The organism is Acrocarpospora catenulata (genome assembly GCF_018476525.1).
Classification (GTDB): Bacteria; Actinomycetota; Actinomycetes; order Streptosporangiales; family Streptosporangiaceae; genus Acrocarpospora; species Acrocarpospora catenulata.
This window is the reverse complement of the sequence record NZ_JAHCST010000020.1, coordinates 1-57671: the sequence shown is the minus strand read 5'-3', so window position 1 is coordinate 57671 and position 57671 is coordinate 1. Positions and strand designations below refer to the sequence as shown.

Genomic DNA, 57671 nt, shown 5'->3' with positions numbered 1-57671 from the left:
TCCGTGCGAAAGCAGGCACTCCTCGACGCCGAATCCCTCGGCGTCTACTTCACTGGCGGCTCCGACGGCGAGGTAGGCGGCGCGGTAGCCGACATGCCGCTGGTCAACGCCCGCGTGAAGGACCTGGCCAGAGCCCAGTCGGCCGACGTGGCGGCCCGCCTGGCAGCCGAGAACATCGAGGTGATTCGCGCCTCGGCCCGCCTGGTCGACCCCCAGGTGGTCCGCGCCGGCGACCGAACCATCCGAGCCGACGTGGTCATCGTGGCCACCGGCGCCACCCCCCGCGTACTGGACGGCGCGGAACCCGACGGCGAACGCATTCTCACCTGGCGCCAGATGTACGACCTCCAGGAGCTCCCCGAACACCTGATCGTGGTCGGCTCCGGCGTCACCGGCGCCGAGTTCGCCGGCGCGTACCAGTCGCTGGGCTCCGAGGTCACCCTGGTCTCCAGCCGCGACCGCATGATGCCCAACGAGGACGCGGACGCCGCCGAGGTGCTGGAGGCCGTCTACCGGCGGCGCGGCATGAACGTGATGGGCCGCTCCCGGGCCGCCTCCGTCAAGCGCACGGCCGACGGCGTGGTCGTCACGCTGGAGGACGGCCGGACCGCCGAGGGTACCCACTGCCTGATGACCGTCGGGATGATCCCCAACACCTCCGGCATCGGCCTGGAGGACAACGGCGTACGACTGGACCGCAACGGCTTCATCGAGGTCGACAAGGTCTCAAGGACCTCCGCGCCCGGCGTCTACGCGGCCGGGGACTGCACCGGGGTCCTCATGCTCGCCTCGGTGGCCGCCATGCAGGGCCGGATCGCGGTCTGGCACGCGCTCGGCGAGGCGGTGCAGCCGATCCGCCTGGCTACCGTCGCCTCCACCATCTTCACCGACCCAGAGATCGCCGCCGTAGGCATCTCCCAGCAGCAGGTGGAGTCCGGCGAGATCGAGGCCAAGGTCGTCAAACTGCCGCTGGCCACCAACGCCCGGGCCAAGATGCAGGGCTTCAACGACGGCTTCGTGAAGCTCTTCTGCCGCCCCAACACCGGCATCGTGCTGGGCGGGGTGGTGGTGGCGCCGCGCGCCTCCGAACTGATCCTGGCCCTCTCGGTGGCCGTCCAGCACCGCCTGACCGTGGACCAACTGGCGCACACCTTCGCGGTCTACCCCTCGCTGTCCGGCTCGGTCACCGAGGCGGCCCGCCGCTTGATGTCCCCACTGACCGCCGGACTCTAGCCCCAGGCGCTATCTGAAGGCAGCCGCAGGCGCTTTCTGGACGGCGCTTCTGAAGGCAGCCGCAGGCGCTTCCTGGATGGCGCTCTTGGACGGCGACGGCGCTTTCTGGGTGGCGGTCTTTGATGGCGACAGCGCTTTCTGGATGGCGCCTTCTGCTGGCGCTACCCGCAGGCGCTAGCTGTAGGCCCGGCCCATACCGGACCGCACCCGATGCAGCGCCTGCCGCCCGTGATGCACCGCCGAGGCGGCCGCGTGCAGCTCGTTCGGGGTACGGGCCAGGGCCAGCGCCCGCTTGGCCGCCTCGTAGGCGTCCAGCGCGGCACGCCAGTCGTGGCTGGGGCCGCTCAGCGCGTTCACCTTCATCTCGAAGTCGAGGGTGTCGATCTCCTCGCCGAACCGGGTGACGTCCTCCTCGGCCGAGTGCCGGGCCATCGCGAACACGGCGTTCGAGCGCTCCCGGCGGCGATGAGTGACCCCCCAGACCAGCAGCGTCATGCTCAGCCCGAAGGCACTGGCGATCACCACCAGCAGCGCGGGGGAGAGCCCGCCCGAGGATGACCGATCGGCCGGGCCGGTCTCCCGGGTGCCCTGAGTGGTGTCCTCGGTGGTGCCCCCTTGCGGGTCCTGGGCCGGCTCGGTCGCCACGATCGCGTCGTCCGGCAGGTCGGTGGCCGCCCCCTTGGCCCCGGCCAGGTTCACATCGCCGGCCTGGATGAAGGAGGCCTGGTCGACCACCGCGCCGGTGAAGTCGGCGCCCTTCAGCTCGGCCTGGATGAACTGGGCCTCGGTCAGGTCGGCATCCTTGAAGACCGCGTGCTGCAGCTGGGCCTGGCCGAACTTGACCTCGCGGAGCTTGGCCCCGCTGAAGTCGGCGGTGCGGCCCTTGACCTGGCCGAGTTCGGCCTGGTTGAGGTCGGCGCCGGTCAGCTTGGCGTTGGTCAGCGTGGCCTGGGTGAGCACCGCACGGGTCATGACCGCCTCGGTCAGATCAGCGTGCGGAAACTCCGCCTGCCCGGCCTCGGCGTCGATCAGCACCGCCCCACGCAGGTCCGCCTGCTTGGCCCGGAGCTGCCCCAGGTCAGCCGAGGTCAGGTCGGCCCCCCGCAGATCGGCGTACTCCAGGTGAGCCTGCGTCAGATCGGCCTCCCTGAGCGAGGCCCCCCGCAGCACCGCCCCCGTGAGGTCCTTCTGCGTGAGATCAACCTCATCCAGCTTGGCATTGGTCAGATTGGCGCAGCGCAGGCTGAGAGGTAACTGAGCCCCCCGGGTGAAGTCCTTCCCCCGGAGATTCGGCCCACTACCCGGCTTACAGGGCGCCGTGGCGGAATGCGCGGCGGACGCGGGCAACACGATGGCCAGCGCAATGCCCACCACGATGGTGACGAACACGGCGAACAAGGCCATGAACATGGGAGTAACGCGCACAACAGCCTCCAGGGGAACGGCTAAATCTTCCCATGGAGGCTTACAAACCACTTGCAAACACCTTGCGCACCGATCACGTTTGTGCCTCGTTTACACCCCCTCACCCAACGATCCACACCGAACCCCCCAGCCCCCCCACAACCCCCCAAATCCCCCAGAAATACGCGTGACGGCGCTCAGACCAAACTCAGGCGAGGAGCGCCGGAACCAGACCTGAGCCACAACGGCGGTCGGCCGGGGGAGGCGAGAGCCGTAAAGGAACAAAAGGAAACGGCCTCGCACTTACGTGCGAGGCCGTATGAGCCTTACAGACCCTTATGCGCGGGCTACCAGTCGCCCCCGCCGAAGTCACCGCCACCGAAGTCGCCGCCGCCCCAGTCGCTGCCGCCGCCACCCCAGTCTCCGCCGCCGCCGCCCCAGTCGCCACCGCCGACGCTGTCTGCGGCCGCGCCGTCGGCGTAACCGGCGGCGTAGCCGCCCATGCCCCAGCCGCCGAAGGCGCTGCCGAGCATGGTGCCGACCAGCATGCCGGTGAGCAGGCCGCCGCCGTCGAAGCCGCCGTAGTAGCCGTGGGCGTAGGGCTGGTAGGCCGGGCCGGCGTTCCAGTAGGGGGCGCGCTGGCCGTTGGCCATCACGACCTCACGCATCTGCGGGTCGAAGCCGCGCTCGATGGCCTGGGCGTCCATCGCGCAGGCGGGCACGTCGCGGAGGGCGCCGCCGGGCGGGGCCCAGCGCACGTTCCGCACGGACGGGCCGTGCTGCGGGTTGAAGAAGCAGGGCGGGAGCCGCTCCGGCAGGGGCAGGTTGTTGATCTTCGCCTTCACCACGGCGAGCGCGTAGCGCCCGTCCTCCAGGGTGGAGGTCACGGTGCCCAGGTCCTCGGCGCGCTTGACCGCGGCCAGCTCGGTCTTGGCCTTCTCGTAGGAGTCCAGCGCGTGCTGCCAGTCGGTGTCGGTTCCGGCTGCGGGGAGCATGCGGGCGTCCAGGTCGAGCGAGGTGATCTCCTCGCCGAACTTGGTGACGTCCTCTTCCACGGTCTGCCGCACGGCGGCGAGCTCGGCGGCCTCCTTGGCCTCGCGCTGCCGCTTCATACGCCGGGAGATCAGCCAGATGCCGCCACCGCCGACCACCGCGACGCCGAGCAGGCCGATCCAGACGCCGCCTCCGCCACCACCGCTGGCCGAGCTGTTGCTCATCGCCCCGGAGCGGTCGCCGGAGGCCATCATGTTGACCCGGTTCACGAAATCCTGCATGCCGGTGCTCACGTCGGAGTTGGCGCTGGTGGCCTTCTTGGCCAGCTGGCCCGCCGCGCCCTTGGGCAGATCGGTCGAGCCGGCGAACAGGCTCATACCGTCCAGCACGGCCACGGTGGCGGCGGAGCGCCCGTTCTGGTCGAGTGCGGTGCCGAGCTGGGTGATCAGCTGACCGGCCTGGGCCTCGGTCACCGTGGCGTCCGGCAGGGAGACCACGTAGATCTTGGCCTTGGACTCCTTGAGAGCGGTGCGGATGTCGCTCTGCTGGGCCGAGGTCAGCGGTGAGCCTGGCTGGACGAAGAGCGGGTCACCGCTCTTCCATGAGTTGATCACCGTTGTCACGTCGGGTGGGGCGGCGATGAACGACGCCGCACGTGCGGTGGGGGTGAGCAGCAGCAGCGTGGCCAGGCCAACGAACAGCGCCGCAACGGCGGCCCCCACGCGGCCCAGCGGATGGGTCTTGGTCACGGCTTTTAGGCCTCCTTCGCCCTTGTGGACGAACGGCATCGCAATATGGTTCCTCAACGGCTCCACCGTATCCGCCCGAGCCCCACCCCACGCGCCCCAGACCACCGCTCCCAAACAAATATCCGCTCTACGCGAAATCTCCCCGTCATCTTCTGACCTTCAACCGGGGTCCCGGCTGCGCAGGGTGGTTGCCGTCTTGGCGCATGTCGCGGCGGAGCCGGATCCGACCGACAGTCAATGACGGAACACGTGGGACGGGTTCCTCGGCAACCAATCTTTCGCGCGCCGAACGGCAGTTGTCCCTCCCGGCGGAGCCGGGTCAGGAGGGTGGGTGGGAGTTCCACAGCAACCAACCCTCCCGGCGGGCATGTCGGGAGGGTTGAGGGCGAACGTGGAGCGGGCTAGGCGTCCTTGATTTCGCAGATGGTGGAGCCTGCGGTGACTGTTTGGCCGACGGCTGCGGATAGGCCGGTGATGGTGCCGGGCTTGTGGGCGGTCAGGGGTTGTTCCATTTTCATTGCTTCGAGGACGACGATGATGTCGCCGGTGGCGACTGTGTCGCCGTCTGCGGCGACCACCTTGACGATGGTGCCCTGCATGGGGCTGACTAGGGCGTCGCCGCTGGTGGCTGTCTTGCGGGCCGCGCCGGTCGTCCGGCGGGGGGCGGCCTTCTTCGTTTCGGAGCGGGTGTTGGCGAAACCGGCGGGGAGGACCACTTCCAGGCGCTTTCCGCCGACTTCGACGGTGATGCGCTCCCGTTCCCCGGCCTCGGCGATCTCGGTTGGGCCCTCGTACGGGGGAATGGTGTTCACGAACTCGGTCTCGATCCACCGGGTGTGCACCGAGAAGGGCTCCGAGACGAACGCGGGGTCGGTGACGATCGCGCGGTGGAAGGGCAGCACGGTCGGCATGCCCTCGATGGTGAACTCGGCCAGGGCCCGGCGAGCCCGTTCCAGGGCCTCCCGCCGGGTGGCGCCCGTCACTATGAGTTTGGCCACAAGGGAGTCGAAGGACTGCGGGACCGTCATTCCGGACTCGTACCCGGCGTCCAGCCGTACGCCGGGGCCGGACGGGACGTGCATTGCGGTGATGGTGCCGGGGGCGGGCAGGAAGCCGCGTCCGGCGTCCTCGGCGTTGATGCGGAACTCGATGGAGTGACCGCGCAGGGCGGGGTCCCCGTACCCGAGAGGCTCCCCGGCGGCGATCCGGAACATCTCCCGGACCAGGTCCACCCCGGCCACCTCCTCGGTCACCGGGTGCTCCACCTGGAGCCGGGTGTTGACCTCGAGGAAGGAGATCGTGCCGTCCTGCCCGACCAGGAACTCGCAGGTCCCGGCCCCGACGTACCCGGCCTCCCGGAGGATGGCCTTGGAGCTGTCGTACAACAGCGTGAGCTGAGCGTCGTTGAGGAACGGCGCGGGCGCCTCCTCGACCAGCTTCTGGTGGCGGCGCTGCAGCGAGCAGTCCCGGGTGCTGACCACCACCACGTTGCCGTGGCTGTCGGCCAGGCACTGGGTCTCCACGTGCCGGGGCCGGTCCAGGTACCGCTCCACGAAGCATTCGCCCCGCCCGAAGGCGGTGACGGCCTCCCGCACCGCCGACTCGTATAGGTCGGGGATCTCCTCCAGTGTGCGCGCCACCTTGAGCCCGCGCCCGCCACCGCCGTACGCGGCCTTGATCGCGATGGGCAGCCCGTGCTCCGCGGCGAAGGCGACCACCTCGTCCACCCCGGAGACGGGGTCGGGGGTCCCGGCCACCAGCGGCGCACCCACCCGCTGGGCGATGTGCCTGGCCTGCACCTTGTCGCCGAGCGCGGTGATCGCCGCGGGCGGCGGCCCGATCCAGGTCAGCCCGGCGTCCAGGACGGCCTGCGCGAAGTCGGCGTTCTCCGCGAGGAAGCCGTAGCCGGGGTGAACCGCGTCCGCCCCGGTCTCCCGGGCCACCGCGAGCAGCTTCTCGATGTTCAGGTAGGTCTCCGCCGGACTCTGGCCGCCCAGGGCCCTGGCCTCGTCGGCGACCTTGACGTGCAACGCGTCCAGGTCCTGGTCGGCGTAGACGGCAACGCTGCCCAGGCCCGCATCGGCGCAGGCGCGGGCCACGCGAACCGCGATCTCGCCGCGATTGGCGATCAGGACCTTTTCCACCGGGACCTCCCTCACTACAGCCTGACAAAGGGGAGTGTAAGCAGACCCCGACAGCTCTCTGATGTCGCCCCTTGCTGAGTTGGTCCTGGGACGCCCCTGACGCTTTCATAACGAGTAGGTATAACCGGGACGATCGGCCACCCGGTTGCTTACGGTGAGGGCGCCCATACCTCGTCGAAGGGAAACGAGATGAGTCACAGCTTGCTCGGGGGCGACCCCGCGGAAATGCAGAGCATGGCCGCGCAGTTCACCCAGCAGGCCGACCAGGTCCGCGCCACAATGGCGGCCCTGGACCGCGAAGCGGCCAAGGTCGGCACGGTCTGGACCGGCCCCGGGGCCCAGCGGTTCCGGGATTCCTGGCAGAACTACCGCGCCGCCTTCCAGCGGATGTCGGAAGAGCTCAACGAGGCGTCCCGGGTGATCAACACCTACCGGGGCAACATCGAGTCCGCGACGCGCTAGTCCGGAACGGCGGCCTGGATGGGGGTGGTGCTCCCCGACACCACCAGCAGGCCGCGCCCTGGAGGCCCCCCGGTCGCGCCCCGGGGGAGCCGCACATTGAACAGATCGCCGTCCGCCGGGCTCTGCACCGACAGCAGCAGGCCCGTGCGCGCCTTGCGGGCCTCGGCCACGAAGCCCCGGTACGCGGTGGCCAGGTCGCCGGTGGTGCCCGCGACGAGCAGTCCGTGCTCTCCGTCCCGCCCGGTCCGCAGGATCTCGTCCAAAGCCGAGCCGAGCGCCGAGTCCGGCGAGATCAGCTCGGCGTCGTCCACGATCACGACGTACCGCTGCTGGCCCTCGACCAGTTTGAGCGGGTCCAGCGCCCCCGGCAGGCCCCCGAATCCGGCCTCTCCGCCGGCCTCCGCGCGCAGGCTCCTGGCATTGCCGTCCAGTACGGCGAGCACTCCACGCAACTCCCGCAACGGTGACCTTCTGGGCGCGATGACCAGCACCGGAACCCCCCGGTCCAGGAAGGACTGGGCGGCCGCGAGCAGCGTCGAGGAGCGCCCCGACCTGGACGGACCGGCCACCACGGCGGCGGGGCCGTGCGCCAGCAGATCCAGCCCGGCCGGGGCCAGCGCGTCCCCGCCCGCGCCCATCAGCGCCCAGAGCGGGGAGGGCGGTTCGAAGCCGGGGACGAGGGCGAGCGCCTGGTCCACGGTGATCCGGTTGGGCAGCGCGTCCACCCGCAGGGGCGGGCGTTTGGGGGAGTCGGCCGTACGGGCCAGGGCCTGGAGGGCGGCCACCTGGGCGGGTCCTGACGGGTCGTCGGCGAGCAGCGCGATCTGGCTCTCCACCAGGCCCTGCTCGGTCATCGACAGCGCGCGTCCCGGCGGCATCGAGGCGGGCAGGTTCTTGGCCGGCAGCCCGGCCAGGCCGTAGTCGGCGGGGTCGGCCAGGCGGAGCACCAGCCGGTCGTCGAAGACCGTGGAGACCTGGCCGAGCAGGCCGGAGCGGTCGGCGGTGACCACCGCGCGCAGGCCGACCGCGGGGCCTTCCCTGAGCAGTTGGAGCAGCGCGTCCAGCAGGCGTCCGTAGTCGTAGTTCTCGAACGCGGCCGTGTATCCCTCCCAGCGGTCCAGCATGAGGATCAGCCAGGGTTCGCGTACCCCGGCCTGGCGGGCCTCGGCCAGCGAGGCGAAGCCCTTCTCGGCCAGCAGGTGCTGGCGGCGGGCCACCTCGGCACGCAGCCGGGCGAGCAGGCGCTCCACCCGTTCCAGCTGGTCACGGGTGACCACGGCGCCGCAGTGCGGGAGCGCGACCAGTGGCAGCAGCGCCCCGGAGCCGCAGTCGATCACGTGCAGGTGTACGTCGTCGGGGGAGGTGGTGGCGGCGATCGAGCCGGCGATGGTGCGCAGCGCGGTGGACCGGCCGCTCCGGGCGGTTCCGGCGATCAGCAGGTGGCCGGGGCCCAGCATCAGCGGCCGGGTGCGCTGCGCCCAGGGCAGGTCGGAGAGGCCGAACGGGATCTCCTCGGGTCCGCCCTCCGGCACCAGGACCTGTTCGGGCAGCGGGGGCAGCCAGGGGCTGGGCTGGCGGGGGATGGAGCGGGTGGCCGTGCGTACCTGGTCCACCAGCCGGGCCAGGTCCGTGGTGCCGGAGGAGTCCACGCCCGCGCGGCCGGGGGTGTGCGCCCGCCCGAGCGCCGTCCACGGCAGGTCGGTGACCCGCACCTCGCCGCTCGGGGCGTCCCCGCCCGGCGCCCGCCCGCCGATTCTGGCCGTCTGTACGGCCACCGCAGGCCCCGCGCCGGATCGGACATAACACCGTCCGGGCAGAGATTTCGGGATCTGCGCCGCCTCCGGCCCGTCGATCACGTCGGACGACTCCTGCGCGTCGGTCACCCGCAGGGCGATCCGCAGCGAGGTGTTGGCCTGGATGTCGGCGGTGACCACGCCGGCGGGCCGCTGGGTGGCCAGGATCAGGTGGATGCCGAGCGAGCGTCCGCGCCGGGCGATGTCCACCAGCCCGTCCACGAAGTCCGGCAGCTCGGCCACCAGCGCGGCGAACTCGTCGATGACCAGCACCAGCCGGGGCAGCGGGGGAGGCGGCTCCTGGCCGGCTCGGGCGGTGGTCCTGACGGGGCTGCCGAACAGGCCGGTGACGTTGCTCTGCCGTACCCCCGCCGCGCCGAGCACCCAGCTGGTGCCGCGCTCGGCCGCGTCCCGCGCCTCCAGGTAGTCGTCGATGTCCTTGGCGCCCGCCTCCAGCAGCAGCCGTTCCCGGCGCCGGAGCTCGGCCGCCAGCGAGGTGAGCGCCCGCTGGGTGAGGTGGCCGTCCAGGTCGCTGACCATGCCCACGGTGTGCGGGAGGCGTACGCACTCCTTGAAGGCGGCGCCGCCCTTGTAGTCGATCAGCACGAAGGTCATCTCGTCCGGCCGGTTGACCGCCGCCAGCGAGCTGATCAGGGTCTGCAGCAGCTCCGACTTGCCCGCGCCGGTGGTTCCGGCGATCAGCGCGTGCGGGCCGTCCCGGCGCAGGTCCACCGTGTACGGGCCGTCGGGGCCGACCCCGATGATCGCCCGGGTGTCCCGGCCGGGGGTGCGGCCAAGGTCGATCAGGTCGAGCAGGCGGGCCTGGCCGGGCAGCGCGGTGGCCGGGTCGTCGCGGCTCACGTCGCGGAGCGGGGCGAGCGCCCGGGCCACCCGGTCCGCCCATCCGGGGGAGACCTGGTCGGCGCGGATCCGGCCGAGCGCGTCCAGGCCGCCGCCCCGGAGCCTGAGCGTGCCGTCGGCGGCGCAGGAGACCACGGTGGCGCACTCCTCGGGCAGCAGCGCCTGGTCGTCGTCGATGGCCAGGGTGTAGACCCCGGCCGGGGGCCCCTGGCGGAGCACCTGCGGCATGCCGGGCAGGCCGCGGAGCACCTGGGCGCCGTCCAGCACGACCAGGATGTCGTACGGGCGCTCGTCGTAGGTGGCGAAGGTGGGTTCCGCGGCTTTCGGGGCGCCCCTGCCCAGTTCGGTCCAGCCGGACGGGCCCCCGGTGAGGCGGCCGGGGCGGAGCAGGGGGGCGTTCTCCTCGTCCTGGCGTTCGGCGACCAGGGCGGCCAGTTCGGCCACCCGGCGGGCGGCGGCCTCGGGGTCGGTGCCGACCAGGGCGACGCTGTCGACGGTGTGCGTGGTGCAGTGCGGCAGCCAGCGGGTCCAGTTCCACTGGTCGGCGGCGTCCGGGTGGGTGGAGAGCACGACGATGGCCAGGTCGCGAGGGCTGTGCAGGGTGGCGGCCTGGCCGATCAGCCAGCGCGCGGTGCCCAGGGCGGCGCGCCGGGGGCCGGTCACTCCGGCGACGCCCAGGCGCTGCATCGCCAGGGCGACCGGGACATTCGTCGAGATCGTGGGCTCTTTCCGCTCCTGGTCGAATTCGATCTCGGCGGGGAGGTCGGCGAGGCCGACCCGCAGGCGCAGCGTGTCCGGGTCGTGGGTGCGGCGCTCCCAGAGGCGGCGGCGCGGGCCGGTTGCGGTGAGCAGTAGTTCGGCGGGGTCGGGCGCGGCGGCCCTGCGGGCCCGCTCGTCGGCGCGGCAGGCGTCGGCGACCTTCCGCTCGAACTCCTCCAGCTCCAGGCGGTACTCCTTGAGTGCCTGGCGGTGCTGCTTGCGGCCGTGCCGCCGGTCGCTCGCCCACTGCCCGATCATGATCATCGGGGTCATGAAGGCGATCAGCAGGAAGTACCAGGTCTGGAAGACCACCGCCATGACGAGGCCGAACACGGCCGGCAGGAACGCGGCCAGCAGTTGGAGCCGCATGCCCTCGGCCTTCTTGGGCTCCTGCGGCACGGCCAGCCGGACGGTCCGGTCGGCCGGGCGCAGCCGGGGTGGCCGGTTGTAGGCGAGGCCGCCGTCCGGGAGGGCGTCCAGGTGGGCGTCCGGGGGCTCGATCAACCCGATCTGGAAGGCCGAGTTCCCGCAGGCCAGCACCGCGCGCTCCGGCCACGCGACGGCCTCCCCCAGGGGCTCGCCGTCCAGGGTCGGTACGCCTTCGGCCGCGCTCACCGTGATCCCCGAGGGGACCAGCCGCACCACGGCGGCCTCCGGCGGCAGCTCCTGGTCGTCCGGTACGGCGATCGCGCAGGCCGGGTCTGAGCCGATCACATGGGTGCCCAGGGCCAGCCGGTGGACCGTGCCCGCGCCGGGGCCGCCGATCACCCGCAGCTCCACCATGCCGCCGGGTTCCTCGATCACCGTGTGCGGGGCGGCCCGCCGGTCCAGGGCGATGCGGTCGCCGTCGCGGAGCAGGCCGAAGGCCCTGGCCTCGGGGTCGAGGCGGCGGCCGTCCAGCCAGATCTCCGGGTCGGGGTGGTCCTGGGGGTGGCGGTCCAGGCCGGTGTCCAGGCCGTACGGGGCCCGGGCGCGCGGGAGGCGTACCACGTTGGAGGGGCGGGCGGCCGGGCTCTCCAGCGCGGTGGCCAGGGCGGCGACGGTGGTGGTCTCGTCGCCCTCCACGAGGAGGTCGCGGGCGTTCCCGGGGGGTCCGACCACGGTGAGCGTGATCCGCATGGGCGGTCTCCAAAGGGGTGAGGGCGGGGTCACGGTACAGAGCGGGGCCGGGCGGCTCGCCTGGTATGCGGAATCGGTCTTCAACCGGGACTACGTCGGGGAATCCGTTCGGGCCTCAAGTTCGTGGTCAATCTGGGCCAGATCTGGATTTGGTGCGTACCTGTGGACAGAGGTTGGACAGCGTCCAGAACGGGGGTCCCGGTCTGGACGTGCACCCGGTGGAGGCGTCTGTGGATCTGGGGCTTCGGAGCCTGTGGTTGGTGGGGCTCCTGGGGGCGCTGAGGTCTGTGGACAGAGGTGTCGATCGGGCTGTGGAAGACGGGGGAAACCGGTGGATAACGCTGTGGATAACTCTGGCGGTTGTGGACAAACCCGGAGGAATCCGAGCGTCTACCTGCGGCTGAGGTGGCCGTTACCGGTTTGATGAACGCGAATCTAATTCATGTTCACTGAACGTTCCTGTGGATAACTTCCTTCGAGCGGGGGGTGGGTGGGGTACCTTGGGTAGGCCTGGCGCGACACGGAGAGTAGGGTTCCGCGCGCTTTGGGTTGATATGGGCTATCGCTCCATTGTGTGCCGTTCGGGGTGCCCAACAAGTCTTGTCAACTCCTCTGTAAGGGGGATTTCCGTTGACATTTCCGGTCTCTTGACTTGTTGTTGTTATATCGTGTTAAGGCAGTATCCCAGGAAGCTCTGTGAGTCATGTTACCTGTGTTACCCGTGTGAACGATCTTGCGTCTTAGCTGCGGAAATACCTTTTTCGTTGACGGGCCGAGCTATAACCGATAAGCATGGGTCCTCGTTTTCCGGGGTCCGGCCCGTCAGGGATGTCCATAATGGCGTGATATTTCGCGCGAATCCGAAATGCTTTGATCAACCCCGTTCCTCGTCATGTGGCCTCGGCCGCATGCGCGTTGACTGGATTCTGGGAGCCCCCCGCCCATGAGGATCACCGAGAACCCGGCCCGCGACAGCCGTACGGGCCCGGCGGAACGGCCTGGTTTGTCAGGTCCGGCGTCCCGGAAACTGCCTGTGCCGCCCCGCGAGCGCAAACCGGCCCTGGCCGCCCTGGCCGTGCTCCTCATCGTGGGTGGGGCGCTGGCCACCACCCTGCTGGTGATGCGGAGCGGCGACCGGGTGTCCGCGGTCCGGATCGTCCAGCAGGTGGGGGCCGGGCAGCAGATCCCGGCCTCGGCCATGCAGGAGGTGCAGATCGCCGAGACCGGCATCGACTACGTGGCCTGGCAGTTCCGCGACCGGGTGCTGAAGACCTACGCGGCGGTCACCCTGCTGCCCGGCACGCTGCTCACCGAGCGGATGGTCACCACCGAGAGCGAGCAGCTCGGCCCCGGCAAGGCCCAGGTCGGGCTGGCCCTCAAGTCGGGGCAGTATCCGGTGGGCCTGACCGCGGGAGACGTCGTACAGGTGATCTACGTGCCCAGCGTCGGCCGGGGCAGCGCCAACGCCAGCCCGCAGCGCGTCCTGGCCGCCAACGCCCTGGTGCACAGCGTCGGCGCCCCCGGCCGCACCGCCACCGGCCTGGTCACCGTGATCGTCGACGCGGCCGCCTCGCCCACCATCGCGCAGTACGCCTCCAGTGGAGAGATCGCGCTGGCCGTCCTGCCGGGGGCACGCTAGTGGCGCTGATCGTCCTGGCCGCCGACAAGGGGGCGCCGGGAGTGACCACGGCCGCGACGGCGCTCGGCGCCGTCTGGCCCCGGCCGGTGCTGCTCGCCGAGTGCGACCCGGCCGGCGGCGACCTGGCCTACCGGCTCCCCGGCGCCGACGGCGGCGTGCTCAACCCCGCGCGCGGCCTGCTCAGCCTGGGCGCGGTGGCCCGGCGAGGGCTGCACGCCGAACAGATCCTGGAGCACACCCAGAAGCTGGTCGGCGGTCTCGACGTGCTGGCCGGGCTGGCCAACGGGGAGCAGGCGGCCGGGCTGACCTGGCTCTGGGGGCCGCTCGGGCGCTCGCTGGCCGCGCTGCCGCACACCGACGTGCTGGCGGACTGCGGGCGGCTGGGCGCCCATCCGGAGGTCAACGAGCTGCTCGCGGCGGCCGACCAGGTCGTGCTGTTCACCAGGCCCAGCCTGGATCACGTCGCCCACCTGCGGGAACGTCTGGCGCTGCTGAAGCGGCCGGTGGGCGTGGTGGTGATCGCCGACCCCCGGTCGTACCGGGCCTCGCTGGACGAGGTGCGCCGGATCGTCTCCGGCTGGGAGGTGTCCTTCGTCGGCGGGCTGGCGTACGACCCGAAGGGGGCCGAGCTGCTGCGCGGGCAGTGGGGCGGGCGGCTGGACCGCAGCCTGCTCATCCGGACCGCCCGCGAACTGGCCAACCGGCTGGCCGGCCGAGTCGCCCCCGAGCCCGAGCCCGGCCCAGATCAAGGTCCGGTTCCCGGGTCCCGCTCGGCCCGCCACCGCTCGGCCAACGGGTATCCCCCCGGCTACTCCGCCAACGGGTACCCGGTCAACGGCTACCCGCCCGACGGCTATCCCCGTCCCGGCACGCCCATCGTCCCCGGGCAGCGTGAGGAGACGCCGTGACCGTCGACCACGCCCTGGTGAAACGTTTCCGGCAGGAGGTCGGGGACCGGCTGGCCCGGCAGCGGCGGCTGGACCAGGCCAGCGGCCTGCGGCCGATGAGCGGGGAGGACGAGCGGCAGTTCGCCCGGGCGCTGATCGCCCAGGTGCTGGAGGAATTCGCCCGCGGCGAGATCGGCGTCGGCCGCACCCCGCCCAGCGTGGAGGAAGAGGAGGGGCTCGCCGCCGGCATCCACGCCGCGCTCTTCGGCGTCGGGCGGCTCCAGCCGCTGCTGGACGACCCCGAGGTCGAGAACATCGACATCAACGGCTGTGACAGGGTCTTCGTCGGTTACGCGGACGGCCAGGAGCTCACCCACGAGCCGGTGGCCGAATCCGACGAGGAGCTGATCGAGCTCATCCAGATCCTGGCCGCCTACTCCGGCCTCTCCTCCCGGCCGTTCGACACCGCCAACCCCCAGCTGGACCTGCGCCTTCCGGACGGCTCCCGGCTCTCGGCGGTGATGGACGTGACGGTGCGCCCCGCCATCTCCATCCGGCGTGCCCGCCTGGGCAAGGTCTTCCTCAGCGACCTGGTGGGCAACAACACGCTCACCCCCGACGTGGCCCGGTTCCTGTCGGCGGCGGTGGCGGCCAGGAAGAACATCATGATCGCGGGTTCCACCAACGCCGGGAAGACCACCCTGCTCCGCGCCATCGCCAACGAGATCCCCCCGGTCGAGCGGCTGATCACGGTGGAGCGGGCGCTGGAACTCGGCCTGGACCAGTTCCCCGAGCTCCACCCCAACGTGGTCGCCTTCGAGCAGCGCCTGCCCAACTCCGAGGGCCAGGGCGAGATCTCGATGGCCGAGCTGGTCCGCCGCTCCCTCCGGATGAACCCGTCCCGGGTCATCGTCGGCGAGGTCCTCGGCGACGAGATCGTCACCATGCTCAACGCGATGACCCAGGGCAACGACGGCTCGCTCTCCACCATCCACGCCAACTCCTCGATGGAGGTCTTCAACCGCATCGCCACCTACGCCCTGCAGGCCGAGGAACGGCTGCCCATCGAGGCCACCCACATGCTCATCGCCGGCGCCATCGACTTCGTCGTCTTCATCGAGAAACGCAACGACTACCACCGCGGCGGCACCCTGCGGCGCTTCGTCTCCTCCGTCCGCGAGGTGGCCGGCTGCGACGGCCGGGTGCTCTCCTCGGAGATCTTCACCAACAACGGCAACGGCGTCGCCGTCCCGCTCGCCCCCATCGCCTGCATCGACGACCTGGCCGCGCACGGCTACGAGGGAGCGTGGTCCTGATGCCCGCCGGTCTGTTCGATCCGCTGGTGCTGTTCGCGGGCGCCGCCATCGGCGGCGGCCTCTACCTGCTCTTCCTGTCGATCTACGGCCTCCGGCCCCGGCCTGCCGGGCCGGACGGGAAGGCGCGGCGAAAGGAACTGGTGCGCACCCTGTCCACCCGGACGGCGGTAGCGGTGATCACCGGGGTGGTGGTGCTGGTGCTGACCGGGTGGCCGGTGGTCGCGGCCGGGTCGGTGCTGCTGGTGATCGCCTGGCGGGGGCTGACCGGAGGCGCGGCCGAGGAGCGGGCCTCGATGCGGCGGTTGGAAGGGCTGGCCGCCTGGACCGAGTCCCTGCGCGACACCATCGCCGGGGCGGCCGGACTGGAGCAGGCCATCCCGGTGTCGATCCGGGCCGCCGCGCCCTCCCTCCGGCCGCACCTGCGCGCGCTGGTGGACCGCATGCACACCCGGATGGCGCTCGGCGACGCGCTCCGCATGTTCGCCGACGAACTCGACGACCCGTCCGCCGACCTGGTGGTGGCCGCCCTGGTGCTCAACTCCAAACTGCGCGGGCCCGGCCTGCGCGACGTGCTCTCCGCGCTCGCCCTCTCGGCCCGCGAGGAACTCGACATGCGCCGCCGCGTCGAGGCGGAACGCCGCGCCACCCGCCGCAGCGTGCAGATCGTCGTCGGCACCGCCCTGGCCTTCGCGGCCTTCCTGGTCATCTTCAACCGCTCGTACGTGGCGGAGTACAACACGCTCCTCGGCCAGGCCGTGCTGGTCGTGGTGGCGGGACTGTTCGGCGCGGGTTTCGCCTGGATGCGGCGCCTGGCCAGGTTCGACAAACCGGCCCGGATCCTGGCCCCCTACCACCGCCCCGAGCCGTCCCCTCGTCCGGAGGAAGCAGGGGTGGCCTCATGATCACGATCGATCTGTCGCTGTCTGTCAGGGACTTGGGGGTGGCGGCGTGAACGCGACGGTGTTCGCGGGCGGAGTGCTCGGGCTCGGGCTGTTCCTGCTGATCCGGGCCTTGTTCCCGCCCCGGCCGGGGCTGGTGAAGCAGCTGGCGGCGCTGGAACGGGCGCGGGCCGGGGAAGAGGCGGTCCGGGCGCCGCTGGTGGCGGTGGACGAGGAGGTCAGCCAGTTCCGGCAGGCCCTGGGGGTGCGGTTGGCGCGCTTCTACGCGGCCCGGGGCTGGGAGGTCCGGTCGATCCGGGCCGACCTCACGCTGCTCGGCAAGTCCTTCGAAGGGTTCCTGGCCACCAAGGTGCTGCTTGGCGTGTCCGGGCTGCTGGCGTTCCCGTTCCTGGTCGGCTGGCTGGCGCTGATGGGCTGGGGTGTCTCGCTGCACGTGCCGTTCTGGTCGGCGCTGCTGGTCTCGGTCGTGTTCTTCCTGCTGCCCGACGCCCAGATCCGGCGGGACGCCGCCGTGCGGCGCCGGGACTTCCGGCACGCGGTCGGGGCCTTCCTGGATCTGGTGGCCATGAACCTGGCCGGGGGCCGGGGCGTTCCCGAGTCCCTGCTGATGGCGGTGTCCGTGGGCAGTCCGGCCTCGCCGAACGGTTCCGCCGCCGACTCGGCCGGGTCCAACTGGGCGATGGAACGCATCAGGGAGGCGCTGGCCAACGCCCGGATCGTCGGCATCACCCCATGGCAGGCGCTTGGCCAGCTCGGGGACGAGATCAACGTGGACGAACTGCGTGACCTGTCCGCCGCGCTCGGCCTGGTCGCCGACGACGGCGCCAAGGTGCGCTCCTCGCTGACCGCGCGGTCGGCGACTCTCCGCCGTCGCGAGCTGGCCGAGATCGAGGGCAAGGCGGGCGAACGTTCGCAGTCCATGCTCGTCGCCCAGCTGCTGCTCTGCGCCGGCTTCGTGATCTTTCTCAGTTATCCGGCAGCCATGAAGATGTTGGGATCCTAGATGTTCACCTACCTGATCGCCCTGCTCCAGGTCCGCATCCACCAAGCCCGCACGGCCCCCACCCGGGGGGCGTCCGCGGTCGAGTGGGTCATCATCACCGCGATCATCGCCGGTGTCGCCCTCGGCCTGGCCACCCTCATCAAAGGCCTCGTCGAAGGCAAATCCGCCGAAATCGGCAGCACCTTCGGCGGCGGAGGCGGCAGCAACGGCGGCGGCATCGGCCAATGACCCCACCCCCTGCCCCCCGAACCACGAGCCCACCACCCACCCCGGCGGGCTCCGCCCCGCCGCGCCCGGCGGACTCCGCGCCGCCACGCCCGGCGTCTTCTGCTACCCCGTCCGATGAACGGTCGGCGCGGGTTCGGCCGTGTGCCGTGGCGCTTTCCGGGCGTGAGCAGGTCCGCCTTGGTCGTGGAACCGGGGCAGCGAGAGGGCAGGGGCCAGCCGCGCCGAGGGATGAGCGGCAGTGGCCTGCCGCGCCTAAGGGCGAGGGGCAGGGGCCAGCCGCGCCGAAGGGCGAGGGGCAGTGGCCAGTCGCGCCCACGAGCGAGGGGGCGGGGTCGGCCGTGCCGGGAGGTGAGGGGCGGAGACCGCCGGTGCCGAAGGGGGAACGGGGGGCGGCGGTGATTGAGCTGGCCATTCTGATGCCCGTGGTCCTGGCTGTCGTCCTGCTGGTGGTGCAGATGGCGCTGTGGTTCCACGGGCGGCAGGTGGCCGATGCCGCTGCTCGGGAGGGGGCTCGTCTGGCGCGGGCCGCCGGCGTTTCTGAGACCTGGCAACAGGAAGCCGAGGCCAAGGCTCAACAGATCATCCAAGCCGTGGGTCCCCAGCTTCTCCAGTCCGCCACAGCCACCGCTTTCGAAGAAGGTGACCAGCGAGGCGTCGAGGTCACCGGCACCGCGGTCCAGGTGGTGCCCCTGCTTCCGGAACTGACCTTCACCATCACGGCTCGCTCCGTCGGCCCCATCGAGTGTTTCCGCCCCGACGACGGAAGCGAGGATTGTGAATGATCCCCGAACACGAAACCCTCACCTCCCGCCCGGAGCCGCCGGGGCGCATTACTCGCCGTGCTGGCAGCGATGGCGGCATTCAGTTCGCCGTTGGCGATGGTCGGTCGGTATTTCGGCGCGTGCTGAGAGAGCCTGCGACTCCCATTTTTGTGCGTGCCTTTATTGGGGGCTCGATTCAGGCGCTATTGAGGCGTTGTTCGGGCTCAATACGGACTTTTCCTTTGATTGCGATCGGGAATGCGTCTGAAATTCTGGTCCGCGCGTTTGGCGGTATCGGAATCCGTGGTATCACCGCTGCCCCTGGTGCCGTTGGCCGGGGTGACGTTCGGGTCGGTGTCAGGGATGGGGTCAGGAGACTTGGCCGAGGGCGGCGTTGGGGGTCGGAGCGGGGGTCGATGACTGCCGAGGCGGTCATGTTGGCGCCGGTGCTGTTGCTGTTCCTGATGTTCCTGGTGGGAGCAGGACGGGTTGTCGAGGCGCAGGGAGAGGTGAACGGGGCGGCTCGGGACGCGGCTCGGGCGGCTTCGGTACAGCGGAGTGAGGACGCCGCCCGGACCGCCGCCGATCAGACGGCGCAGTCGGTGCTCGGGGCGGAGTGCCCGCCTCAGGTGAGCATGACGGGGACCGAATGGGTCGAGGGCGGCGTGGTCGTGGTGACCGTCACCTGCGAACTCGACCTGGACTTCCTGGGCTTCGGGGCGACGAAGCAGATGACCGGAAATTCGGTCGTACCGCTGGAGCAGTTCCGGAGGGTCGAATGAACCTTCGCCATAGGGCTTTTCGTGAAATCGCCGGAACGGTTCTCGGCGGCAGGCGTGCGAATATCCGGCGTGAGGCGGCTCGGGACCTGGCTCGGGACCTGGCTCGGGACCTGGCTCGGGACGCGGCTCGGCATGAGGCGGCTCGGCATGAGGCGGCTCGGCATGAGGCGGCTCGGCGTGGGGCCGCTCGGCATGGGACGGCTAGGGACGCAGCTTGGCGTGGGGCCGCTCGGCATGGGACGGCTAGGGACGCAGCTTGGCGTGGGGCCGCTCGGCATGGGACGGCTAGGGACGCGGCTCGGCGTGGGGCGGCTCGGTATGAGGCGGCTCGGCGTGGGGAGCGCGGGTCCATGTCGGTGTTTGTGGTGATCTTTTCGGTGGCGGTGTTCCTGCTGGCCGGGTTGCTCGTGGACGGTGGGGCTGCGATCAATTCACGGTTGAAGGCGGCGGATATCGCCGAGCAGGGGGCTCGGGGGGCCGCCGACGAGATCGATGAGGAGACGCTTCGGGGGAACGGGCAGGTGCGGTTGCGTGGGGACGCCGAGGTGTGTGGGCGGGCCCAGGAAATCGTCGACGCCCATGACGCTGCCGGGGTGCAGCTGACGGAATGCACGGTTGGTGGTGGTCAGACCGAGGTGACCGTGGGGGTGAGCGTGCACTGGGACGCATTCTTTCTCTCGGTCATCGGGTTCCCGGGCGCTGACATGACGGCCACCGCGACCGCCGTACCGGATGAGGGGGACGCGTGAACGTTATGCCGATCCTGTCGTCTCGCTGGTCGTCACCTCCACGGCCAGCAAATCTGAGTGGGTCAACCGCCGCGCATGTTCCCGGGGAGGTCTGACGCCATGGCCAAAGATCCCGCATCCAGTCCTCTCACGGACCCGGATTCCTCCTATCAGCCCAACGTGGTCCCCACGCAACGCCAGCCGGACCTCGCCGTACGCCCCCGCCCACGTCGCCGTGGCGAACCCGGCGACCGCCCGGTGGCCGGCCTCCCCGCCGACGCCTCGCTGACCGACAACGCCGCGCGGGCCAAGTCTCCCGACGACACCCAGGTCCCGGTTCCCCGCGACACCCAGGTCCCGGTTCCCTGCGATACCCAGGTCCCGGTTCCCCGCGATACCCAGGTCCCGGTTCGCGATACCCAGGTCCCGGTTCCCCGCGACGCCCAGATCCCGGTTCGCGATACCCAAGTCCCGGTTCCCCGCGACACCCAGGCCCCGGTTCCCCGCGACGCCCAGGTCCCGGTTCGCGACGCCCAGGCCCCGGTTCCCCGCGATACCCAGGTTCCGCTTCCTCGCGGCACGCAGGTTCCGCCCTCTCACAGAGAGCGTTCCACTCCGCTGCCACCGGTGGCGGATCCAGGAACGCAGCCCCTCTCGCTAGTTCCACCGCCTTTATCGCCACCGCCAGATTCGAGAGGTTCGTCCGTCCCGATGGACGCACCTGCCGCCGGAGCTCCGAAGCCTCCGGTATCCGATGGTCCGGCGGGGCCGCATGGGCCGGGTGCTTCGAAGGTCATCAGTGGGAGGAACTGGTCTGCGGTCATTCCTGATGAATGGGACACCCCCGACTCTCAGCAGAACCGTCGGCTGCCCATCGCACCGATGGAACCGAATGTGGACGGCTCGCCGCCCGCCTGGCGTATCGAAAGCCTTCCGGACGACACACGAGTGCCACGCGACGCACCGCCGCAATGGCCCTCCCGTGCTCCAGCGGAAAGCGGTGGCCGGGGCAGAAGTGGTCGCTTCGGCGGAGGCACCGCGTCATGGGGCGGGGGAGCAGCTGAGGCCGCAAACGCTCTTCGAGGGGGCGAAGGAGAGCAGGGGCTCCGGCGCGCTGAGGATCGCCGCGCTGAAGATCCACGAGTTGTAGATCGACAGGTTGCGGATCGGCAGGTTGGGGATCGTCGGGCTGAAAATCGACGGGCTGAGGATCGGCAAGTTGCGGATCGTCGGGCTGAGGATCGTCGGGCTGAGGATCAGCAAGTTGCGGATCGTCGGGTTGCGGATCGGCAGGTTGCGGATCGGCAAGTTGCGGATCGTCGGGCTGAGGAGGAGGACGAGCGGCGGCCTGCGCGTCATGGAAACAAGGGCCGACGCTTCCCTGAGCATGGCCCGTCAGGGCGGCGGTTTCCTGAGCACGGCCCTGCGGCTCGGCGTACCGCGCAAGCGGAGTCAGGGCGGGCTCTCGCCCAGGAGGATTCGAGGCGGTCGGGCCAAGGGCTGGAGGATTCGGGGCGGCGTGGGTCGGCTCAGGGGGATTCGGGGCGGCGTGGGTTCGCCCAGGAGGATTCCGGGTGGCGTGGGTCCGGCCAGGAGGATTCCGGGTGGCGTGGGTCCGGCCAAGAGGATTCCGGGTGGCGTGGGTCCGGGCAAGGGGATTCCCGGCGGCGGGGGCTCGGGCAAGAGGAACGGTGGGGGGCTGGGCAGACGGAGACGGGGCGGCGGTCTGTGCGGGAGTCGGGTCGGGTCGCGGGTGGGGTTGGCCGGGGAACTGGGGAGAGGATCGCTCGGCGGCGCACTGCCGGGGATGTCTTCGCCGGACTGGCGGCTCTGGTGGCGCTGGTCGGGCTCATCGGGGGAGTGCCGTACGCGTTGCTTCGGCTGGCGGGGCCGCCGGTGCCGGCAGGGCTTCTCAACCTGGATGTGTTCACCAGTGAGGTCGGGCCCGAGACGATCATCGCGGTGCTGGTGCTGCTGGTCTGGCTGGCCTGGTTGCAGCTGGTGTTGTGCGTCATCGTCGAGGTGTACGCGGGGGTGCGCCGGATCGGGATCCCGGCCCGGGTGCCGCTCGCGGGCGGGACGCAGGCGCTGGCCAACCGGCTGGTCGGCGCGGTGCTGCTGCTGTTCACGGCTACCGCGGTGGCGGTCCCGTTCGCGCGGGTCGCGGCGCCGCCACCGCCGATCCAGTCGCAGCTCACCGCGGTGACCTCGCCGGTGCAGGCGCCCGCCGAGGACCGGCCCGCCCTCCAGGCGCGCGAGGTCAAGAAGGTGTACGTCGTTCAGCCTCCGCACGGCCGTCACCACGAGAGCCTCTGGGAGATCGCCGAGAAGTGCCTCGGAGACGGCCGTAGGTACCCCGAGATTTTCGAGCTCAACCAGCACAAGCAGCAGCCGGACGGAACCCGCCTGCACATGGCGGACCTGATCCGCCCCGGCTGGGTTCTCGACATGCCGGACGACGCGAGGAACGTCCACGTCGTCCCCATCGATGACAGTCGCCGCGAAATCCTGAAGGACCACCCCGACCGCCCCGCCGAACTCGACGGCCGGACCGGCTACGGCCTCCCCGGCGCTGCCGCCGACCAGGGCACGGCCAAACCGGACGCTTCCCGGCCGGACACGGGGAGAACCGATCTCCCGCGGACAGGCGGCTTGGAGCAGGACATCACCCGCCCGGACACCGGCGAGGTGGCAGGCGCCCGTTCCGGTGCCGGAACCGAAAACGGAAACGGAAACGTCCGGAGCGGGACCGGGAACGGTGACGTCCGGAGCGATGTCACCGGAAACGATGGGGGTGGGGATGTCGATGATTCGCCCACCAAGCCTCGGGTGACCCTACCCGGCCAGTCCTGGCCCGGCCGGACGGTGATACCGACGCCTTCGGCAGTGCCGACCCAGCAGCCCGACACCGGGCAACAAGGGTCCGGCCAGCAGGGAGCCGGGCAACAAGGGACCGGCCAGCAAGGGACCGGCCAGCAAGGGACCGGCCAGCAAGGGACCGGGCAACAAGGATCCGGCCAGCAAGGGACCGGGCAACAAGGATCCGGCCAGCAAGGGACCGGGCAACAAGGGACCGGGCAGCAAGGGACCGGGCAGCAGGGAGTTGGGCAGGTTGTGGCGGAGCCGGAGGAGGCGGCGGCCGGGCTGGACATGCTGGACTATCTGGCGGGAGCCACCTTGATGGGGGCGGGGCTGCTGGCCGTGCTGGGGCGGCGGCGCCGGGAGCAGTTGTGGCGCAGGGCGTTCGGGTACCGGGTGGTACGACCGCGCGGGGACGCGGCCAGCGCCGAGGTGGCGATTCGGCTGGGCGCGGACGCGCCGGGCACCCGCATGCTGGACACCGCGCTCCGGTTACTGGGACGGTCGCTCGCCGAAGCGGGCCGCCGACCACCGGCGATCTATGGGGTGCACCTGTCCGACCGCGGAGTGGACCTGTGGATCCACCCACAGGACGACAACGCGCCGGAACCGTGGGAGGCGGCCGACGAGGGCCAGGTCTGGCGGCTCCCCGCGCACGAGGCACGCCGCATCGAGGACCACACGGTGAGCGACCTCCCCGCCCCCTACCCGGGCCTGGTCTCCCTGGGCACGGGCGGCGGCGGACGGGTGCTCATCGACCTGGAGGCCGCGCACGGTGTGATCAGCATGACCGGCGGCAACGTGGTGCCGGCCCTCTCGGCACTGGCGGTCGAGCTGGCCACCAACCGGTGGTCGGACCAGATGCGCATCACGCTGGTCGGCTTCGGCGCGGAACTCCGCATGATCGCCCCCGACCGCGTCCGGATCGCGGGCAGCCTCACCGAGGTCCTGCCCGAGCTGGAGGAACGCGCCAGGCAACAGCCGTCAGACGTGCTCACCGGCCGCGTCCACAGCCGGGCCCAGGACCCGGCCTGCCCCCCGCACTACCTGCTCTCGGCACTCCAGCCCACCCCCGACGAGGCCCGCAGGCTGGCCCTGCTGGGCAAGGGCACCCGGACCGCCACCGGATACGTGATCGCGGGCCCGGTCCCGCACGCCACCTGGACCTGGGACCTCACCGAGGACGGCCGCGCGGTGGTCGAGACGCTCGGTTTCGACGTGGACGCCCAGCTCCTTCCCCGGCGCCACTACAACGCGGTCATCGACCTGTTCCGCACGGCGGGCCGCTTCGAGGGCGAACCGCTGACCGACACGCCTCCGCCGGCCCGCCCCGGCACCGGCGAACCCCCGGCGATCGAGGTGCGCATCCTGGGCTCGATCGAGATCGGCCCGGTGCGCCCGCTGGAGGAGGGCCGGGCCGAGCTGGCCCAGGAGATGGTCGTCTACCTGGCCACCCATCCGGGCGGTGTGCACCCGGTGGTGCTCGGCGGCGTGCTCTGGCCGCGCGGGGTCCAGCCCATGGTCCGGGACGCCACGATCGCCAGGGTCGCCCGGTGGCTCGGGGAGGACGCCCAGGGCAGGCCCTACCTCTCCGTGGACGACTCGGGGCGGTTGCAGCTCAGCCCGCAGGTCCGTACCGACTGGGACCTGTTCCAGGAGCTGGCCCGCCGGGGCGATCTGGCCTCGCTGGAACGCGCGCTCAGCCTGGTCAGGGGGCCGCTGCTGAGCGCGAGGCCGACCCACCGGTACGCGTGGCTGGCCGCCGACTCGCTGGAGTACGACATCACCGCGGGGGTGGCCGACGCCGCGCACCGGCTCTGCGAGGCCCGGCTGGGCCGCCGCGAACCGGACGGGGCGATGGCCGCGGCCAGGGCGGGCCTGCTGCTCGCCCCCGACGACGAGGTCCTCTGGCGCGACCTGCTCCGCGCCGCCCACGCCACCGGCGACCACGTACGGCTCCGCTCCGTCGTGGACGCCCTGCACCGCCGCGCGGCCTCCCACCCGTACGGGGGCGGCATGGCGCCGGAGACGGAGGCGCTCATCGACGAGCTGCTCCCGACCTGGCGCCGGGCCCCCGATCTCCGAGCTCCCCGACTGGCCTGAGGAGCCCACGCGATGAACCCGATATGTCATGCCAAAACCCGCATAACTGTGGAACCCGCCTCACCCGCTTGGTTACCGTCTGCGACGCGAGAGGTCACCACACGCCCGGGAGGACGCATGCGCCACGCGCCGCCCCGGCACACCACGACGCCGCCCGCCCGCCGGGCCTGGCTCGCGATCGCGCTGGCCCTGGCGATCCCGGCGCTGGGCGCGTGTGGCACACAGGGGCAGCGGGACTTCGTCCCCGGCGGCGGCGCGACCCAGCCGGCGGAAACCACCGCCGAGACCACGACCGTGGCGGAATCCACGGCGGCGGCGCAGGGAGCCGTCCCCGGGGTGGAGACGGTCTCCGCGGGTCCCGGCCTGCGGGTGGACATCGAGTGGGGCGGTAAGCAGGACCAGAAGATCCGCGCCTTCACCGACAACTTCGTCGACCAGTGGCGCGCGGTTCTCACCAAGGGCACGGACAAGTCCTACCTGGCCTCCGTCGAGGAACCGGCCACCCGGGACTCCTACGACTGGGTCGACAGCTTTCTGAAGGACCGCCTGTCGGCCCAGGGCATCGCCAAGCTGTACTCGCTGCGGGTGGCCGCGGTGAACGGCCGAGGGGCCGAAGTAAACGCGTGTGTGGACGTCTCAGGCGTCCGGGTGACGGATTCCACCGGTGCGCCGGTGGCCGACCAGCCGGACTGGACGACCCCGCCACGCTCCACGTACCTGCAGGTCGCCGCCGTGCGGAGAGGGGACGACGGCACCTGGCGGGTCAAACTGTTCCGGCACGCCAGCTATCCGGACGAACGCGCGAAGGAGTGCGTGCGATGAGAGTGCTGCTCGCCCTGGCGCTCACGTTTACCGTGTGCGCCCTGGCCCCGGTGACCCCGGCGGCCGGGGCGGTCCCGAACCCCGGCGGCCCGTACGGCAAGGGTTTCCAGGCCGGCCGTACGGTCGGCGTGCAGCTGGAGAACTCCAGCATCGTGATCACCGGCACCGGTCTGGGCAAGAAGGCCGACGGTTACCGGGTCAAACGCCCCTGCTGGTACGAACCCGGCCGCGACGCCGAGGACATGCTGAAGACCCAGGAGAGCATCCGCGCGTACTGGTTCGCCACCGGCCAAGGCCGCAGCGAGGCGGATTTCCAGAAGTTCCTTGAGCAGTTCAAGGAGAAGATCGGCGTACCCGGCCGCTGGTGGTCCCCCGCCTACAACGCGGCCGACCCGAACGGCATGGCCTGCTGGACCGCGCTGCAGGGCGCGCTCTGGGTGGACCAGGGCGACACCCCACCGGCCGGGATCACCATGACCGAACTGCTGGACCTCGCCCGCGCCGCGCTCACCGTGCCGGAGCCGCAGATCCAGCTCAACCCGGATGCCAAGAGCTACGTCAACCTGCCCACCTGGGTCTGGCTGGAGGGCCAGGGCCAGACCACCCGTTCGGTCACCGCCACCCTGCCCGGCGTGATGTCGGCCACGGTGACCGCGACCCTGGACGACATCCAGATCGACGCCGGCACCACCGCCGACCGCGCCGAGGTCAAGGAGAACTGCGGCACGGCCGGGCAGCCGTACACCAAGGGCGGGACGTTCGGCTGCGGGGTGCGGTATCTGCGCGCCTCGGCGGACCAGCCGCGCAAGGTCTACACGCTCACCGTGACCACGGTCTGGCCGGTGACCAGCGACCAGTCCGTGGTGCCTTTCGTGTTCGACCCGGTGCAGGCCACGGTGAGCCGCGACGTTCCGGTGGGCGAGGTGCAGAGCACGGTCAAACAGTGAGCGGTCAGACGGTGAGCGACTCGTGGCGGAGCAGCCACTCCTTCACGGGCGTCCCGTAGTAGTAGCCGCCGTACCCGCCCGTCGAGGGAAGCACCCGATGGCAGGGCACGAACGGCGCGATCAGGTTCTGCGCGCAGGCCGACCCCGCCGCCCGGGCGGCCGTGCGGGGCAGTCCGGCCCGCTCGGCCAGCTGGGCGTAACGCACGGTGGTCCCGGCGGGCACCTCGCGCAGGGCCACGTAGAGCCGCTGCCGGGTGGGGCTGCCCGGCTGCTCGACCGGCACCGCGTCCAGCGCGTCCAGTTTGCCGTTCAGGTAGTCCTCGACGGCGAGTGCGGCCTGCGGCACCTCGCCCGCCCGCCAGCCGAGTGCCCGCAGCCCGGGCGCCAGGCGGTCGAACATGACCTGGGGGTCGGCGGTGAATCCGGCCGCGACCAGGACGCCGTCGCGGGCCAGCAGGGCGAGCGGCCCCGCCGGGGTGGGCACGGTCTGGGCGATGATCATAAGAATCTCCTCACGCGTTCCACAGGTGCAGGGCGGCGTAGGCGCGCCACGGCCGCCACCGCTCGATCTCGGTCTCGGGGATGGCCAGCCGGGCCATCGTCTTACGGAGCACCAGGTCGCCGCCGGGCCAGGCGTCCGGGTCGCGCAGGGCGCGCAGCGCGATGTAGCCGACCGTCCAGGGCCCGATGCCGGGGATCTCCAGCAGCGCTGCGGCCGTCTCTGCGGGGTCGCCGCCGTCCAGGTCGATGTCCCCACCGGCCACGGCGGTGGCGACCGCGCGCAGCGTGGTGATGCGCCGGTTGGTCAGCCCGATCCCGGACAGGTCCCGCTCGGCGAGCTCACCGGCCGTGGGGAAGGCGCCCCCGGCGCAGATCCGCCCGAGCAGGGTACGCGCGCCGGCCACCGAGACCTGCTGTCCCACGACGGCCCGGACCACCAGTTCGAAGGCGTCGAACGCCCCCGGCACCCGCAGCCCCGGCCGCTTGGCCACCAGCGGTCCCAGCGCGGTCGGCCCCAGCACCGACTCGATCGCGTCCGGGTCGGCGTCCAGGTCGAGCAGCCGCCGGCACCGTGCCACGATCCTGGCCAGTCTCCGCATGTCGTCGACCTGGACGGTCAGCCGCACATGCCCGGCCGCGGGCGCCAGCGTGAGCGTCCCGCCGGGAATCACCCGGCTGTAGCTCAGCACCGCGTCCCCGTCCTGGGCGACGCTCTCCACGCCCGGAATCGCCCGGGACGCCAGGAACCGCAGCAACGACTCCGCGTCGTACGGCTCCCGGTACCCCAGCCGCAGGGTCAGCCCCTGCGGCTCCGAAGGCCCGGCGGCCGAGCGGAGCGGCCCCACGGCCTTGCGGAGGTCGCCGGGCGCGAACCCGTACGACTCCTTCATGGCCGCGTTGAACTGCCGCACGCTGCCGAACCCCGCCGCGAAGGCCACCTCGGTGACCGGCAGCGGCGTCTCGGTGAGCAACTGTTTGGCCAGCAGCAGCCGCCGGGTCCGGGCCACCGCGAGCGGCCCGGTGCCGACCTCGGTGGTGAACAGGCGGCGCAGGTGCCGCTCGGTCACGTGCAGCCGCCGGGCGAGACCGGCCACCCCGAGGTCGTCGGCGACCCCGTCGTCGATCAGCCGGAGCGCCCGTCCGACCAGGTCGGCCCGTACGTCCCAGCCCGGCGACCCCGGGCTCAGCTCGGGGCGGCACCTGCGGCACGGCCGGAACCCGGCCGCCTCGGCGGCGGCCGCGTGGGCGTAGAAGCGCACGTTCCGCCGGGCCGGGGTGCGGGCCGGGCAGATCGGCCGGCAGTAGATCCCGGTCGAGGTCACGGCTGTGTAGAACCGCCCGTCGAACCGCGCGTCCCGGGCCGTCAGGGCCAGGTAACAGCGCTCGAAGTCGAGCTCCTCCCGCGTGCTCATGGGAACACGCTATGCCCTGCTCAATCCCCCGTGCTGGCGGAAATCGGACCTGACCGTGACCTCTAGGAACCCCCGTACCCCAAGGTCACTTGCTGGAGACGCCCACCCCCAGGTCGAACTCCCGGTACACCCGCGCCCAGAACCCGTCCCGCAGCCAGACCCGTGCCTCGGGATAGGGCCGCAGCGAGTGTCCCAGCTCCTTCTCCGCCTCGATCAGCAGCTCGGTGTCGATGACGGTGGGCAGGATGGGCCCGGGCAGCAGGTCCCGGATGTTGTCGCGGCCGCGGGTGAGGATCCATTTCTGGGCGACGTGCTCGCCCACCTCCTCGACCCGGGGCCGGCTGGGCCCCAGTTTGGGGCTGGCCGCACCGTGCGTCGGCTTGGGCGGCACCGGTTTCGCCGCCCGGGCGGCGAACACCTGGGCGGGTGACGGCGGCGGGGGCACGGTCACCGGGATCGGCGCCCGGTTGAAGTAGGGACGCAGGAAATCCGCGGTGAGGATCTCCACTGTGTCGGATTCCCACACCAGTCGCTCGGCTTGGTTCGTTCCGAACGGCGGTTCCACGCCCCACAGGTGTACGCGGACACCATATGCCTGTGCCGCCTCCACGGCGGGCACCATGTCCTCGTCGCCCGCGATCAGCACGGTGTCGCTGACCGCGTGATGGCGGGCCAGTGCTTCCAGGTCGCTGCGGATCTGCGCGTCCACGCCCTTCTGCTGGCCGCGCGCGTTCAGGTTGCCAAGCCGCACCTTCACCCAGGGGAGCTGGGCGATCACGCGCTGGTCCACGGTGGGCACCCGGTCGCGTGCGGCGTCGTACCAGTAGACCCGCAGCAGTTCGCCCGGAATACGCTCCAGCGCGTGCTTCTGCAGCGACTGGATCAGCTCGTCGGCCGCGACCCGGTACTCCTTACGCTCTTTGGCGGACAGGAGGACCTCCCCGGCCGCCGCGTAGAGGTATCCGACGTCGACAAGTACCGCGTATTTGTTGGCTCCCATGCTGTGCACTGCGAGGTCCGGGATGGCCATCTTGTCCTCCAGGCCTCGTCTCCATGTTGTTTTCGCTGAGGGTGATACTGCCCTTTTGTAGATACTCCCAACTCTTGGGCCACTTGACACCCGGTTCGGCGGATCTAATCCGACGCTAATCCGGCAACGCGCTCGTCCGCCAGGCTCCGGGGCCCGTCTGCCAGGCCCGGCCCGAGACCGCGGAGCCGCGCGGCCGTCGCGCCGAACGCAGCCAGGCGCCGGTCTCCACCGCGGTCTCCGCCGTGCTGCCCGGTGCGGTGGCCGCGGCGAGGGCGACCACCAGGGCGGCGATCTCTTCGGGGGAGGCGTCCCCGCGAACGATCCGAAGCTGGGTCACAGGGGGATGTTCCCATGCTTCTTGGGCGGCAGCGAAGCCCTCTTGTTGCGCAGTGCGCGCAGCGCCAGGACCACCTGGGCCCGCGTGTCGGAGGGCCGGATCACCGCGTCCACGTAGCCGCGCTCGGCCGCCAGGTACGGGTTGGCCAGCGTGTCCTCGTACTCGGCGACGAATCCGGCGCGGGCCGCGTCCGGGTCGGTGGCGGTGGTGAGCTCCCGCCGGTAGAGGATGTTCACCGCGCCCTGCGCGCCCATCACCGCGATCTGCGCGGTCGGCCAGGCCAGGTTGACGTCCGCGCCCAGGTGCTTGGAGCCCATGACGTCGTACGCCCCGCCGTACGCCTTCCGGGTGATCACGGTGACCAGGGGGACCGTGGCCTCCGCGTAGGCGTAGAGGAGTTTCGCCCCCCGCCGGATGATGCCGTTCCATTCCTGATCCGTTCCAGGAAGGAATCCCGGTACATCTACAAATGTGAGTACAGGGATATTGAAAGCATCGCAAGTCCGGACGAATCGTGCGGCCTTTTCGGAGGCGGCGATGTCGAGGGTGCCGGCGAAACTCAGCGGCTGGTTGGCCACCACGCCCACCGAGCGGCCCTCCACCCGCCCGAACCCCACCAGGATGTTGGGCGCGAACGCCGCGTGCACCTCCAGGAACTCCCCGTCGTCGAGCACGTGCCCCAGCACCGCGTGCATGTCGTAGGGCTGGTTGGCCGAGTCGGGGATCACCGTGTCCAGCTCCGGCACCGGGTCGAGCGCGGGGTCGACCGGGTAGACGGGCGGCTCGTCCAGGTTGTTGGACGGCAGGTAGGACAGCAGCGCCCGGGCGAAGGCCAGGCAGTCCTCCTCGTCGGCGGCCTCGTAGTGGGCCACCCCTGACCGGGAGTTGTGGGTGTGCGCCCCGCCGAGCTCCTCGAAGGTCACCTCTTCCCCGGTGACCGTCTTGATCACGTCCGGGCCGGTGATGAACATGTGCGATTTTTCCTGAACCATCAGGACGAAGTCGGTCAGGGCGGGGGAGTAGACCGCGCCACCCGCGCACGGGCCCATGATCAACGAGATCTGCGGGATCACGCCCGAGGCGTGCACGTTCCGCTTGAAGATCTCCGCGTACAGGCCGAGGCTGACCACGCCCTCCTGAATCCGGGCGCCGCCGGAGTCGTTGATGCCCACGACCGGGCAGCCGGTCTTCAGCGCGTGGTCCATCACCTTGACGATCTTCTCCCCGAAGACCTCGCCCAGCGAGCCGCCGAACACCGTGAAGTCCTGCGCGAAGACGGCCACCGGCCGCCCGTCCACGGTCCCGTGCCCGGTGACCACGCCGTCGCCGTACGGGCGCTCGCGCTCCAGGCCGAAGTTGGTGGAACGGTGCCGGGCCAGCCCGTCGAACTCCACGAAGGAGCCCTCGTCGAGGAAGGCGACAAGCCGTTCTCGGGCGGTCATCTTGCCCTTGGCGTGCTGCTTCTCCACCGCTCGCGCGGATCCCGCGTGGACCGCCTCATACAGGCGTCGCTCCAGGTCAGCGATCTTTCCTGCGGTGGTGTGGATGTCGATCTCAGGGAGACTCTCAGCCGTCATTCAGCCAAGATAACCAGGGACAAACCAGTGACCCCAGGCCAGGGTGCCCGGAGTGGCGGGCGCGGCCCGGGGTACGGGTGCGCGCATGGGTGAACCGGGTCTCAAGCAGGGGCAAGCGCACGGCCAAACGCACGGTCTGCGTAAGGTCATCGGCCGCCGCGTGCTGTTGCTCTTCGTGATCGGCGACATCCTCGGGGCGGGCATCTACGCGCTGGCAGGGAAGGTGGCCGGGCACGTCGGCGGCGCCCTGTGGGTCCCGTTCCTGGCCGCCTTCGTGCTGGCCGCCCTCACCGCCACGGCGTACGCGGAGCTGGTCGGCAAGTATCCGCAGGCGGCCGGGGCCGCGCTCTACGCCAACAAGGCGTTCGCCATCCCGTTCGTCACCTTCATCGTGGCCTTCGCGGTGATGATGAGCGGCATCACCTCGGCCGGCGCCGCCGCCCGCGCGTTCGGCGGGCAGTACCTGGCCGAGTTCGTCTCGCTGCCCACCGTGCTCGGCGCGCTGATCTTCCTGGCCCTGATCAGCCTGGTGAACTTCGCCGGCATCTCCGAGTCCGTCCGGGTCAACGTGGTGCTCACCCTGGTCGAGGCGTTCGGCCTGCTGGTCATCATCGCCATCGGGGTGTTCGCGCTGCTGACCGGCGACGGCGAGCCAGCCCGGGCGCTGGAGTTCCACCCGGCCAACGGCGCCTTCCTGGGCGTGCTCGGCGGCACCGCGCTGGCCTTCTACGCGCTGCTCGGCTTCGAGGACTCGGTGAACCTGGCCGAGGAGGCCACCGACCCGCACCGCGACTTCCCCTGGGCGCTCTTCGGCGGCCTGGCCGTGGCCGGGCTGATCTACCTGGCGGTCGCCTTCACGGCCACCATGCTGGTGGACACCGCCACCCTGGCCACCTCCACCGGCCCGCTCCTTGAAGTGGTCAAGGTGGCCGGGCTGGCCTTCCCGCCCAAGCTGTTCGCGCTGATCGCCCTGCTCGCGGTGGGCAACTCGGCCCTGATCAACATGCTGATGGCCTCCCGGCTGGTGTACGGCATGGCCCGCGAGAAGATCATTCCACCGCTCTTCGGCGCCGTGCACCCCACCCGCGCGACCCCCTGGGTGGCCATCCTGTGCACCGTGGGAGTCGCCGCGGTCCTGGTGGCCACCGGCGACGTGGGCGGCCTGGCCGACACCACGGTGCTCCTGCTGCTCTGCGTGTTCACGCTGGTCAACGTGTCGGTCCTGGTGCTCAGGCGGGACGCCGTGCCGCACCCGCACTTCCGGGCGCCGACCTGGGCGCCGGTGCTGGGCGCGGTGGCCTGCCTGGTGCTGGCGCTCCCCGTCACCGGCCGGGACGGCGCGGTCTACCTGCGGGCCCTGGCGCTGCTCGGAGCGGGCACGTTGCTCTGGGTGATCAACCGGCTGGTATCCCGTAGTACCGCAACTTCACCGGAGGTTCGTTCGTTCTGAGGGCATGGACGAGGCGGTGCGCACCCGGGGGCTGGTCAAGAGTTTCGGATCGCAACTGGCGGTGGCCGGGGTGGATCTGGTGGTGCCGAAGGGCAGCTTCGCGGGTCTGGTCGGCCCCAACGGAGCCGGCAAGACCACCACCCTCTCCATGGCCACCGGCCTGCTCAGGCCGGACGCCGGGACCATCACCGTGGCGGGCTTCGACGTCTGGGCCGACCCCGTCAACGTCAAGTCCAGGATCGGCGTGCTCCCCGAGGGCCTGCGCCTCTTCGAACGCCTCTCTGGGCGGGAGCTCCTGCTCTACAACGGCCAGCTGCGCGGCATCCCCAGGGCCGAGGTGGAACGGCGGGCCGGGGAACTGCTCGGTGTGATGGATCTCACCGAGGCGCAGGACAAGCTGGTGGTGGACTACTCCACCGGCATGCGGAAGAAGATCGGCCTGGCCGCCGCGCTGCTGCACAACCCGGGCGTGCTCTTCCTGGACGAGCCGTTCGAGGGGGTGGATCCGGTGAGCGCCAACACCCTGGTGGAGGTGCTCCGCAGGTACACCGCCTCCGGCTCCACGGTGATCTTCTCCAGCCATGTGATGGACCTGGTGGAACGGCTCTGCGACTGGGTCTCGGTGATGAGCCGGGGCCAGATCGTGGCCCAGGGCCCGGTGGAGGAGGTCCGCCAGGGCCGCAGCCTGAACGAGGCGTTCCTTGAGCTGGTCGGGGCCCGCGGGCACGGGGACGGCGAGGGGCTCTCCTGGCTGGGGTCGCGATGATCGGCCTGTTCGTCCGGCTCAAACTCCGCCTGATCGTCGGGAACCTCCGCGGCGACCTGGTCCGCCAGCTCGGCTTCGGCTTCTCGCTGCTGGCCGCCGTGATCTGCGCGTCCTTCGGCTTCCTCAGCTTCTCCCTGGTCCGGCTGGTGCCCCACGACCTGGCCGTCGACCTGGTCGTCATGCAGTTCACCGCGTTCACGATCGCCTGGATCGTGGTCCCGCTGCTCGCCTTCGGCCTGGACGAGACCCTCGACCCGGGCCGTCTCTCGCTCTTCCCGCTGACCACCCGTCAGTTGGCCACCGGCCTGTTCGCCGCCTCGGCCACCGGCGTCTGGCCGCTGGCCTCGCTGGTCGCGCTGTTCGGCGCGGTGGCCGGGCTGGCCACCGGGCCAGGCGGTGTGCTGCTCGGCCTGGTCGCGGTGCCGCTGCAGTTCGCGCTCTGCCTGGTCACCTCCCGGCTGGTCACCACCGCCCTGTCCGGCGCGCTGCGCAGCCGCCGCGGGCGGGACCTGCTTGGCGTCGCGGCGGTGCTGGTGGTGGTGCTCACCCAGCTGCCCAACCTGCTGCTCAGGGACGGCCTGCCCGCCGACCCGCTGGAGGCGGTGGCCGCGCCCGCCGCCGTGCTGCGCTGGGCCCCGCCCGGCATGGCCGCGCACGCCATCGCCGACGGCGGCCTGACCGGCCTGCTGGAGCTGGCCACGGTGGCGGCGACCGTGCTGCTGCTCGGCTGGCTCTGGATCCTCGCCCTGCGGGCCGCGCTGGTCCGGCCCGACACGACCGGCCAGGCCGCCGCGGTCCGCCGCTCCCGCCTGGGCCGCCTGCTGCCGGAGGGCCCGCTCGGCGCCGTGCTGGCCAAGGAGCTCAGGTACGCCCGGCGGGAGCCGCGCGGCCGGGTGATCTGGTTCACCGCCATCGCGGTCAGCGGGATCCTGCTGTTCACGCTCCGCAGCCCGCAAGGCTGGCAGGGCCTGCCGCTGGCCGTCGGCCCGGTCGCCATCGCGGCCGGCATGATCGGCATCCAGGCCGCCAACGTGTTCGGCATCGACGGTCGCTCCCTGTGGATGAACGCGGTCGCCTTCGGGCGGCCCCGGGATCTCCGCACCGACCTGGCCGGTCGGCAGCTGGCCACCACGGTGATCGGGGTGCCGCTGCTGACCGTGGTGGCCGTGGCGGCGGGCGCGCTGGCCGGGAACGTGGTCTGGGCGATTCCCGCCGCGCTGGTGGCCTGGGGAGTGCTGGGGGTCTCCCTCGGGGTGGGGGCGCTGCTCAGCGTGAGCATGCCCTACACCTATCCGGAGCGGATGAACGCGTTCAGCTCGGCCGCGCCAGGGCAGGGCGGGCAGGCGTTCGTGGGCTCGTTCGGCGCGCTGCTCGGCACGGGGTTGCTCGTGCTGCCCCTGCTGCTGCCGGTGCTCTTCGGCATGCTGTGGGTGAGCGCGCTCGCCGTGCCGTACGGGCTGGCGGTGGCCTGGGGCGGGCGGCGGGTGGCGAGTCAGGTGGGCTTCCGGCGGCTTCCCGAGCTGATCGCGGCGGTCTCCCGGCCCGCCTAGCGCGGGCACACTGGTCTAGTCCAATTGGTGAGACCGGTCTCGGGCGGATCACGGGCACTCGCTAGGCTTCCAGGCATGGCCTCGATCTCTCCCGCAGAACGCCACAGCGCCGTCACGGAGATGCCCGACGACCTGCGCGCCGACGTCCGCCTTCTGGGTGAGTTGCTCGGCCAGGTGATCGCCGAACACGGCGGCCCCGAACTGCTCGCGGACGTGGAACGGCTGCGCAAGGCGGTGATCGCCGCCCGCCGCCGGGAGGTCAGCGGGGACGAGGTGGCCGCCCTGGCGAGCTCCTGGCCGGTGGACCGGGCGGTGCAGATCGCCCGCGCCTTCACCTGCTACTTCCACCTGGTCAACCTGGCCGAGGAGCACTACCGCATCCGCATCCTGCGGGCCAGGGACAGTGACAACGTGCCGGTGCCCGAGTCGCTGGCCCAGGCCGTCCGGGATCTGAAGGACGATCTCGGTGAGGAGGAGCTGAACCGGCTGGTGGCCGGTCTGGAGTTCCGTCCGGTGCTGACCGCGCACCCCACCGAGGCCCGGCGGCGTGCCGTGGTCACCGCCATCCAGCGGGTCAGCGCCCAGCTGGACCTCTACAACACCCCCGGCCGGGGCGCCGCCGAGCGCGACGAGGCCCGCCGGCGGCTGCTGGAGGAGATCGACCTGCTCTGGCGCACCCACCAGCTGCGGCACACCAAGCTGGACCCGCTGGACGAGGTGCGCACCGCGATGGCCGCCTTCGACGAGACGCTCTTCCGGGTCGTCCCGTTCATCTACCGCTCGCTGGACGCCGCCCTGGAGCCCGGCACCGGCACCCGGGTGCCCCGCTCCCGCGCCTACATCCGGTACGGCAGCTGGATCGGCGGGGACCGGGACGGCAACCCGAACGTCACCGCCAAGGTCACCAGGGAGGCCGTGCTCATCCACGCCGAGCACGTGCTGGTCGCGCTGGAGACCGCCGCCACCCGGATCGCCCGCACCCTCACCCTGGCCAGCGCCTACACCTCGCCGTCCGAGCAGCTGCGGGCCGCGCTGGCCCAGGCCGAGGGGGACTTCCCCGACCTGGTCTCGGAGATGGCCACCCGCTCCCCGCAGGAGCCGCACCGCCAGTGGCTGCTCTTCGTGGCGGCCAGGATCGCCGCCACCCGCCGCCGCGACCTGGACCTGGCCTACCTGTCCCCGGCCGATCTGCTGGCCGACCTGCGCCTGGCCCAGGACTCGCTCCGCGAGGCCGGCGCGGTACGGCAGGCCTTCGGCGAGCTGCAGAACCTCATCTGGCAGGTGGAGACCTTCGGCTTCCACCTGGCTGAGCTGGAGGTGCGCCAGCACTCCCAGGTGCACGCCGAGGCGCTGGCCGAGCTGAAGGCAGGGAAGGGGCGCTCGGAGCGTACCGAGGAGGTGCTGGCCACCATCCGGACCATCGCCTGGATCCAGGAGCGCTTCGGGGTCAAGGCCTGCTCCCGGTACGTGGTCTCGTTCACCCGCTCGGCGCAGGACGTGGTGGCCGTCTACGAGCTGGCCAGGCACGCGCTCGGCGACCGGGCCCCGGTGCTGGACGTGGTGCCGCTCTTCGAGTCCGGGGAGGACCTGGACAACTCGGTTGCCGTGCTGGCCGGCATGGTGGCCGCCGAGCCGGTCCAGCGGCGGCTGGCCGCCAACGGGCGCCGGCTGGAGGTCATGCTCGGCTACTCCGACTCGGCCAAGGAGCTCGGCCCGGCCGCCGCCACCCTCCGCCTCTACGACGCGCAGGCCGCGCTGGCCGCCTGGGCGGCCGACAACGACATCCGGCTCACCCTCTTCCACGGCCGGGGCGGCGCGCTCGGCCGGGGCGGCGGCCCCGCCAACCGGGCGGTGCTGGCCCAGGCCCCCGGCTCGGTGGCCGGGCGGTTCAAGGTGACCGAGCAGGGCGAGGTGATCTTCGCCAGGTACGGTCACCAGGCCATCGCCCGCCGCCACATCGAGCAGGTCACCAACGCCGTGCTGCTGGCCTCCACCAGCACGGTGGAGAGCCGGACCGCCGAGGCCGCCGCCAAGTTCCGCCACCTGGCCGGGCAGGTCGCCACGGCCTCCGAGCACGCCTACCGCGCGCTGACCGAGGCCCCCGGCTTCCCCGAGTGGTTCGCGCTGGTCAGCCCGCTGGAGGAGATCGGCTCGCTGCGCCTGGGCTCCCGCCCGGCCCGGCGCGGCCTGGGCGCCCCCAAGTCGCTGGACGACCTGCGCGCCATCCCGTGGGTGTTCGCCTGGGCGCAGACCCGCGTCAACCTGCCCGGCTGGTACGGCCTGGGCAGCGGCCTGTCGGCGGTGCTGGAGTCCGGGGGCCGGGCCGAGCTCCAGTCGGCCTACCAGGAGTGGCCGCTGTTCGCCTCGCTGCTGGACAACGTGGAGATGTCGCTGGCCAAGACCGACCGGTCGATCGCCACCCGCTACCTGGCGCTGGGCGGCCGGGACGACTTCACCAAGCAGGTGCTGGTGGAGTACGACCTGACCAGGAAGCTGGTCCTGGAGATCACCGGCCACAGCCGCCTGCTGGAGAGCCGCCGGGTGCTCTCCCGCGCGGTCCAGCTCCGCGACCCGTACGTGGACGCCCTGTCCCACCTCCAGCTGCGGGCGCTGTCGGCGCTGCGGAGCGCGGACGGGCTGCCGGAGGAGGAGCGGGAGCGGCTGTCCACGCTGCTGCTGCTCAGCGTGAACGGGGTGGCGGCGGGGCTGCAGAACACGGGGTGACCCGCTCGGCCCCGGCGTAGACGTTGAAGCGCTCCTCGCGCAGGAAGCCGACGAGGGTCTGGCCGAACTCCCTGGCCAGGTCCACGGCCAGGGAGGAGGGGGCGGAGACCGCGCAGACCAGCTCGATTCCGGCGGCCAGCGCCTTCTGCAGGATCTCGTAGCTGGCCCGGCCGCTGACCAGGAGCAGGTGGCCGGTGAGCGGGAGCCTGCCCTGGAGCAGGGCCCAGCCGACCAGTTTGTCCACCGCGTTGTGGCGGCCGACGTCCTCGCGGGCCTGGATCAGGGTGCCGTCCGGGGTGAACAGGCCCGCCGCGTGCAGGCCGCCGGTCCGGCCGAAGACGCCCTGGGCCTGGCGGAGGGTGGCGGGCAGGCCGTACAGGATCTCGGGGGTGACGGTGAGCGTGGTGGGGCCGGTGAGCGGGGCGCAGCGGTTCCGGAGGGCGTCCAGGCTGCCGCTCCCGCACACCCCACACGCGCTCGAAGTCACGAAATGTCGCTCTAGATGGGAAATTTCGGGGATTGGGCGGTTGAGGCGGACGGAGACGGTGTTGTAGCGGGCCTCCGGGAGGACGTCCTCGTCGGTGCAGTAGCCGATGGCCGTCACGTCGCCCGGGGCGATCACGCCTTCGCCGTGCAGGAAACCGGCCGCGAGCTCGAAGTCCGCGCCCGGGGTGCGCATGGTGATCGCCACGGTACGGCTCTCGCCGGCCGCCAGCACCCGGATCTCCAGGGGCTCCTCGGTGGCCAGGTCGTCGCGCCGCTCCCGCTCGTGCCCCCGGGAGACCTGGCGCACCCGGTACCGGGAAATGGGCCCGGGACGGCTCATCGCGGGGTGAGGGTCGCGTAGGCGTTGTAGTCGGGAATCCGGGCGTCGGGCGAGCGCCGGGCCTTGTCCAGCAGCACGTTCCCCTCCGGCCAGTGGATCTGCACGTTCCCCGGCATCAGCGGCGCCCGCAGCACCTGCCCGGTGAAGCTCCCCGACTCGCTGGTCAGCGTCACCTCGGCGCCGTCGGCCAGGCCCAGCCGGTCCGCGTCGTACGCGCTGATCAGCACGGCCTGCCGGGTGGCCCCGTTGAACCCGTCCCTGCGCTCGTGGACCATGCTGTTGAACTGCTTGCCGCGCCGGGTCGCGACCAGGAAGGCCCCGTCGGGGCGGGTCAGTTCGGGCAGCGCCACCGGCGTGAACCGGCCCCGCCCGTCCGGGGTGGGGAACTCGCCGTCCGGGCAGAGGTGGCGCCCACCGTACTGGACCTGGTCGCCGAATCCGGACAGGGCGGCGATGCCCTGGTAGAACGGCACGGCCCGTTCGATGTCGGCGCGGATGGCGGCGGTGCCCTCGTAGCGGACCCGGTCGGCCAGGTCGGGACGGGCCCGGGCGACCAGCTCGGTGAAGATCTTCCACTCCGGCCAGGCCTCGCCGATCCGGGGGCCGGGGACCTCGGGGGAGTAGATGATCCGCCGCTCGGTGGAGGTCTCGGTGACCCCGCCCGACATTTCGTACCTGGTTTGCGCGGGGAGCAGGAGCACGTCGCCCGCGCCGGGGACCAGCATCTGCGAGGAGAGCACGATGTCGATGTGCACCCGCAGGGACGGGCGGGACAGGGCCTCGCGGCAGTAGTCCGGGTCGGGGAGCACCTCCAGGAAGTTGCCGCCGGAGGAGATCAGCACGTCCAGTTCGCCCGCGTGCGCCGCGTCGATCATGTCGGTGGCGGTCAGGCCGGGCTCGGCGGGGACCTCGAACCCCCACAGTTCGGTGAATTTGGCCGCGTTCTCGGGGGTGACCGGCAGGCCGCCGGGCAGGCCGGTGGCGTACGCGCCCATCTCGGCGCCGCCCTGCACGCCGCTGTGGCCCCGGATCGGCATCAGGCCGCAGTTGTCCCGGCCGACGAAGCCACGCGCCAGGCCCAGATTGACGATGGCCCGCACGTTCTCCTCGCCGTAGGCGTGCTGGGTGATGCCCATCGACCAGACCAGCACGGCCGAGCGGGCCTCGCCCAGCAGTTTGGCCAGCTCGAACATGTCCTGCCTGGTGGCCCCGGAAAGCGCCTCCAGGGACTCCCAGGACTGGCCGGCGACCTGTTCGCGCACCGTGTCGAAGTCGGCGGTGTGCCGGTCGATGAACTCCTTGTCCAGCCAGTCGTTCTCGATCAGGTGCTTCAGCACGCCGTTCAGGAAGCCGATGTCGCCCCCGATGTTCACGCCGAAGAAGTGATCGGTGATCTTCGTGCCGAAGACCGCGGACTCCATGTTGGAGGGCACCCAGTACCGGTCCATGCCCGGTTCGCGGTAGGTGTTCACCATCGCGATGCGGGTGCCCGCCTTCTTGGCGTGGTAGAGGTACTTCATCGCCACCGGCTGGTTGTTGGACGGGTTGGAGCCGATGAAGACGATCAGGTCGGAGCCGATCCAGTCCTGGTAGGAGCAGGTGGTCGCGGCGGCGCCGATGGTCTGCTTGAGCGCCACGGTGGACGGGGAGTGGCAGATCCTGGCCGCGTTGTCGATGGAGTTCACGCCCAGCGCCCGGACCGCCTTCTGGGCCGCGAAGTAGTTCTCGTTGGGCACGCCCCTGCTGGTCAGGTAGACCCCGACCCGCCCGTCCAGCCGCCCGGCCGCCGTCTCCAGCGCCTCCTCCCAGGAGATCCGCCGGAACCCGGGCTCCCCCTGCCGGCGGAGCATCGGGTACGGCAGCCGCCCCAGCGCCCGCAGGTCCCCGCTCCGGGACGGCAATTTGGCTACGTCGGCCAGCAGCGCCGGATCCAGCGCGGGCATCGTGTTCAGCTCAAGCAGCCGGAGCCGGATGTTGCACAGATGGATCTCGTCCATCGTCCAGTCCCGCATGCCCTTGGTGCCCAGCGCGCAGCCGTCGCAGGTGCCCTGGGTGAGGATGCGCCAGGCGTAGCGCCGGTTGCCCTTCACCGAACGGAACGCCTTCCAGAGCTCCAGGTAGTTGTTCGGCTTGCGCTCGCCGATCCCGAAGGGCTTCCATCCCGCCCAGTTCCTGCGGTCCATTTGCACTCCTCAGCTGTTCTGTAGAACACCTTATGACCAGGCCATGACGGAATCCGGTTACAGAACGCCGCTCGGGACGAGAAGATTACGGGGTGCCACAGTCACCATTCCCTGATCTCGAACGTCCGTCGTTGTCGCAGGCCGCGCTGCGGGAGGCCCTGGTAAGACCGGGCTCGCTCTGGTCGTCGGTGACCGTCGTGGACCGTACGGGGTCGACCAACGCCGACCTGGGGGCCGGCGCCCGGGAGGGGACTCGGGAAGGGGCGGTGCTGGTGGCCGAGTCGCAGTTCGCCGGGCGGGGGCGGCTGGGCCGGCTGTGGAGCGCGCCACCACGGTCGGGGCTGACCTTCTCGGTGCTGCTGCGGCCCGATGTGCCGGTGGGCCGGCAGGGCTGGCTGCCGTTGCTGTTCGGACTGGCCGCCGCCACTGCCGTAAGCCGGGTGAGCGGGGTCGACGTCCGGCTGAAGTGGCCCAACGACCTGCTGGCCGGGGAGCGGAAGCTGGCCGGGGTGCTGGCCGAGCGGGTCGACCGCTCGGTGGTGGTCGGCATGGGGCTCAACGTCACCCTGCGCCGGGAGGAACTGCCCGTGGAACGGGCCATCTCGCTGGCCCTGGCCGGGGCCACCTGCACCGACCGGGGGGAACTGCTCGTCGCGGTGCTGCGCGAGCTGGCCGTACGGTACCGGGAGTGGGTGGCCGCCGACGGGGACGCGGAGGCGTGCGGGCTGCGGGCGGCCTACCTGGCAAGCAGCGCCACGGTCGGGCAGGAAGTGCGGGTGGAGCTGCCCGGGGAGCGGGTGCTGGTCGGGCAGGCCACCTCGGTGGACCGCGCGGGGCGCCTGATCGTGCGGGCCGACGGGGAGGATCATCCGTTGAGCGTGGGGGACGTGGTCCACGTCCGCGCCGTTTCGTAATCAGAGTCCGACACGACAGAGAGCGCCCGGTCGTGCCACGATGCCCACTATGGGTCTGCCCGATCACCACCTCACCACCGGGGAACGCGTCGTCCACTCGTTCCACCCGCACTGGAAGCGGCTCGTCGTGCCCTTCCTCGCCTTGGTTCTGGTGATCGCCGTCTCCAGCGCGGCGATCTACTTCATGCCGGAGTTCGAGTACGACTGGCTCGCCCGGATCACGGTGGCCGTGGTCTCCGTCGTCGCGCTCACGCTCCTGTCGTTCATTCCGTACCTGCGGTGGAAGACCACCTCGTACACGCTGACCACGCACCGGTTCAACATCAGCACCGGCGTGCTCAGCAAGTCCGAGGACGACATCCCGCTGGCCAAGGTCAACTCGGTCAGTTCCGACCAGACCCTGCTGGAGCGGCTGCTCGGCTGCGGCACCCTGAAGGTCGAGTCGGCCTCCGAGCGGGGTGAGATCAACTACCGGGACATTCCCAAGATCCAGACGGTCCGTACCGAGCTGTTCCGGCTGGTGGAGGACGCCGCCGACGGGACCATCGACGGCAAGTGAGCGACCGCCCCGGCCCAGCGGAGGTGCAGCGGGTCTTCCTCGGCGAGCCGCCGCGCCACAACCGCCGCGCGCTGGCGGCAGCCGCGGGGGTACGGCCCGAGCTGGCCGAACGGCTCTGGCGGGCGCTCGGCTTCGCCACCCTGGCCGACGACGCGGTGGCCTTCACCGATGCCGACCTGGACGCGCTGCGGCGGGTCGGGGCGATGCTGGAGGCCGGGCTGCTGGACGAGACCACCGTGCTCCGGATGGCCAGGGCGCTGGGCCGGACCACCGCGCGGCTGGCGCAGTGGCAGACGGAGATCATGGTGGGGGCGCTGCTCGACCCGAACGAGCGGCCCGGTGACGCCGACCTGGCCCGGCTGGTGGAGGCGGCGCGCCTGCTGCTGCCCGACTTCGAACGCATGCTCGTGCACGTCTGGCGGGCCCAGCTGGCCGCTTCGGCGGGCCGCCTGCTGGCCCTCGCCGACGACGCCCCGCCGCACCGGCTGACCCTGGCGGTGGGCTTCGCCGACCTGGTCTCCTTCACCCGGGTCTCCCGCGAGCTGGACGAGCTCGCGCTGGCCGAACTGGTGGAGGGCTTCGAGGAGCGGGCCTCCGACGTGGTGGCTCAGCACGGCGGGCGGCTGGTCAAGACCCTCGGCGACGAGGTGCTCTTCACCGCCGCCGATCCCGAGGTCGCCGCCCGGATGACGCTCGACCTGGTGGACGCGCTTGGCCGGGGCGATCCCGGGGTACGGATCGGGTTGGCGTACGGGCCGGTGTTGCCCGTGATGGGGGATGTCTTCGGCACCACCGTCAACCTGGCGGCCCGGCTCACCGCCATCGCCCGCCCGGGCAGCGTGATCGCCGACAGCGCGCTCGCCGAGGCCGTCATCGGCCGGCCCGGAATCGACGTGGTCAAAATCCGCCGTCGCCCTGCGCGCGGCCTGGGCGTGGTCCAGCCTTATGTGCTGCGCCGACCTTGACGAGATGGCTTGTCCTGGAAATCCTGATCTCCGGTCAATGAGGACGAGGTGGTTGTTGTGGCTTATGAAGTGCAGGGCGTCGTCGCCAGGGGCAAGGGCGAGCCGGTCACCTTGGAGACGGTGATCGTGCCCGACCCCGGACCCGGCGAGGCGGTTGTCACGATCCAGGCGTGCGGGGTCTGCCACACCGACCTGCACTACCGGGAGGGCGGGATCAACGACGACTTCCCGTTCCTGCTCGGTCATGAGGCCGCGGGCGTGGTGGAGGCGGTCGGCGAAGGCGTCACCGAGGTGGCCCCCGGCGACTACGTGATCCTCAACTGGCGGGCGGTCTGCGGCAACTGCCGGGCCTGCCTGCGCGGGCGTCCCTGGTACTGCTTCGCCACCCACAACGCCAAGCAGAAGATGACGCTCACCGACGGGACGGTCCTCAGCCCGGCCCTGGGCATCGGCGCCTTCATCGAGAAGACCCTGGTCGCCGCCGGGCAGTGCACCAAGGTCGACCCCCGCGCCGAACCCGCGGTGGCGGGGCTGCTCGGCTGCGGCGTGATGGCCGGTCTGGGCGCCGCGATCAACACCGGCGGGGTGACCAGGGGCGACTCGGTGGCCGTGATCGGCTGTGGCGGCGTCGGCAACGCAGCCATCCTCGGCGCCCGGCTGGCCGGGGCCAGGACGATCATCGGCGTCGACGTGGACACCCGCAAGCTGGACTGGGCCCGCGAGTTCGGCGCCACCCACACGGTCAACTCGCGGGAGAGCGACCCGGTGGAGGCCATCCGCGACCTCACCGGCGGCCACGGGGCCGACGTGGTGATCGAGGCGGTCGGCCGCCCGGAGACCTACCAGCAGGCCTTCTACGCCCGCGACCTGGCCGGGACCGTGGTGCTGGTCGGCGTGCCCACCCCCGACATGCGCCTGGACCTGCCGCTGCTCGACGTCTTCGGGCGCGGCGGCGCGCTCAAGTCCTCCTGGTACGGCGACTGCCTGCCCAGCCGCGACTTCCCCATGCTGATCGACCTGTACCTGCAGGGCCGCCTCAACCTGGGCGGCTTCGTCACCGAGACCATCGGGCTCGGCGACGTGGAGGAGGCGTTCGCCAAAATGCACCGCGGCGAGGTGCTGCGTTCGGCGGTGGTGCTGTGAGCGCCCAGGACAAGGTCGGGCATCTGATCACCTCCGGCACGTTCTCGCTGGACGGCGGGACCTGGGAGGTCGACAACAACGTCTGGCTGGTGGGGTCGGAGGAGGAGGTCGTCGTCATCGACGCCGCCCACGACGCCGAGGCCATCCTGGCGGCGGTGGCCGGCCGGGCGGTGACCGCCATCGTGTGCACGCATGGGCACAACGACCACATCGACGCCGCCGCCGAGGTGGCGGACCGGACGGGGGCGCCCATTCTGCTCCATCCGGCCGACCAGATGCTCTGGGAGATGCACTACGGCGCGGGGGCGGTGCCGTACCGGCCGTTGAAGGACGGGCAGGTCATCGATGCCGGAGAGGTAGCGTTGACCGTGCTGCACACGCCCGGGCACTCGCCGGGCGCGGTCTGCCTGCACGCCCCCGAACTGGGCGTGGTGTTCACCGGCGACACCCTGTTCCAGGGCGGGCCAGGGGCCACCGGGCGGTCGTACTCCTCGTTCGAGACGATCATCGAGTCGATCGAGGACCGGCTGCTGACGCTCCCGGCGGAGACGGTGGTGCACACCGGTCACGGCTCGTCGACCACCATCGGCGCGGAGGCGCCGCACCTGGCGGAGTGGCTGGCCAGGGGCTATTGACGAGTGTGTTCTGCCTCACGTAGGCAAGCCTTACCAAAGTGGGTTATCTTAGGTGTGCCTAACCTACTTTGAGAGGCCCTCCCCTGCCATGTACGTCTGCATCTGCCGCGCGGTGACCGACACCGAAGTGCACGAGTGCATCAAGGCCGGCGCCCGGACCGCCCGGCAGGTGCGCGACACCACGGGCGCCGGAGGCGACTGCGCGGCATGTGTCCGGAAGATCTGTGCGATCCTAAAAAGGTCAGAAGACCTGATCACCACCGCATAGAGACCAAGGGGCTTGTCAATGCAGGGCGACAAAGAGATCATCGCACTGCTCAACGAGCAGCTGACGTCCGAGCTCACCGCGATCAACCAGTACTTCCTGCACGCCAAGATGCAGGAGAACTGGGGCTACACCAAGCTGGCGAGTTACACCCGGGCCGAATCCTTCGACGAGATGCGCCACGCGGAGAAGCTGACCGACCGCATCCTGTTCCTGGAGGCGCTGCCCAACTACCAGAAGCTGAACACCCTGCACATCGGGCAGACGGTGAAGGAGCAGATCCAGGCCGACCTCGACCTGGAGCTGGGTGTGGTGAAGCGGCTCAAGCCGGGGATCGCGCTGATGCGGGAGCGTGGTGACATCGTCTCCGCCCTGCTCTTCGAGGAGATCCTGAAGGACGAGGAGCACCACATCGACTATCTGGAGACCGAGCTCGGGCTGATGGAGAGCCTGGGCGAGCAGCTCTATCTCCAGCGCTACGCGGAGCCACCCTCCTCCTCCTGAATGTGGCCTCCTGAATGTAGTCGAGCCGCATGGGGCACGCCCGCCGTATTCCGCCTCGGCGGGCTTCTCCTTTCCCTGGCTTCTTTCCTCTCCCGCTACCGCGATCGGGCGGTGGAACTACTGCCATATACCGACCTTTAAGTGTGTTTGCCCAGGTCAATTGATAGGTCAACGACGAGTCAAACCGCGCGCTGCTGCCGGGAAACGATCGCTTAAGGTCCTACGATCGCTCCATGACCTGCGTACTTCTCGCCGAGGATGACACCTCGATCTCAGAGCCACTGGCGCGCGCGCTGCGCCGGGAGGGCTACCAGGTGGAGGTGAGCCCGGACGGCCCGCAGGCCCTGGAAAGGGCTCTTTCTGGAGGCGTTGACCTCATAGTTCTGGACCTTGGCCTGCCGGAGATGGACGGGCTCGAGGTCGCCCGCCGGATCAGGGCCGAAGGCCATGGGACGCCCGTGCTCATCCTCACCGCTCGCGTCGACGAAGTCGACACCGTGGTCGGTCTCGACGCCGGGGCCGACGACTACGTAACCAAACCGTTCAGACTGGCCGAACTGCTCGCCCGGGTCCGGGCGCTACTGCGGCGCGGCACGTCGGAGACTCCCGTGGTGCAGGGGGTGCGGATCGACGCAGACTCCCGCCGCGCCTGGATGGGCGACAAGGAGCTGCACCTCACCACCAAGGAGTTCGACCTGCTCCGCGTCCTGGTCAGGGACGCCGGAAAGGTGGTGACTCGTGAGCAGATTATGCGTGAGGTCTGGGACACCAACTGGTGGGGTTCCACCAAGACCCTGGACATGCACATCTCCTGGCTCCGTCGCAAACTGGGCGATGACGCCGCCAAGCCCCGGTACATCACCACAGTGCGAGGGGTCGGCTTCCGCTTCGAACGCGAGTAAGGCGGATGCGGCGGCGCCTGCTCTCCTCGATGCTGCTCGTGGCGGTCATCGCGGTCCTGCTGCTCGGCGTGCCCCTGGGCGTGGTCGTCGTACGGCTCATCAACGACGAGGCCGCCCAGGAGCTCAGCGCCGAGGCCACCCGCGTGCTGATCAGCGTGGAGTATGCGATCAGCCAGGAGCAGCCGGTCGACCCCAAACAGCTGGCGAGCAACTACCCCAACCGGTACGTGCAGGTGGCGTTCCGCGGGATCTCGCCGATCGCGGTGGGCATCCAGCCCCCGGCGAACCGCTCGCTGACCGAGGACGCCAGGTCCGAGAACGGGGTCGTCCGGGTCACCCGGGACACCGCCGAGATCGACCAGGAGATCCGGGCCCGCCTGCTGCTCACCATCTCGCTGGCGGTCGCCGCGCTCGGCGTGGCCATCGGCCTGGCCGTGGTGACCTCGCGGCGCCTCACGCTGCCGTTGATAGACCTGGCCAAGATCGCTGAGAAACTGGGCTCCGGCGACGCCCGCCCAAGCAAACACCGGTACGGGATCCCCGAGCTGGACCGGGTGGCCGAGGTGCTGGACCGCAGCGCCATCCGCATCTCCGAGCTGCTCGGCCGGGAGCGGGAGTTCGCCACCGACGCCTCCCACCAGCTGCGCACCCCGCTGACCGGGCTGACCATGCGGCTGGAGGAGATCGTCGCGGCGGCCGACGAGCCCGCCGTCGTGCAGGAGGAGGGCGAGGCCGCCATCGTGCAGGCCGAACGCCTCACCGCGGTCATCGACGAGCTACTGGCCGCGGCGCGCCGCCAGCGCACCTCGCAGGCCGAGCCGATCGACATAGACGACGTGCTGATCCAGCAGATCACCGAATGGGAGCCCGCGTTCCGCCGCTCCCATCGGCAGATCGAGCTGACCGGCACCCGGGGGCTGCTGGCGCTGGCCACCACCGGCGGGCTGAGCCAGGTGGTCGCCACGCTGCTGGACAACTCGCTGCAACACGGCGGGGGGCCGGTCCGGATCACCACCACGAGTTCGGAGAAGTCCATCGTCATCGAGGTGTCCGACCAGGGGCCCGGGGTGCCGGACAAGATCCGTAACCGGGTCTTCGAGCGGAACGTCACCGGCGGGCACGGCACCGGCCTCGGGCTCACCCTGGCCCGCTCCCTGGTGGCGGCCGACGGCGGGCGGCTGGAGCTGGTCAAACCCCGTCCGGCCACGTTCGCCATCTTCCTCCGCCAGGTGGGCGAGAACGGGCGGCGTCACCGAGTGGTCAGCGGGCCCGCCTGAGCTTCCACCGTGCCCTCCACGGTGCCCTCCACCGTGCTCTCCACCGGCTGCGCGGCCAGGAACACCCACTTCTTGTACGACCAGAACCGGAACAGCGTGCCGAGACCGGTGCCGATCAGGGTGGCGATGTTGTTGGCGAGCAGGTTGTCCAGGCCCAGTGTGTACCGGCTGAAGCTGAGGCAGAGCAGCTCGATCAGCAGGCCGACCCCGTTCAGCACGAAGAACAGCACGTACTCGCGGGCCAGGCCGCTCTGCTCGCGGTGGCGGAAGGTCCAGTAGCGGTTGCCGAAGTAGGCGAAGGTGGCGGCCACCACGGTGGCGATCACCTTCGCGGTGAGCGTGCCCTGCGACCCCCACCAGGCCCACAGCGCGTTGACCACGCCGAAGTTGATCACGAAGGCCATGGCGCCCACGGTTCCGAACTTGAGCACTTCGTGGACGAGCGCGGCGAACCGCTCGTATGCGCGACGAATAAGCTGCACGAGCCGCACAATCCTTCCTGTTCGGGCCTCCTGGCCCGGCCTTCGGATTCGTCCCAGGCTACCGGTACTGCCTGGAAACGGGCGTCCCGTCCGTTCTTCTTTAAGGTTCTGCCCAGCTGGCCGAAGAACATTTCAACAAATATCCGACTATGAGGGCGATTGGGGGCTTGGAGGCACTACGCTCGCGCCCGATATCAGGCGTGTCGTGCCGGGTGGAGAGGTGACTCCTGATCATGGGACTACTCGGTCTCCCTGGTCGCCGTGCCACCCTCCCCCGTACCGGTTGGGGCCTGGTGCTGCTGGCGGGCGCGGTCGCCTGCGGGGGCGCCCCGCCGGTCGTCGAGGAGATCGTGCCCCGGCCGAGTCCGCCCCCGGCCCTCACCGTGGACGTGGCCGAGGACGCCTTCGACACCCTGCCCGAACTCTGGGGGGCCTGGCGGCGGCTGGACTGCGCCAAGGTGGCCTACCTGAGCACCTGGGCGGAAGGGCAGTCGGCGGAAACCGTCTGCGCGGCGATCCCGAAGGGCCACCGCGCCCCGGCCCGTCCGGAGTACTCCGACGCCGACGTCTACCTGCCCGCGGCGCCCGCCCCCGAGGACGGCACGTGGTTCCTGGCCATAGCGCGGGACCCCGAACCCGCGTACTTCGTCATCATGCTGGAGCAGGAACTCTGGCGGCTGGCGCTCGGGCCCGTACCGGCGCTGGGCAAGGTGGCCGAACCGGCCGGGGACGAGATGCCGGCCGACCCGGCGCTCACCGTCAAAGCCAAGCTGGTGCCCCAGCAGTACCTGACCTACCTGACCGACCCCGCCGGAGTGAGCGGCATCACCTTCCCCGCCGGGGACCCCATGCGGGCCCTGCTGGCGGAGCTGCTCCGCCGCCCCACCAAAGCCCGCCCCGACCGTGTCACCACCGACGTCCGGCTGGTCACCGAGTCGCCTCGGGTGCTCATGCTGGCCGACGGCGGCGCCCTGGTCCTGCACGCCCTGCGCCTGGTCCGCACCCAGAAACCCGCCCGCGGGCGCAAGACCCTCAAACACCCCCTGTACGGCAAGGACGATCTGCGCGCCTTCACCGGCAAGTCCCGGTTGGACACCCTCACGGGCAGCGAGATCCTCTTCCTGGCCACCAAGGTCACCGAGGCCGGCAAGATGACCACGATCGGACTCCGCCGGGAGCTGGCCGAGATCACCGCCGGCTGACCGCGGCCCCGGCGCACTGAACCGCCTCGGTTAAGCTTGCCCCTTGTGAACAGCCCCAACGCCCCCGTTGTCGGGATGGTCGGCGCCGGGCAGCTGGCCAGAATGACCCAGCAGGCCGCCATCGCCCTCGGTATCGAACTCCGGGTGCTCGCCGGATCTCCGGACGAGAGCGCGGCCCGGGTGATCCCGGCGACCACGGTGGGTGACTACCGTTCCCTGGACGATCTGCGGGCCTTCGCCGAAGGCTGCTCCGCGGTCACCTTCGACCACGAACACGTGCCGACCGACCACATCCGCGCGCTGGCTTCGGCGGGCATCGCCGTACATCCGGGGGCGGAGGCGCTCGTCCACGCCCAGGACAAGGCGGTCATGCGCGACCGGCTCACCGCGATCGGCGCACCCTGCCCGGCCTGGGCCCGGGTCACCGGCCTCCAGGACGTGGCGGAGTTCGCCGCCGAGCACAGCTGGCCGGTGGTGCTCAAGGCGGTGCGCGGCGGGTACGACGGACGAGGGGTCTGGGTCGTCAGGTCCGCCGCGGAGGCCGCCGAAGTGCTCGGCCACGGCATGGAACTGCTCGTGGAGGCGTTCGTCCCGTTCGAGCGGGAACTCGCCGTACTGGTCGCCCGCTCCCCGCACGGCCAGGGCGTCAGCTACCCCGTGGTGGAGACGGTCCAGGAGGACGGCATCTGCGTGGAGGTGATCGCCCCCGCCCCCGAACTCGACGGCGAGCACGCCGCCGAAGCGCAGCGGGTGGCGCTGTCCATCGCCGCCGAACTCGGCGTGACCGGGCTGCTGGCGGTCGAGATGTTCCAGACCAAGACCGGCCTGATCGTCAACGAGCTGGCCATGCGCCCGCACAACAGCGGCCACTGGACCATCGAGGGCTCCAGGACCTCCCAGTTCGAACAGCATCTGCGGGCCGTACTGGATCTGCCGCTCGGCTCACCCGCCCTCACCGCGCCCGTGGTCGTCATGGCCAACCTGCTCGGCGGCCCCGACCCGGACGTCTTCCGCCGGTACGAGCACGTGCTCGCCCACGACCCGGGCATCAAGATCCACTTCTACGGCAAGGAAGTCCGCCCCGGCCGCAAGATCGGCCACGTCACCGCCCTCGGCACCGACCTCGACGAGGTACGTGCCCGCGCCCGCCACGCCGTCACCTGCCTGAGAGGACCACTCGGATGAGCACACCCGCCGCCCAGGTCGGGATCGTGATGGGCAGCGACTCGGACTGGCCGGTCATGAGGGCCGCCGCCGAGGCGCTCAGCGAGTTCGGCGTGCCCTTCGAGGCCGATGTCGTCTCCGCCCACCGCATGCCGGAGGAGATGCTCAACTACGGCCGCCACGCCGACTCCCGCGGCGTGAAGGTGATCATCGCCGGAGCGGGCGGGGCGGCCCACCTCCCCGGCATGCTCGCCTCGGTCACTCCGCTCCCGGTGATCGGTGTGCCGGTTCCGCTCAAGTACCTGGACGGCCTGGACTCGCTGCTGTCCATCGTCCAGATGCCGGCCGGGGTTCCGGTGGCCACGGTGGCGGTCGGCGGCGCGCGCAATGCCGGGTTGCTCGCGGTTCGCATCCTGGCGGTCGCCGATCCCGCGCTGCGTGGACGTATGGCGACATTTCAGGTTGCCCTCCGCGACCAGGCGCACGCCAAGGGGGAGAAACTCCGCGCCGAGGCGCTGGAGCTGTAGGACCGGGCTCTAGGGCCGGCCGAGGGCGCGGTAGTTCCAGCCCGCCGCTCGCCAGGTTTCCGCGTCCAGCGCGTTGCGGCCGTCCACGATGTTGCGGGCGCTCACCACGGAGCCGACCCGCTCCGGGTCCAGTTCGACGAACTCCTGCCATTCGGTGAGCAGGAGCACCACGTCGGCGTGGCGGGTGGCGTCCAGGGCGGAGTCGGCGTAGTCCAGGGTGGGGTGGGCCTTGCGGGCGTTGGTGAGCGCGACCGGGTCGTACACCGTCACCGCGCCGCCCTGCTGGCCGATGGTGAGCGCCACGTCCAGCGCGGGGGAGTCGCGGATGTCGTCGGAGTTGGGCTTGAACGCCGCCCCCAGGACGCCCACGGTCTTGGTGTGGAAGGAGCCGCCCACCAGGTCCCTGGCCAGGTCCACCATGCGGGCCCGGCGGCGCATGTTGATCGCGTCCACCTCGCGGAGGAAGGTGAGCGCCTGGTCGGCGCCGAGTTCCCCGGCCCTGGCCATGAACGCCCGGATGTCCTTGGGCAGGCAGCCGCCGCCGAACCCCAGCCCCGGGTTGAGGAAACGGCCGCCGATGCGCTCGTCGAAGGAGAGCGCCAGGGAGAGTTGCCGCACATCCGCGTGCGCGGCCTCGCAGACCTCCGCCATGGCGTTGATGAACGAGATCTTGGTGGCCAGGAAGGCGTTGGCGGCCGACTTGACCAGTTCCGCCGTCGGGAAGTCGGTGACCACGATCGGGACGTCGCCCAGCGGGCCGTACACGTCTCTGAGGATCTTCTCGGCCCGCTCGGAGGCCACGCCGAACACGAGCCGGTCCGGCTTCAGGGTGTCCTGGACGGCGAAGCCCTCCCGGAGGAACTCCGGGTTCCAGGCGAGTTCGACCTGCGGCCCGGCAAGGGCGGCGAGTTTGTCGGCCAGGCGCTGTGCCGTACCGACCGGGACGGTGGACTTGCCGACCACCAGGCAGTCACGGTCGAGATGTGGCGCCAGGGACTCGATCACCGCGTCCAGATAGGAGACGTCGGCGGCGTACTCGCCCTTCTTCTGCGGGGTGCCGACGCAGACGAAATGTACATCCCCGAACGCGGCCGCCTCCTCGTACGAGGTGGTGAACCGCAACCGCCCGGTGGCCAGGTGCCGCCGCAGGAGTTCCTCCAGCCCCGGCTCGTGGATCGGCAACTCCCCGCGCTGCAAAGTGGCGATCTTCTCGGGGTCCACGTCCAGGCCGAGCACCTCGAATCCCAGCTCGGCCATGCACGCAGCGTGCGTGGCCCCCAGGTACCCGGTCCCCAGCACCGTGAGACGGTACGGCACGGCCACACTCCCCTCATTACCGACACTTTGCGTCCCGGCATGTTATCCCAGGCTATGGACCCTTTCTTCGTGGACCCTGCCCTGGTGGTCGGCCAATAGTTGGACGTCCTACAATCGGGCTATGAGCTTCCCTCTCTACTCGCTCAGCGAGGAGCACGAAATGCTGCGCGAGGCCGTACGCGCCCTCGCCGACGAACGGATCGCTCCGCGCGCCGCAGCCGCGGACGAGAGCGAGGAGTTCCCCTGGGAGGTCTACAAAGATCTTGTCGCCGCCGACTTCCACGCCACACACGTGCCCGAGGAGTACGGCGGCGTTGGCGCTGACGCGCTGGCCACCGTCATCGTGATCGAAGAGGTGGCCCGCGCCTGCGCTTCCTCTTCCCTCATACCCGCGGTCAATAAACTAGGCACGGTTCCACTACTTCTGTCCGGGTCCGAGGAACTCAAGGCTCAGTACCTGGCGCCCGTCGCCCGCGGCGAGGGCATGTTCTCCTACGCCCTCTCCGAAGCCGAGGCCGGTTCCGACGCCGCCGCGATGAAGACCCGCGCGGTGGCCGACGGCGACCACTACATCCTCAACGGCGCCAAAATGTGGATCACCAACGCCGGCGTCTCCGAGTTCTACACGGTCATGGCCGTGACCGAGCCCGGCGCGGGCCCGCGCGGCATCTCCGCCTTCGTCGTGGAGAAATCCGACGAGGGCGTCTCCTTCGGCCCCAAGGAGAAGAAACTCGGCATCAAGGCGTCCCCCACCCGCCAGGTCCTCTTCGACAACGTCCGCATCCCCGCCACCCGGATGATCGGCGCCCCCGGCACCGGCTTCAAAACCGCCCTCGCCACCCTGGACCACACCCGCATCACCATCGCCGCGCAGGCTCTCGGCATCGCCCAAGGCGCCCTCGACTACGCCATCTCCTACGTCAAGGAACGCAAACAGTTCGGCCGCCCCATCGCCGACTTCCAGGGCCTCCAATTCATGATCGCCGACATGGCCATGAAACTCGAAGCCGCCCGCCAACTCACCTACACCGCCGCCGCCAAATCCGACCGCGCCATGCACGGCACCCCCGCCGCCGACCTCACCTTCTTCTCCAGCGCCGCCAAATGCGCCGCCAGCGACGCCGCCATGGAAATAACCACCGACGCCGTCCAACTCCTCGGCGGCTACGGCTACACCCGCGACTTCCCAGTCGAACGCATGATGCGCGACGCCAAAATCACCCAAATCTACGAGGGCACCAACCAGATCCAGCGCATGGTGATGGCCCGCCAGCTGCTGAAGTAGCTCTTGACGTGCAGAAACCCCGTCTCCCTTGATTGGCAGGCGGGGTTTCTTGTTCGGGTACGACAAATTGCCTGTCCGCTCCTAGGGTGGAGGGCCATGGTCAACGGAACGGTGGAACCGGGTTTCGAGCAGGTACGGGACGTTTTCGCCGATGTGCTGAAGCGGCAGGCTGGGGGAGCGGGGGCCGCGGTTGCCGCCCAGTTGGACGGCCGATGGATCATCGACCTGTGGGGCGGGCCGGGCTGGTCACGCGACAGCATCGTCATGCCGTACTCCGTAACCAAACCGTTCGCGGCGGTCTGTGTGTTGCTCCTCGTGGATCGGGGCGTGCTGGAGTTGGACGCCCCGATGCGGCGCTACTGGCCCGAGTTCACTGCGCCGGCGACCGTACGACATGTCCTGTCGCACCAGGCGGGCGTGGTGGCACTGGACCAGCTGGTACCCACCGAGACTTTCTACGACTGGGATCGGATGTGCGCGCTTCTTGCCGCGCAGGAGCCGTCGTGGGAGCCGGGCACCGCGCACGGCGAGTCGGCGTTGTTCTACGGGCACTTGGTCGGCGAACTGGTCCGGCGCGCCGACGGGCGGACGCTCGGCCGCTTTCTCGCTGAGGAGGTCTGCGGCCCGCACGAGCTGGACTTTCACATCGGCCTCGGCCCCGCTGAACAGGCGCGGGCGATCGAGCTGACCGGCTTGACCTCGGCCTACCGGGCTGCCGCGCTGGACGGCAAGCCCGACCTCTACCACCGGGCTATCGGCAATCCGCCCGGTGCCCAGGACCCGGCTGTGGTCAACTCCGCCGCCTGGCGGGCCGCCGAGATCCCCGCTATCAACGCCCACGGCACCGCCCGGGCAGCCGCAGGGTTCTACTCCGCGTTGCCGCGGCTGCTGTCAGCCGGCCTGCTCGCCGAGGCCACCACCGCCCAATGCTCGGGGATGGACGCGGTTTTCGGGGCACAGGCGACCTGGGGGCTGGGCTTCGGCATCCATGGTGACGACTACGGTATGGGCGGCCTGGGCGGTAACTATGCCGGCGCCGCCGGCTACACTTTCGCCTTCCTCACTGGCCATGCCGGCGATTTCGACCGCGCCACTGACCTGGAGAACGCTCTGCGCGCCGTTCTCGGGCTTGGCCCGATTCCCGACTAGACCGGGTGCGGTGACCTGTGAGCGGGCCTGGTGGTCGGTCTCGGTCCACTTGGGACCGGACGACAAAGGCGGGTCATCGGACGGACTGCTGTACAGCCAGCAGAAGCGGCATAGCAGATCGGGACATATGAGGATCACGCCATTTGGGTCGGTCGGCAGTTCGGCGGGGACTGCGGCATGGCCGAGTTGGATGTCGCGGGGCGCGGTCGGCAGGATCGTGCGTGTCGTATGTTTCCAGCTTGTTTCGGGTCCTCTCTAACATGGCATCAAGTGGTGGCCGATACCCTCGGAGGGGTCGCCGCCAGCGTTGTCGGGACTTGTCATGGTCGATCCCCTGATTGAAGGAGTGACGGCGTGCCCGTCCTTGACGAGAAGCTGTACGACATCTACGACGAGGTGCTGCGTCGCAACCCCGGGGAAACCGAGTTCCACCAAGCCGTACACGAGGTGCTGGACAGCCTTGGGCCAGTTGTCGCCAAGCATCCGCAGTACGCGGACGCGGCCGTCATCCAGCGTCTGTGCGAACCCGAGCGGCAGATCATCTTCCGGGTTCCGTGGGTGGACGACGCCGGTCGGGTCAACATCAACCGGGGGTTTCGGGTCGAGTTCAACTCGGCCCTCGGGCCGTACAAGGGAGGGCTGCGGTTCCACCCCAGCGTCTACCTCGGGATCGTCAAGTTCCTCGGCTTCGAGCAGATCTTCAAGAACGCGCTCACCGGGATGCCGATCGGCGGCGGCAAGGGCGGCTCCGACTTCGACCCCAAGGGCCGCTCCGACGGCGAGGTCATGCGCTTCTGCCAGTCGTTCATGACCGAGCTGTACCGGCACATCGGCGAGTACACCGACGTCCCGGCGGGCGACATCGGCGTCGGCGGCCGGGAGATCGGTTACCTGTTCGGCCAGTACAAACGAATCACCAACCGGTACGAATCAGGCGTCCTCACCGGCAAGGGCCTGACCTGGGGCGGCTCCCAGGTCCGCACCGAGGCCACCGGCTACGGCACGGTCTACTTCGTCGACGAGATGCTCAAGACCGACGGCCGGTCCTTCGACGGTAAGCGGGTCGTCGTCTCCGGCTCGGGCAACGTGGCCATCTACGCCATCGAGAAGGTCCACCAGCTCGGCGGTGCCGTCGTCGCCTGCTCCGACTCCAGCGGCTACGTCGTCGACGACAAGGGCATCGACCTCGACCTGCTCAAAGAGATCAAGCAGGTGCGGCGCGGGCGCATCCAGGAGTATGCGCAAGCCCGCGACGACGCCCACTTCGTGCCGGCTCGCACTGTCTGGGGCGTCCCCTGCGACATCGCCCTGCCCTCCGCCACCCAGAACGAACTCAACGGCGCGGACGCGCTCACCCTGATCAAGAATGGGTGCCAGATCGTCGCGGAGGGCGCCAACATGCCCACCACCCCCGACGCCGTCAAACTGTTCGCCGAAGCCGGCGTCCGCTTCGCCCCCGGCAAGGCCGCCAACGCCGGCGGGGTCGCTACCAGCGCCCTGGAGATGCAGCAGAACGCCTCCCGCGACTCCTGGACCTTCGAGCACACCGAGGAGCGCCTCGCCGACATCATGCGCGGCATCCACGACCGCTGCCTGCAGACCGCCGACGAGTACGGCGCCCCTGGTAGCTACATCGCCGGCGCCAACATCGCCGGTTTCACCCAGGTCGCCGAAGCCATGCTGGCCCTGGGCGTCATCTGACCGACCGAGGTTGCGCGGGGCAGGCGCCTGAGCCTCTGATCGCCTGCCCCTGATCGCGCCGTGGCTTGATGTCGGGTCGCTCGTAAGCCTCCTGGCCGTGACGCCCCAGGACCCTCGCCCTGTTCAACCTGCTCGTGACGGACACCTCTGGAGACACGGGCCTGCCGCCATTGCTCGGTTGGGCCGGGGTGCTGCCGTGCCTGGCAGGACTTCTGGCGATCACCCTGCTGTGGAGGAGATCGCGACCAACATCGCAGGCATGACCCTGACCTAAAGCAGGAGACGGGTTTCGGCGAGACCCGCCAGATCATTGTCTGAAAGGTCCATGATCATGGCACTCCCGTTTCGGTTGGGGGACCAGCCGAGGTCCAGGGCCTTTCTGATGGTGGCGGCGACGAGGGCCGGGCGTACCGTTGTCGTCTTCTCGCCGAGCCAGCTGTCTGGGCGCTGGCAGGGCAGCGATGCCAGGAGAACCTGGCCCGGTTTGTCGGCCAGTTGGACCGCGAAAGTGAGCGGGCCCACGCCGATGGCCTGGTCGTAGGTGGGCTTGTGACGGATGCGCCAGCGGTAAGCCACATCACTTACGGTGATGAGGCGAGTACCCTTCCGGGGAAACGTCATTGGACACCTCCTGATCACGTTCCGTGGGAGCGCCAGAACCGGCGGTGATTTTGTTCGTGAGTTCCAGGCTCTGGCTCAAATTTCGGATGCTGTTGGTGATCTTTGTAGTGTCTGGCGTTCTTGTTGAGTCCATGGTTGTCTGAGGGTGATTTCACCGCGCCGTTCTGTAGCCGTTCTGCGGAGGTGGACGGGTGTCGATGGGCGGGGATATC

General features: G+C 70.6%; 50 protein-coding genes (1 of these 50 running past the window's edge). 33 read left to right on the top strand and 17 right to left on the bottom strand.

Features of this window, described 5'->3' with window-relative positions; genetic code table 11:
- Positions 1-1233, top strand: the 3' portion of a protein-coding gene (locus KIP79_RS21800; RefSeq protein WP_214106736.1) for an NAD(P)H-quinone dehydrogenase. Its footprint begins 159 nt before the window's first position; the window shows 1233 of its 1392 coding nt (coding positions 160-1392); its start codon lies off the left edge, out of view; it ends in the stop codon at positions 1231-1233.
- 174 nt (positions 1234-1407) lie between these two features.
- Here KIP79_RS21800 and KIP79_RS21795 read toward each other — a convergent pair whose 3' ends face one another.
- The 3 genes from KIP79_RS21795 to KIP79_RS21785 form a co-directional block, all read right to left on the bottom strand.
- Complete coding sequence (locus tag KIP79_RS21795) at positions 1408-2658, bottom strand: pentapeptide repeat-containing protein (protein WP_214106735.1); 1251 nt, start codon at positions 2656-2658, stop codon at positions 1408-1410.
- Positions 2659-2984: 326 nt separating this feature from the next.
- The gene (locus tag KIP79_RS21790; protein WP_214106734.1) at positions 2985-4379 is read right to left on the bottom strand and encodes a hypothetical protein; all 1395 of its coding nucleotides are present in this window, start codon (positions 4377-4379) and stop codon (positions 2985-2987) included.
- Between the two features lie 401 nt (positions 4380-4780).
- The gene (locus KIP79_RS21785) at positions 4781-6523 is read right to left on the bottom strand and encodes an acetyl/propionyl/methylcrotonyl-CoA carboxylase subunit alpha (RefSeq protein WP_214106733.1); all 1743 of its coding nucleotides are present in this window, start codon (positions 6521-6523) and stop codon (positions 4781-4783) included.
- 189 nt (positions 6524-6712) lie between these two features.
- Here KIP79_RS21785 and KIP79_RS21780 point away from each other — a divergent pair, with 189 nt between their 5' ends.
- Positions 6713-6985 (top strand): WXG100 family type VII secretion target, encoded by a 273-nt coding sequence (locus KIP79_RS21780; protein WP_214106732.1) that lies wholly within the window; start codon positions 6713-6715, stop codon positions 6983-6985.
- On the opposite strand, the gene KIP79_RS21775 is transcribed toward KIP79_RS21780, so the two are convergent.
- Positions 6982-11517: an FtsK/SpoIIIE domain-containing protein gene (locus tag KIP79_RS21775; RefSeq protein ID WP_214106731.1), complete on the bottom strand. Its 4536-nt coding sequence runs from the start codon at positions 11515-11517 to the stop codon at positions 6982-6984. The genes KIP79_RS21780 and KIP79_RS21775 overlap by 4 nt on opposite strands.
- Positions 11518-12460: 943 nt before the next feature.
- Here KIP79_RS21775 and KIP79_RS21770 point away from each other — a divergent pair.
- From KIP79_RS21770 to KIP79_RS21730, 9 genes are all read left to right on the top strand, one after another.
- The gene (locus KIP79_RS21770) at positions 12461-13156 is read left to right on the top strand and encodes a hypothetical protein (protein WP_214106730.1); all 696 of its coding nucleotides are present in this window, start codon (positions 12461-12463) and stop codon (positions 13154-13156) included.
- Positions 13156-14064, top strand: a complete 909-nt coding sequence (locus KIP79_RS21765; RefSeq protein ID WP_308169830.1) for a MinD/ParA family ATP-binding protein — start codon at positions 13156-13158, stop codon at positions 14062-14064. The genes KIP79_RS21770 and KIP79_RS21765 overlap by 1 nt, the downstream gene beginning before the upstream one ends.
- Positions 14061-15359, top strand: coding sequence for a TadA family conjugal transfer-associated ATPase (locus KIP79_RS21760; protein ID WP_214106729.1), 1299 nt, complete (start codon positions 14061-14063; stop codon positions 15357-15359). The genes KIP79_RS21765 and KIP79_RS21760 overlap by 4 nt, the downstream gene beginning before the upstream one ends.
- Complete coding sequence (locus KIP79_RS21755) at positions 15359-16261, top strand: type II secretion system F family protein (protein WP_250213602.1); 903 nt, start codon at positions 15359-15361, stop codon at positions 16259-16261. Before KIP79_RS21760 ends, KIP79_RS21755 begins: the two co-directional genes overlap by 1 nt.
- 46 nt (positions 16262-16307) lie before the next feature.
- Positions 16308-17261, top strand: a complete 954-nt coding sequence (locus KIP79_RS21750; RefSeq protein ID WP_214106727.1) for a type II secretion system F family protein — start codon at positions 16308-16310, stop codon at positions 17259-17261.
- Positions 17262-17489, top strand: coding sequence for a hypothetical protein (locus KIP79_RS21745; protein ID WP_214106726.1), 228 nt, complete (start codon positions 17262-17264; stop codon positions 17487-17489).
- 395 nt (positions 17490-17884) lie between these two features.
- Positions 17885-18271, top strand: coding sequence for a TadE family protein (locus tag KIP79_RS49555; protein ID WP_308169829.1), 387 nt, complete (start codon positions 17885-17887; stop codon positions 18269-18271).
- Between the two features lie 395 nt (positions 18272-18666).
- Positions 18667-19032 carry a TadE/TadG family type IV pilus assembly protein gene (locus KIP79_RS21735; RefSeq protein ID WP_214106724.1) on the top strand — a complete coding sequence of 122 codons (366 nt, stop codon included), beginning with the start codon at positions 18667-18669 and terminating at the stop codon, positions 19030-19032.
- Between the two features lie 350 nt (positions 19033-19382).
- Positions 19383-19781 (top strand): pilus assembly protein TadG-related protein, encoded by a 399-nt coding sequence (locus KIP79_RS21730; RefSeq protein ID WP_214106723.1) that lies wholly within the window; start codon positions 19383-19385, stop codon positions 19779-19781.
- 3 nt (positions 19782-19784) lie between these two features.
- Here the strand turns inward: KIP79_RS21730 and KIP79_RS21725 are convergent, their stop codons facing one another.
- Both KIP79_RS21725 and KIP79_RS21720 read right to left on the bottom strand, forming a co-directional pair.
- Complete coding sequence (locus KIP79_RS21725) at positions 19785-20360, bottom strand: hypothetical protein (protein ID WP_214106722.1); 576 nt, start codon at positions 20358-20360, stop codon at positions 19785-19787.
- A gap of 441 nt (positions 20361-20801) precedes the next feature.
- Entirely contained in the window at positions 20802-21149 is a 348-nt protein-coding gene (locus KIP79_RS21720) for a hypothetical protein (protein ID WP_214106721.1), read from the bottom strand.
- A 444-nt stretch (positions 21150-21593) separates the two neighbouring features.
- Between KIP79_RS21720 and KIP79_RS21715 the strand changes: the two genes are divergently transcribed.
- The 3 genes from KIP79_RS21715 to KIP79_RS21705 all read left to right on the top strand — a co-directional run bounded on the left by KIP79_RS21715 (position 21594) and on the right by KIP79_RS21705 (position 26491).
- Positions 21594-24722 (top strand): hypothetical protein, encoded by a 3129-nt coding sequence (locus KIP79_RS21715; protein WP_214106720.1) that lies wholly within the window; start codon positions 21594-21596, stop codon positions 24720-24722.
- A gap of 117 nt (positions 24723-24839) precedes the next feature.
- Complete coding sequence (locus tag KIP79_RS21710) at positions 24840-25544, top strand: hypothetical protein (protein ID WP_214106719.1); 705 nt, start codon at positions 24840-24842, stop codon at positions 25542-25544.
- Positions 25541-26491 carry a hypothetical protein gene (locus KIP79_RS21705; protein ID WP_214106718.1) on the top strand — a complete coding sequence of 317 codons (951 nt, stop codon included), beginning with the start codon at positions 25541-25543 and terminating at the stop codon, positions 26489-26491. The genes KIP79_RS21710 and KIP79_RS21705 overlap by 4 nt, the downstream gene beginning before the upstream one ends.
- A gap of 4 nt (positions 26492-26495) precedes the next feature.
- Here KIP79_RS21705 and KIP79_RS21700 read toward each other — a convergent pair whose 3' ends face one another.
- The 5 genes from KIP79_RS21700 to KIP79_RS21680 all read right to left on the bottom strand — a co-directional run bounded on the left by KIP79_RS21700 (position 26496) and on the right by KIP79_RS21680 (position 31348).
- The gene (locus tag KIP79_RS21700) at positions 26496-26993 is read right to left on the bottom strand and encodes a methylated-DNA--[protein]-cysteine S-methyltransferase (protein WP_214106717.1); all 498 of its coding nucleotides are present in this window, start codon (positions 26991-26993) and stop codon (positions 26496-26498) included.
- Positions 26994-27003: 10 nt separating this feature from the next.
- A complete protein-coding gene (locus KIP79_RS21695) occupies positions 27004-28404 on the bottom strand; it encodes an AlkA N-terminal domain-containing protein (RefSeq protein ID WP_214106716.1) in 1401 nt (466 codons plus the stop codon).
- An 85-nt stretch (positions 28405-28489) separates the two neighbouring features.
- Positions 28490-29434 carry an NYN domain-containing protein gene (locus KIP79_RS21690; RefSeq protein WP_250213601.1) on the bottom strand — a complete coding sequence of 315 codons (945 nt, stop codon included), beginning with the start codon at positions 29432-29434 and terminating at the stop codon, positions 28490-28492.
- Between the two features lie 115 nt (positions 29435-29549).
- On the bottom strand, positions 29550-29771 hold the full coding sequence (locus tag KIP79_RS21685; RefSeq protein WP_214106715.1) for an acyl-CoA carboxylase epsilon subunit: 222 nt from the start codon (positions 29769-29771) through the stop codon (positions 29550-29552).
- Positions 29768-31348 (bottom strand): acyl-CoA carboxylase subunit beta, encoded by a 1581-nt coding sequence (locus tag KIP79_RS21680; RefSeq protein WP_214106714.1) that lies wholly within the window; start codon positions 31346-31348, stop codon positions 29768-29770. The genes KIP79_RS21685 and KIP79_RS21680 overlap by 4 nt, the downstream gene beginning before the upstream one ends.
- A gap of 85 nt (positions 31349-31433) precedes the next feature.
- Between KIP79_RS21680 and KIP79_RS21675 the strand changes: the two genes are divergently transcribed.
- The 4 genes from KIP79_RS21675 (at position 31434) to KIP79_RS21660 (ending at position 37838) form a co-directional block, all read left to right on the top strand.
- Positions 31434-32798, top strand: coding sequence for an APC family permease (locus tag KIP79_RS21675; RefSeq protein ID WP_214106713.1), 1365 nt, complete (start codon positions 31434-31436; stop codon positions 32796-32798).
- 4 nt (positions 32799-32802) lie between these two features.
- Complete coding sequence (locus tag KIP79_RS21670) at positions 32803-33564, top strand: ABC transporter ATP-binding protein (protein WP_214106712.1); 762 nt, start codon at positions 32803-32805, stop codon at positions 33562-33564.
- Positions 33561-35114: a hypothetical protein gene (locus KIP79_RS21665; protein ID WP_214106711.1), complete on the top strand. Its 1554-nt coding sequence runs from the start codon at positions 33561-33563 to the stop codon at positions 35112-35114. Before KIP79_RS21670 ends, KIP79_RS21665 begins: the two co-directional genes overlap by 4 nt.
- 75 nt (positions 35115-35189) lie before the next feature.
- Positions 35190-37838: a phosphoenolpyruvate carboxylase gene (locus KIP79_RS21660; protein WP_214106710.1), complete on the top strand. Its 2649-nt coding sequence runs from the start codon at positions 35190-35192 to the stop codon at positions 37836-37838.
- On the opposite strand, the gene fdhD is transcribed toward KIP79_RS21660, so the two are convergent.
- Together fdhD and KIP79_RS21650 are read right to left on the bottom strand one after the other, a co-directional pair.
- Complete coding sequence (gene fdhD, locus KIP79_RS21655) at positions 37795-38664, bottom strand: formate dehydrogenase accessory sulfurtransferase FdhD (protein ID WP_214106709.1); 870 nt, start codon at positions 38662-38664, stop codon at positions 37795-37797. The two genes, KIP79_RS21660 and fdhD, sit on opposite strands and share 44 nt — an antisense overlap.
- Positions 38661-40847: an FdhF/YdeP family oxidoreductase gene (locus tag KIP79_RS21650; protein ID WP_214106708.1), complete on the bottom strand. Its 2187-nt coding sequence runs from the start codon at positions 40845-40847 to the stop codon at positions 38661-38663. Before KIP79_RS21650 ends, fdhD begins: the two co-directional genes overlap by 4 nt.
- 92 nt (positions 40848-40939) lie before the next feature.
- Between KIP79_RS21650 and KIP79_RS21645 the strand changes: the two genes are divergently transcribed.
- The 9 genes from KIP79_RS21645 (at position 40940) to KIP79_RS21605 (ending at position 48011) form a co-directional block, all read left to right on the top strand.
- Positions 40940-41761 (top strand): biotin--[acetyl-CoA-carboxylase] ligase, encoded by an 822-nt coding sequence (locus tag KIP79_RS21645; protein WP_214106707.1) that lies wholly within the window; start codon positions 40940-40942, stop codon positions 41759-41761.
- A gap of 49 nt (positions 41762-41810) precedes the next feature.
- Positions 41811-42320 (top strand): PH domain-containing protein, encoded by a 510-nt coding sequence (locus tag KIP79_RS21640; RefSeq protein ID WP_214106706.1) that lies wholly within the window; start codon positions 41811-41813, stop codon positions 42318-42320.
- Positions 42317-43285, top strand: coding sequence for an adenylate/guanylate cyclase domain-containing protein (locus tag KIP79_RS21635; RefSeq protein WP_214106705.1), 969 nt, complete (start codon positions 42317-42319; stop codon positions 43283-43285). Before KIP79_RS21640 ends, KIP79_RS21635 begins: the two co-directional genes overlap by 4 nt.
- A gap of 57 nt (positions 43286-43342) precedes the next feature.
- Entirely contained in the window at positions 43343-44428 is a 1086-nt protein-coding gene (locus KIP79_RS21630; protein ID WP_214106704.1) for an S-(hydroxymethyl)mycothiol dehydrogenase, read from the top strand.
- Positions 44425-45063 carry an MBL fold metallo-hydrolase gene (locus KIP79_RS21625; protein WP_214106703.1) on the top strand — a complete coding sequence of 213 codons (639 nt, stop codon included), beginning with the start codon at positions 44425-44427 and terminating at the stop codon, positions 45061-45063. Before KIP79_RS21630 ends, KIP79_RS21625 begins: the two co-directional genes overlap by 4 nt.
- Positions 45064-45151: 88 nt before the next feature.
- A complete protein-coding gene (locus KIP79_RS21620) occupies positions 45152-45331 on the top strand; it encodes a (2Fe-2S)-binding protein (RefSeq protein ID WP_214106702.1) in 180 nt (59 codons plus the stop codon).
- A gap of 18 nt (positions 45332-45349) precedes the next feature.
- On the top strand, positions 45350-45832 hold the full coding sequence (gene bfr / locus KIP79_RS21615) for a bacterioferritin (RefSeq protein ID WP_214106701.1): 483 nt from the start codon (positions 45350-45352) through the stop codon (positions 45830-45832).
- Between the two features lie 233 nt (positions 45833-46065).
- Positions 46066-46734: a response regulator transcription factor gene (locus KIP79_RS21610; protein WP_030451323.1), complete on the top strand. Its 669-nt coding sequence runs from the start codon at positions 46066-46068 to the stop codon at positions 46732-46734.
- A 5-nt stretch (positions 46735-46739) separates the two neighbouring features.
- Complete coding sequence (locus tag KIP79_RS21605) at positions 46740-48011, top strand: ATP-binding protein (RefSeq protein WP_214106700.1); 1272 nt, start codon at positions 46740-46742, stop codon at positions 48009-48011.
- On the opposite strand, the gene KIP79_RS21600 is transcribed toward KIP79_RS21605, so the two are convergent.
- The gene (locus KIP79_RS21600; RefSeq protein WP_214106699.1) at positions 47984-48493 is read right to left on the bottom strand and encodes a GtrA family protein; all 510 of its coding nucleotides are present in this window, start codon (positions 48491-48493) and stop codon (positions 47984-47986) included. The two genes, KIP79_RS21605 and KIP79_RS21600, sit on opposite strands and share 28 nt — an antisense overlap.
- Positions 48494-48726: 233 nt before the next feature.
- Here KIP79_RS21600 and KIP79_RS21595 point away from each other — a divergent pair, with 233 nt between their 5' ends.
- The 3 genes from KIP79_RS21595 to purE are packed head-to-tail and all read left to right on the top strand — an operon-like array spanning position 48727 to position 51386.
- On the top strand, positions 48727-49695 hold the full coding sequence (locus tag KIP79_RS21595) for a hypothetical protein (protein ID WP_214106698.1): 969 nt from the start codon (positions 48727-48729) through the stop codon (positions 49693-49695).
- Between the two features lie 45 nt (positions 49696-49740).
- Entirely contained in the window at positions 49741-50880 is a 1140-nt protein-coding gene (locus tag KIP79_RS21590) for a 5-(carboxyamino)imidazole ribonucleotide synthase (protein WP_214106697.1), read from the top strand.
- A complete protein-coding gene (gene purE / locus KIP79_RS21585) occupies positions 50877-51386 on the top strand; it encodes a 5-(carboxyamino)imidazole ribonucleotide mutase (protein WP_214106696.1) in 510 nt (169 codons plus the stop codon). Before KIP79_RS21590 ends, purE begins: the two co-directional genes overlap by 4 nt.
- A gap of 9 nt (positions 51387-51395) precedes the next feature.
- Here the strand turns inward: purE and KIP79_RS21580 are convergent, their stop codons facing one another.
- The gene (locus tag KIP79_RS21580; RefSeq protein ID WP_214106695.1) at positions 51396-52703 is read right to left on the bottom strand and encodes a UDP-glucose dehydrogenase family protein; all 1308 of its coding nucleotides are present in this window, start codon (positions 52701-52703) and stop codon (positions 51396-51398) included.
- Between the two features lie 121 nt (positions 52704-52824).
- Between KIP79_RS21580 and KIP79_RS21575 the strand changes: the two genes are divergently transcribed.
- The 3 genes from KIP79_RS21575 (at position 52825) to gdhA (ending at position 56838) form a co-directional block, all read left to right on the top strand.
- Positions 52825-53988: an acyl-CoA dehydrogenase family protein gene (locus KIP79_RS21575; protein WP_214106694.1), complete on the top strand. Its 1164-nt coding sequence runs from the start codon at positions 52825-52827 to the stop codon at positions 53986-53988.
- 96 nt (positions 53989-54084) lie between these two features.
- The gene (locus KIP79_RS21570; RefSeq protein WP_214106693.1) at positions 54085-55137 is read left to right on the top strand and encodes a serine hydrolase domain-containing protein; all 1053 of its coding nucleotides are present in this window, start codon (positions 54085-54087) and stop codon (positions 55135-55137) included.
- A gap of 354 nt (positions 55138-55491) precedes the next feature.
- The gene (gene gdhA, locus KIP79_RS21565) at positions 55492-56838 is read left to right on the top strand and encodes an NADP-specific glutamate dehydrogenase (RefSeq protein WP_214106692.1); all 1347 of its coding nucleotides are present in this window, start codon (positions 55492-55494) and stop codon (positions 56836-56838) included.
- 270 nt (positions 56839-57108) lie between these two features.
- Here the strand turns inward: gdhA and KIP79_RS21560 are convergent, their stop codons facing one another.
- Positions 57109-57459, bottom strand: a complete 351-nt coding sequence (locus KIP79_RS21560) for a hypothetical protein (RefSeq protein WP_214106691.1) — start codon at positions 57457-57459, stop codon at positions 57109-57111.
- A gap of 14 nt (positions 57460-57473) precedes the next feature.
- Positions 57474-57671 (bottom strand): hypothetical protein (locus KIP79_RS21555; RefSeq protein ID WP_214106690.1); only part of this gene is annotated, 198 nt, incomplete at its 5' end.

Bases quoted from the DNA above. Each gene is read 5' to 3' on its own strand.
- KIP79_RS21780 (WP_214106732.1), top strand. From the start codon at position 6,713: ATGAGTCACAGCTTGCTCGGGGGCGACCCCGCGGAAATGCAGAGCATG.
- KIP79_RS21775 (WP_214106731.1), bottom strand. From the start codon at position 11,517: ATGCGGATCACGCTCACCGTGGTCGGACCCCCCGGGAACGCCCGCGAC.
- KIP79_RS21770 (WP_214106730.1), top strand. From the start codon at position 12,461: ATGAGGATCACCGAGAACCCGGCCCGCGACAGCCGTACGGGCCCGGCG.
- KIP79_RS21755 (WP_250213602.1), top strand. From the start codon at position 15,359: ATGCCCGCCGGTCTGTTCGATCCGCTGGTGCTGTTCGCGGGCGCCGCC.
- KIP79_RS21745 (WP_214106726.1), top strand. From the start codon at position 17,262: ATGTTCACCTACCTGATCGCCCTGCTCCAGGTCCGCATCCACCAAGCC.
- KIP79_RS21735 (WP_214106724.1), top strand. From the start codon at position 18,667: ATGACTGCCGAGGCGGTCATGTTGGCGCCGGTGCTGTTGCTGTTCCTG.
- KIP79_RS21730 (WP_214106723.1), top strand. From the start codon at position 19,383: ATGTCGGTGTTTGTGGTGATCTTTTCGGTGGCGGTGTTCCTGCTGGCC.
- KIP79_RS21720 (WP_214106721.1), bottom strand. From the start codon at position 21,149: ATGCTCAGGGAAGCGTCGGCCCTTGTTTCCATGACGCGCAGGCCGCCG.
- KIP79_RS21710 (WP_214106719.1), top strand. From the start codon at position 24,840: ATGCGCCACGCGCCGCCCCGGCACACCACGACGCCGCCCGCCCGCCGG.
- KIP79_RS21705 (WP_214106718.1), top strand. From the start codon at position 25,541: ATGAGAGTGCTGCTCGCCCTGGCGCTCACGTTTACCGTGTGCGCCCTG.
- KIP79_RS21700 (WP_214106717.1), bottom strand. From the start codon at position 26,993: ATGATCATCGCCCAGACCGTGCCCACCCCGGCGGGGCCGCTCGCCCTG.
- KIP79_RS21695 (WP_214106716.1), bottom strand. From the start codon at position 28,404: ATGAGCACGCGGGAGGAGCTCGACTTCGAGCGCTGTTACCTGGCCCTG.
- KIP79_RS21690 (WP_250213601.1), bottom strand. From the start codon at position 29,434: ATGGCCATCCCGGACCTCGCAGTGCACAGCATGGGAGCCAACAAATAC.
- KIP79_RS21680 (WP_214106714.1), bottom strand. From the start codon at position 31,348: ATGACGGCTGAGAGTCTCCCTGAGATCGACATCCACACCACCGCAGGA.
- KIP79_RS21675 (WP_214106713.1), top strand. From the start codon at position 31,434: ATGGGTGAACCGGGTCTCAAGCAGGGGCAAGCGCACGGCCAAACGCAC.
- KIP79_RS21670 (WP_214106712.1), top strand. From the start codon at position 32,803: ATGGACGAGGCGGTGCGCACCCGGGGGCTGGTCAAGAGTTTCGGATCG.
- KIP79_RS21665 (WP_214106711.1), top strand. From the start codon at position 33,561: ATGATCGGCCTGTTCGTCCGGCTCAAACTCCGCCTGATCGTCGGGAAC.
- KIP79_RS21660 (WP_214106710.1), top strand. From the start codon at position 35,190: ATGGCCTCGATCTCTCCCGCAGAACGCCACAGCGCCGTCACGGAGATG.
- fdhD (WP_214106709.1), bottom strand. From the start codon at position 38,664: ATGAGCCGTCCCGGGCCCATTTCCCGGTACCGGGTGCGCCAGGTCTCC.
- KIP79_RS21650 (WP_214106708.1), bottom strand. From the start codon at position 40,847: ATGGACCGCAGGAACTGGGCGGGATGGAAGCCCTTCGGGATCGGCGAG.
- KIP79_RS21640 (WP_214106706.1), top strand. From the start codon at position 41,811: ATGGGTCTGCCCGATCACCACCTCACCACCGGGGAACGCGTCGTCCAC.
- KIP79_RS21620 (WP_214106702.1), top strand. From the start codon at position 45,152: ATGTACGTCTGCATCTGCCGCGCGGTGACCGACACCGAAGTGCACGAG.
- bfr (WP_214106701.1), top strand. From the start codon at position 45,350: ATGCAGGGCGACAAAGAGATCATCGCACTGCTCAACGAGCAGCTGACG.
- KIP79_RS21610 (WP_030451323.1), top strand. From the start codon at position 46,066: ATGACCTGCGTACTTCTCGCCGAGGATGACACCTCGATCTCAGAGCCA.
- KIP79_RS21605 (WP_214106700.1), top strand. From the start codon at position 46,740: ATGCGGCGGCGCCTGCTCTCCTCGATGCTGCTCGTGGCGGTCATCGCG.
- KIP79_RS21595 (WP_214106698.1), top strand. From the start codon at position 48,727: ATGGGACTACTCGGTCTCCCTGGTCGCCGTGCCACCCTCCCCCGTACC.
- purE (WP_214106696.1), top strand. From the start codon at position 50,877: ATGAGCACACCCGCCGCCCAGGTCGGGATCGTGATGGGCAGCGACTCG.
- KIP79_RS21575 (WP_214106694.1), top strand. From the start codon at position 52,825: ATGAGCTTCCCTCTCTACTCGCTCAGCGAGGAGCACGAAATGCTGCGC.
- KIP79_RS21570 (WP_214106693.1), top strand. From the start codon at position 54,085: ATGGTCAACGGAACGGTGGAACCGGGTTTCGAGCAGGTACGGGACGTT.
- KIP79_RS21560 (WP_214106691.1), bottom strand. From the start codon at position 57,459: ATGACGTTTCCCCGGAAGGGTACTCGCCTCATCACCGTAAGTGATGTG.